Here is a 50,262-nt window from a genome sequence, read left to right as displayed (position 1 = left end):
CGGCGAGCGAACCGTCAATGGGCTGTGGGACCTGATCGGCAAGCTCGTCGATATCTTCCAGCCTGCCGAATGTGCCAATTACTTCAAATCTTGCGGATATGAGCCGGAATGAATGGAAACCGCTCTAGGTCGCCCATCAGCTTCACCCGGGCGTTCAAGCGCGTATTCAGCGTGCCGCCTTCTGAGTTCGACCTCGCCGCATGGTGGCACAAGCGCAATGATCGCGGCGACGCGTTCAAGGTTTCCTCATACTTTCTGCGGCCTGCTCCACCCCTCGATCCAGAGTTTAAGGTTGATGTGGTGGAACGGCCGGCGGTGCGGCTAGCCGTATCACGAGCTTGGGGCGGATACCTTCATCCCGAGCGCTTGGTTGGGGCTTACAATCGGCTACGCAATTGGGCAGACAAGGCGGGCATAGAAGCCCACGGGGGCAAAATCTCGGGCGCATCGCGCGACGATCCTGACCTCACGCCGTTGTCCAGGTGCCGCTACGATTTCCTGATCGAGTTGCCAGATGGGCTCGTGCCGCCGACCCATTTCTCTATCGCCGAACGCAAGGCGGGCCTTTGGGCCATTGCACCCGTCGCGGGCGGGCTGGATGTCGTTGATCGCGCATGGTCAATGCTGTTCAAAAGCTGGTTGCCAGCCTCTGGTCTCGACCTGAGGGACGAGCCGGCCGAGGAAGTCTATCTCAAATTGCCAGAGGACATCGGCTGGACGGAATTCGACCTGCTTTGCTGCGTCCCCGTCGCGCATCCACAAAACTGAAAGGACCGCCATGCGCTTCAATCCAATCACAACCTATGCCGGCATGTTTGCCGGCATTGGTGCAGCGCTCTGGACGATGTTCGAATATGCGATGGGCTGGCATAACGAACATCTCGAAACAGGGGCCATGACGGGTTTTGTCGCCATCATGTTCCCGACCGCCGCGATCCTTTGGGCATTGCGCGCGACCAAGCGTTCGAACGGCGACCGCTTGACCCTGAAGCAGGCACTGATGTGCGGCGTTGCGGTTTCCGCAATTAGTGCTGCGATCGGCGTCATATTCTTCTATGTCTATTACACTTCGATCAATCCTGCGTTTCTCGACGCGATGCGAGCCAGAGGGCAGGAAGTCGATATGACAACTCAGCTGACGGCGGTGGTCATGGGATCCTTCATGTTCGGAATCCTCCTATCCGCCGTTGCGGGCTTGTTTATGAGAACGCGCGGAGAGGCGGCAAAATGAGTGATGAATTCCAAGCGATCTTTGCGCAGTTGCGTATCCTCATGATTGAAGCCGCCCCAGGAATGGTGGTTACGGACGACACGCCTACCAACTTTACACTCAAGACCCCCTGGATCGAGGCGCGGACCAAGGAGCCTGCCTGGTTTGGCTGGATCGCGATCAAAAAGTCGTATGTCGCCTATCACGTAATGCCGCTCTACACACTATCCGACCTTAACGGCGCCGTTCCAACCAGCTTGGAAAAACGGCGGCAAGGCAAGACCTGCTTCAACTTCAAAAAGGCCGACCCGATGCTGTTCGACGACCTTCGTCGACTCACGGAAGCTGCCGCAAGCATGGAGCCGCAACTTAGGGCCGCTATCGGTGAATAGCATTGTGCCGCGCCGTTCGGGTCTCCTGCTATTGAAGGGCTTTCCATGAAATTTCATGTGGTAATTCTTGCGGCTTTGCTCGTCTCGACTCCATCGTACGCTACAGTCCGCGTAGAAGCGCCACCGGCTATCTGGGGCTTTGAGCCTGTCATTCGGGTCACCGGGCTTGCGCCCCGCGAGAATGTTCGCGTTCACATGTTTCGTGGGTTTGTCCGCTGGGACACAGACGATCCGACCAAACGGTCAGGGTGGAGGCCTGTGCCGATAACATTGCATGCCTGGGCGGATGTCCGCGCTGACCGGCGCGGCACCATCGATCTCGCACGAGCATCATCGAGTGCCGGTACCTATCGAGGGCGCGACGCCTACGGACTTTGGTGGTCCGGGCGCAAGCCAGGCGATGCCTTGTTAGCGGGAGTAACGGTAAACGGCTTTGACCCAAATTCGATCAGCGATAGCCAATCACGTATTTTCGTAACGCGGAACGGCGACTCCCTCGCGTCGGCGAGCGCGGTAGGCCGGGCGCCCGAGGGATTGCGAACAGTGCTGGTTGCCGATGGTGCGATCAATGGAGCTTTTGCGGCGCCGGCTGATGGTCGTCGCCACCCAGCCGTCATCCTTCTGCACGGAAGTGAAGGCGGTGACCGCGATGCAGCGCAGGCAATCGCTCAACGCTTCGCAGGCCAAGGCTTTGCCGCTTTTGCGCTCAATTATTTCGCTTGGGATTTAAAAGGCCTGTCGGGAATCCCAAACTCCCACGTTAACCAGCCGATAGAATTGTTGGATCAGGTTCGCGCTTGGCTAGCTCGACAGCCGGAGGCGGATACCCAGCGGATTGGAGTCTATGGACATTCCAAAGGAGCCGAATACGCGGCTGTTGCAGCCACCTATTTGCCTTGGATCGACGCCGTAGCTGCCTGTGTTCCCAGCGACTCCGTTTGGGAAGGATATGGCATTGGAGACCCACGCAATCGGCCAAACGCAAATCAGGTGATGCCGGCTCAGCTGTCGTCGTGGAGTTGGCAGGGCCGCCCACTGCCATATATCGCACTGCCTGCGAGTGACGATCGATCGCGCTATTTCAATAACACCGCTTATTATGAAGCGCGTCGCGATGCGGATCCAGCAGCTGCAGCTGCAGCACGCATTCCAGTTGAGCGTGCGAATGCTCGGTTTCTGTGGATCGGGGGCGGTCGCGACGAAACCTGGGCGTCTGGAGCGATGGCGCAGCGGAACGATCGTCAACTCAGACAGGCGGGCAAAGCGCGGAACTCGGAATTGCTCGTCTATCCGCGAGCGAGCCACGCAATTTGTGGCGATGGTACCTACCCGACGCATCTCTGGAACGACCAATCGACTGATCCGCGAAGGCCGGACCTCGACGAAGACGGCCGTGCGACAGCAGACGCATGGCGTAGGATTGTGCGATTTTTCCGTCGCACACTTTGATGGTTTGCGGCGTCAGCAAGTAATGTTTCGTCCGGCGGCCCGGAAGGTGCGAAGTGCGTCGTTGGCTGTTTGCGTGGTTCCATCACCAACTCTTCCACCCAAATGGCGTCCGAAAAATTCCTCAGTCGCGCGCGTTATGGCGAGCGACGTTTCCTCATTGGCAAAGCTATGCCCTTCATTGTTCGCCAGCAGATAATCGACATCGACGCCGCGCGAACGAAGCGAGCAAACGATCCGGTCCGACTGGTCCTGACGAACACGCGGGTCATTGGCTCCCTGAAAGATTAGCAGGGGTGCCCGCATGTTGCCGACATGCGTCAGAGGTGAGCGCGCGCGCATCCGTTCCACATCGTCAGGTTGGTCGGGTCGACCGACGAAGCGATACCAGGATCTGGGCAAAAATGGCTGCCAACTGGGCGGAAAAGCCTGCACCAAGGTCGCGAGATCAGCAGGACCTGCATAAGCAACGGCGCATCGGTAGTTAAATCCGCCCGCGCGCGAAATTCCGGTCAGCGCGGCAAACCCCCCATAAGAACCGCCCATAATGCACACTCGGTCGGCGTCTGCCCAGCCTTGCCGAACGGCATAGCGCACAGCATCGTCGACATCGTCGGACATCCTGCCGCCAAACTCTCCTATACCGCCTTCGAACAGCTGCTTGCCGAGGCCAGTCGAGCCACGGAAATTCACTTGGATGACGGTATAGCCGCGATTGGCGTAAAACTGGGTTTCGCGCTCAAAGCTGCCAGCATCGCGGGTCCACGGTCCGCCATGAACCGCGACGATCGCTGGACCTGCGACCCTCTGGCCAAGCGGACGGGTGACATAGCCAAGGAGTTGCATGCCGTCGCGTGCGCGTATCCGGAACGGCTCAGACGGCGCAAAACGATAGCTCGCAAGCTCGGGACGGGTCTCTGCAAAGACTGAGGCAACGCCGCTTCGAACAATCAGAAAGCGGCCGGGGCGATTGCTTGCATCGCTATAGAATATGGTCGTGGCACCATCTGCGGATTGCGACTCGAAACTGAGGCTGCCCGCGCCAACGAGCGGGCGGACGGCCCGAACGTCGCGTCCGAAACTACGACGTAGCGGATCGAGTTCACCTGCGAGGCGAGTGCAGACAACGGCCAGCGGGCCGTTCTGATCCTGCAGAACACCGTCGACATCGTATCGACCACAGCTTCCGTTTCGCAGCGGGCGCTGGCTTCCGTCGGCGAGCGAAATCAGCATCGCCCGTTCGAAATTGGACTGACGATTGGACTTTACGATAATCGACCGCCAGTCGGCATGCATCGCCAGCGCTTTGAAGCGTTCATTCGCAGGTGCGGTGTACAGGCGGCGCAAGCTGCTTGTTCCGTCAGCCCGGCCCCAAAGCTCAAGCGACCCGTCGGCCACAATCCGACCGGCGGCACGGATGCGGCCCTGCGCGTCAGCAAAAAACTCGGTGTATTGCGCATCGTTCCTGAAGACTTCAGTGACCTGTCCGTCCGTGAGATCAACCGAGAATACATCTGAAAACTGTGGATCGCGGCGATTGATGGCGACCAGGATCGGCCCTGCATATCCTCTCGGCGTCGACACCAATTCTACGACAACGCCCGCAAACGGGGTCACATCGGCAGCCTCACCCGGGTTGGCGCGATCCAATCGAAACAGATGATACCCTTCATCTCCACCGCTGTCTTGAAGGAAGAACAGCCAACGTCCATCGGCCGACCACCGGACATTGTCGATGGACCTTGCCGGGTTGCGGTAGAGGAGCCGGCGAGTGCCACCAAGCTCGCCTTCGTAGATTGACGACCGACCGTCGTTCATTTCAATCGTCGCAACCCTCGCACCATCGGGAGATACCGCGACCGCCGAGATGGACGGCCCCCTGGCAAGAGTATCGAAAGGGATGAGTGGCTCAGCCGGTAACGACGTGGCGGCAAGAACCAAGCTCAGGATCATATTATTTGCTTTCCAGCCATAAAACCATAGCATGTCATAGACCAAGCGAGAGCATCCAGTCTTGAACAAATCGGCAATCAACCCACGAAATGAACGAAGGTTACCGCAGCACTCGCTTCGTCCCTGGGTGATCAACTCTATTGGTCGAAGCTCGCAAAATGAACCGGCCACGTACCGCATTTTTCCAAACATGAACTGCGAGATATTTTTCAATTTCGGCGATCATGAAGTGAATACATCAGTCGGAAGCGATATCCGCCCGCTCCGAAGAGCTACCGTTTTTGGTCCAAAGACTGCCTGCTACCAACACCGGGTTGGCGCGGTAACGGACTGGTTTTTAGTTCAGCTAACTCCTTTGGGTGCGCGCACCTTGCTGGACTGTCCGGTCGCTGCTCTGGTGAATTCTGACGCAGACCTCGGCGCCGTGCTCGCTGACAGCGATGGCCTCGTCGATGCTATCGAGGAAGCTGGCGACTTTCACAGCCGCCTGGTGATTTTTGAGCAATGGGCCAAAACCAGATTAGCCCGATCTCCGTCACGAGTCAGGGTTTCAGCCCTGTCCGCGTTGCACGGCACCATGCGCGCCTTGCCTTTTGGCGAGATTGGGCAGTTTGCTGAAAGAATCGATGTGGGTCAGCGGCAATTTCGTACGATCATGCGTGACGAGATCGGCCTGGCACCCAAAGAGCTGTTGAACCTGCTGAGGATCGAGCAAGGCTGGATTTCGCTCTACGGCACAGGATCAATTAGCGAAGCGAGCAACCTGTTTGCCGATCATGCGCATTTCAGTCGCGAGTTCCGGCGGTTCACGGGCATTTCGCCTCGTGAATACAAGCGTTTGAAGCTCTCGGGCGACTTGATCGTCAACGGCTTTGATGAAGCCGTTGCGGCGCAACTCTTGCTTAGTGCCTAAGCAGGACGAGGAACGATCGCATTGCCCCGCTCAGTCTCAATAACGCGCTTAGCAGCTTCGAGTCTCTTTACGACATCATCGCTTGTTGTCTGCCAGTTGACTACACTGATGCGCATCACCCTCAACCCGGTCCAGCGCGAGCCGCTGAAGAACGCTGTCCCCTCGCGATTGAGGGCGTCTATGATCTTGTCATTCCATCCATCTTGCTCGTTTACATTGGCGCAGGGGTCGGGATGAATGAATCGCACAAGCGCCTGATTCAGTGTGGGCGCTGCTACGAGCTCGACACCAGGGATTGAAGCAAATCCGTTAGCCAGCTCTTCGGCGAAGCGGCAGCAGCGCTCGACAAGGTCGGCAATCCCATCTCGCCCTAGTTCACGGATCGCTGCATAAATTGCGAAACCTCGCGCCCTCCGGGTCCAATCGGGCGTCCAATCGATCTGGTCGCGAACCCCGCCTAGTGACGAAAGATAGGCCGCGCTCACGCTCATCGCTGCGCGATGGGCCGAGCTGTCCCGGATAATGGCGATTCCGTTGTCCTTCGGCGTGTTCAACCATTTGTGAGCGTCCGTCGCCCATGAGTCGGCGAGTTCGACACCTGCGAGCCTAGGTGCATGCTTGCTCGCCCGCGCCCATAGACCGAATGCACCATCGATATGAACCCAGGCCCCATGGGCCTTTGCGATTGGTATAAGTTCGTCGAACGGGTCGATCGCTCCGACATTGAGGTCTGCCGCGTCAAGCACCACAAGGGTAGGCTCGCCTTTAACCAAACTCGCCTCGAGAGTATCGGGCCTGACCCGCGCATCTGCGCCCGTCGCGAGTGCAACGATGCTATTCTTTCCCAGACCTAAAAAGCGAACAGCGCGCTCGATCGAACCGTGACAATGCTCGCTCGCGATCACACGGATCGATGGAGCGCCTTGCAGTCCGTCTGCCTCGACATCCCACCCAACATCACGCAAAATCGAATGGCGCGCTGCTGCAAGGCAAGTCACATGGGCCATCTGGCAGCCTGTAGTGAACGCGAAGGACGCGTTCATTGGGAGGCCTAGAAGTTGTTTGACCCAACTTCCGGCAACTTCCTCAACAACTGCTGCGGCAGGCCCGCAAGCATAAAGGGCCGCGTTATTGTCCCACGTCGAGGTGAGCCAATCAGCTGCCAGAGCTGACGGCAACGCTCCTCCGATCACCCATGCAAAGAAGCGTCCACCAGCCGAACCTAGATGGCCACCGCGCGTTTGCTCGACGAGATCGTCAATGACGCGGGCTGGATCGGTGCCGGTCTCTGGCAAGGCGAGCGCCAAGCGTTGGCGCAGATCATCAGCAGTGGTTGTCGCTCCGACTGGGTGAGTTGATAGGCCATCGAGATAAGATGCCGCATGTTCTGCGGCGCGAAAGAGGGTAGATTTGGGCTTCATGCACCTCAGCTAGCAAAGCGTTGAACAATTCACGTCCCGAAACTTGCGCTTAAAGCAAGCGCCCTGAAGAATATCGATTAGCGCGGCACGAAGCCCATGATTGCGAGCATGTTGCCGTCGGCATCCTCAAATTGTTGAAGCCTGAGCGATCCGGATCCTGTCGTCTGCACCGTTTCGACTGCACCAACCAGGGTCGCACGCGTGCCTTGCAGGCGGACAAGGGCGGCCGCAAAATCTTCAACATGAAAGTAAAGAATGCCACCAGGCCGTTCCGGGCGCTTCCGCGCCTCATCTCTTGCGATCATCAGCCGCGTTCCGCCGACATCGAAGAACAGCATATTGTTCGCTTCGAACATCAGGCGCAGCCCCAGACGGTCGCGGTAGAATGTTCGTGCGGCATCTATGTCGGTAACCGTCAGCGCAACCTGCTCGAAGCGGGCTTCACTCAGCACTGGCGCGGCTGAGCTCTGGGCTGTCGCTGTCGTCGGGAGCACTGCAAGAAACAGGGGAATGGCAAGCAGGCCTTTCATACACTTTCTCCATCTTTCTTGGAAATGACGCTCATCAAGCCCAAATGACCTCCGTCCGGGTCATTCAAAAATGCCATCCACTCTTCTGTCCCGTCATCATGGACGTGGATGCGGTGCGGCGCGCTCTTTATGGTCACGCCCTTGGCGCGCAGCTTCTCAACCTCAGCCTCGATATCCCCGACACGAAAATACAGAATTGAGTTGTTCGCCGGGTCGCCAACCGAAAGATAAAGTCTCACTCCACCGCAATCGAAAAACGCCGCGCTTTCGAAGCGCATTACCTCCGACAGCCCGACCACGTCGCGTAGCCAATCCGCCATCGCTGGCAGATTGTGGGTCGTGCGTGACACTTGTCCCAAAGACCAATCAGCCGATCCATCTGGAAGCTTTGCTGTGGCAAGAGCGCTGTCGGCGCGGACACCGGACCATTGCTGCAGCTCTTGACGCGAACTCAGGCCGAGCTTGCCCAATGCGCTGCTGACATGAAACTTGACGGCATCAAGCGTGAGTTCACACCGGGCGGCGATGGCCGGATTGGTCAGCCCATGCCGGACACCTTCGACGACCCTCCATTCGGCTGGAGTGAGAATGTCTGGATGCGGAGGGCGACCACGTTTCGTCATTCGAATTTATTAGCGGAAGCAATTGCGAATTACTCTACCCGATGGGTGAAGCGAGAGCGCCACCCAAGAGAGCGGCGATGCGATCATTCCAAAGATCGAGGGCTTGGCGCTTCTCGACCTTCCAATCATGCCGCTGATAAATGCCAGCGACGCCGGCGCGCGAGCCGCCCACGTGGTTCAGCACGGCCTCGGTGACTTCGAAGCGGACTCCAAGGCGCTGAAAACCTGTTGCGAGCGTCCTGCGAAGATCATGCAGTCTGCGTCTATCACCAGTCCGGCGTCGATCTGCTGGCCGACGTGATCGACAACAAGAACATCCTGTTCGGTAGCGAGATGGGTGGTGCGGTGAGCGGGATCGTTCCTCCCACCGGGTTCTATTTCGACGATACCAAACGCTACATCGACACGCTCGATATCGGCGAGGTCGAACGACACGTCATCCTGGAAGGCAATGCCCGCCGGGTGTTTCCCCCGACTCGATGCCCAGCTACGCATGAAAAGCCGATAGTGGAATTCACGCGACCGTGTAGCCACGATCCAACTGAGCGAACTGGCTTACGGTCGCAAACGTTCAACGCACGCAGCAAACGCTTGGCCGTGCTTACAGCGTGCTGACACATCAACATGCTACTGCACATGTAAGCAGGCCAACGCCGCGCAACGCGGATCTACACGATTGATATCTTTAAAGAAAACTGGAGCGGGCGAAGGGATTCGAACCCTCGACCCCAACCTTGGCAAGGTTGTGCTCTACCCCTGAGCTACGCCCGCTCGTGCGTTTCGGACCGGAGGAAAAATCCCCTTCCGGCCGGGGTGAGGCGCGCCGTTAGCATCGACTCGGGAGGGCCGCAACACCAAAAATGCACTTTCTCGCCGCGCGCCCGCCGATGGCCTGTGGAAAGGGGACAAACCCCTTGCCGAACGGCGCCGCATTCCCACATGGTGGTCGGACGTATCGCATTGTTCGCGCGCATCGGAGATCGACATTGGCAAGCCTTGGCCTGAACCTGGAAGAACAGAAGGCGGTGGACCGGTTCCGCAAGGACGTGGTCGAACCGTCGATGAACAAGCTGGTCATCCTCGATTTCTGGGCGGAATGGTGCGGCCCGTGCAAGCAGCTGACGCCGGTGCTGGAAAAGGTCGCCGCCGAATACGCGGACAAGGGCGTGGTGCTCGCCAAGGTCAACGTGGACGAGGAACAGTTCATCGCCGCGCAGTTCCAGGTGCGCTCGATCCCCACCGTCTATGCGATGTTCCAGGGCCAGCCCGTGGCCGACCTGACCGGCGCGCGCACCGAATCGCAGCTCAAGCAGTACCTCGACCAGATTCTCGCCAAGGTGCCGGTGCAGGCCGGTGACGAGCCGGCGCAGGACATCACCCCGCTGCTCGACATGGGCGAAGAGGTGCTGGCCGGCGGTGACGGCGATCGCGCGGCGGACATCTTCGCCCAGATCATCGAGATCGCGCCCGACAGCGCGCCCGCGCACGCGGGGCTGATCCGCGCGCTGCTGCTGGCCGGCCGCAAGGAGGAAGCCGCCGAGGTGCTGGCCGCGCTCGATCCCGGGCTGGCGGACGATCCGGCGCTGGCGCAGGCCCGCTCGGCGCTGGCGCTGGCGGAGGACGCGCCCGAGGCCGGCGAACTGGCCGGGCTGCGCGCCGCGGCGGAGGCCGATCCGGCGGACATGGCCGCGCAGCTCGCCTATGCCAACGCGCTCTATGCCGGTGGCGATCGCGATAGCGCCGCGGCCACGCTGCTGCGCATGATCGCCGCCGATCGTGAGTGGAACGAAGGCGCGGCGCGTGCCCGCCTGCTCCAGATCTTCGAGGCGATCGGGCTGGAAGACCCGTGGGTCGCGGCGACGCGGCGCAAGCTTTCGACCGTGCTGTTCGGCTGACCATGGGCGGAACGATCGACACCACGCGGCTTTCGATCTTCCCGCTCCCCGGCGCGACGCTGTTTCCGGGGCTGCAGCTGCCGTTGCACATCTTCGAGCCGCGCTATCGCGCGCTGGTCTCCGATGCGCTGGCGCGCGACCGGCGCATCGCGATGATCCAGCCGCAGGCCCCGGCCGAAGGCGCGCCGCTGTTCTCGGTGGGCTGCGTCGGCAAGATCGGCGAGGTCGAGGCGCTGGAGGACGGCCGCTACAACATCGTGCTGCAGGGCCTTTCCCGCTTCCGCGTGTTGCGCGAACTGGATGTGACCACGCCGTTCCGGCAGGTCGAGGCCGAACTGATCGAGGACGATCCCGATGCGGTGCTGAGCGCGGTGGAGCGCGCCTCGTTCGAACGCGAGGCCCGCATCTTCGCCGATGCGCAGGGCTATGCGGTGGACTGGGAATCGGTGACGCGGCTGGACGACATGGCGCTGATCAACGGCGTGTCGCAGATCGTGCCGTTCGATATCGCTGCCAAGCAGGCGCTGCTGGAAGCGCCCGATCTCGCCACGCGCTGCGAACTGCTGGTGCAGTTGCTGCAATTCTTTGGCCGGCGCGACAGCGACGACAACCAGGTGACGCTGCAGTAAAGGCTCTCAGAACTGCGCCTTGATCCCGTCGATCACGTATTGCGCGGCCAGCGCCGCGAGCAGCACGCCCAGCAGCCGCGTGACCACCGCTTCGGCCTGCTGGCCCACCAACCGCATCAGCGGGCCGGCGGCCAGCAGCGCGGCGAGGATCAGCACCATCACGCAGGCCAGCGCGCCCAGCACGACCATGGTCTGTTCGTTGCCTTGCGCGCGGCTGGTCAGCAGCATGACCGTGGCGATCGAGCCCGGCCCGGCGATCATCGGCATGGCCATGGGGAAGACGGAGACGTCGTCCACCTCGGTATGGCGGACCTTTTCCGCGCGCTGTTCGCGCCGTTCGGTGCGCTTTTCGAACACCATGTCGAGCGCGATCACGAACAGCATGATGCCGCCGGCGATGCGGAAGCTGGCCAGCTCGATGTGCAGGCCCGACAGCAGCTTTTCCCCGAACAGCGCGAAGACCAGCAGGATGCCGGTGGCGATCAGCGTGGCCCGGATCGCCATGTTGCGCGCCTGTGCGGGGCTGGCCCCGGCGGTAAGCCCGGCATAGATCGGCGCGCAGCCGGGCGGATCGATCACCACGAACAGCGTGACGAAGGCGGAGACGAACAGTTCCCACATCGCGCGCTTATCCTTGTCCCGGAGCGGTGGCGGGTGTCGTGGTGGGTGTCGTGGCAGGGGCCGCGGGAGCGGCTGCGGTTTCGTGCAGCACCTGGGCCATGTTGCCGTCCTTCCACATCCACACCGTGAATTCGCGCGCGCCATCGGGCAGCACGGTGCTGCGCCAGGCCAGCGTGCCATCGTCGGACTGGCCGTCCTTGCTGTCCGATCCGGCGGGCGCGGCCAGCGCTGGCAGCGGCCCGGCGAGCGGGCGCTGGGCGGGCAGGTCCTTCGTCGCGGGCCGGTCGGCCGCACCAGGTGGCAGTGGCCCCCCTGGCGCCACGAAATGCGTCCGGCGCGCGGGGCAATCGGCGACCTTGCCCTCGATCCAGTCGGGCGCGGCGAGCGGCCGGGCCAGCGACTCGCCCTGATCGAGCACCCACTTCAACGCGCCCTTCTTCTTCTGCCGCTGCCAGACCGTGCTGAACCAGCCGGCGTCCGTGCCGCCGGTCCAGCCGCCATAGGTCACGCCGAAGCTGCCGTCGCAACTGGCGTAGGCGCGGTGCGTTTCCCACTGCACCGCCTGCGCCGGGTCCTTGCGACCCTTGAGCCAGTCCTTCGCCACCACGCGCCGGGGCGTGAACATTTCCGCATCGTCGGCGGCGGTATCGCGAAACGCGGTCCACTGGCCCTTTTCGCGCGCCAGCCGGGCAAAGGCGATTTCGGCGGCGATCAGCGCGCTGGGGTTCCCCGCCGGCGTCAGCCCGCCGCCCGGCATGCCACCGCGCCCCGGGCGCTGGGCAAGCGCCGGCGTGGACAGCAGCGAGAACGACAGGGCAAGGGCCAGGGCGGCACGAACGGGACGCGACATGCCCTTGAACCTAAAGCAAAGCCGCGCCCGGTCAAACCCGTGGTGGAGAAATCAGATCGCGCCGTCCGCCAGCGGAATGCCGGCGTTGCGATAGGCGGCGACCAGCGCGTTGCGCAGCAGCACCGCGATCGTCATCGGGCCGACGCCGCCCGGAACCGGGGTGATGGCGCCGGCCACGGCGGCCGCGCCGGCATAGTCCACGTCGCCCACCAGCCGGGTCTTGCCCTCGGCCCCGGCCACGCGGTTGATGCCCACGTCGATCACGGTCGCGCCGGGCTTGATCCATTCGCCCTTGACCATTTCCGGGCGGCCGACGGCGGCGACGACAATGTCCGCCCGCTTCACCACGTCCGGCAGGTTGTGCGTGCGGCTGTGCGCGACGGTGACGGTGCAGCTTTCGGCGATCAGCAGTTGCGCCATCGGCTTGCCGACGATGTTCGAACGGCCGATGACCACGGCGTCCAGCCCGGAAAGATCGCCGAGCCGGTCCTTGAGCAGCATCAGGCAGCCCAGCGGGGTGCAGGGCACGAAGCCCGGCTGCCCCACCGCGAGGCGCCCGGCGTTGGTGACGTGGAAGCCGTCCACGTCCTTGTCCGGGTTGATCGTGGCGATCACCTTCTGCTCGTCGATATGGCCGGGCAGGGGAAGCTGGACGAGAATGCCGTCGACGGCGGGATCGGCGTTGAGCCGTTCCACCACCGCCAGCAAGTCCGCCTCGGCGGTATCGGCGGGCAGTTTGTGCTCGAAGCTCGCCATGCCGGCCTCGAGCGTCGATTTGCCCTTGGAGCGGACATAGACCTGGCTCGCCGGGTCTTCGCCCACCAGCACCACGGCAAGGCCCGCCTTGCGGCCGGCCTTCGCCTCGAACGCGGCGGCCAGCTTGCCCACTTCGCCGCGCAGGTTCGCGGCAAAGGCCTTTCCGTCGATCACGGCAGCAGTCATCTCTGCAATTCCTTCAAGCCATTCCGTCTGGTGGCGGGAGGTCAATATCCCGATGCGGCAAGGCCGCTCAGAAGGATCATCAGCAGGTTGAGGCCGATGATCAGCGCCATCGGCGACAGGTCGATCGATCCGGTTTCGGGCATGATCCGGCGGATGGGGTTGAGCAGCGGATCGAGAATAGCGTTCAGCGCCCGCCAGATCGCGGCAACGCCATTGTTGTGCATGTTGACGACGTTGAACGAAATCAGCAGGCCCAGCACGAACTGTACGATCACCACCACGGTGATGATCTGCACGAGGTAGCTGATCATGGCGACGAGCGTGTACAGGAACATGGGCGCTTTCTTCTTCCGACGGTCGATACGGCTGTTAGCCGAGAGACGGGCGGAAAGGCAACCGGAGCCTGTGGCGGATCCCTACGGAGTCAGCGTGGTGCTCTCGATATGCCAGCGCAGTTGCTCCTCGGTCGCGCCCGGCACGTCGTTCACGCGGCGCAGCACGACATCGCCTTTCAGCACTCGCGTGCCGTCGGTCACGGTGACAGGGGCGGTGTAGTAGAGAGAGCCTGCCGCGCCTTCGCTTTCGCCCTGGCCCACGGCCACGCGCGGATCCAGCAGGCTGCTCCACTTCGCGGCGAAGGCGCGTTCGTCCAAGCCGCTGCGGGCACCCTTGTCGCCCCAATAGGCGCGGACGGTCACCCAGTCGCGCATTTCCACGGCCTTGCCCCAGGCCGTCAGCACCTCGGCGGGATCACGCGAGGCCGATGGCACGCCACGTTCGGTGATCTCGGCGGTGGGTGTCGGCGAGGGGGCCGGCACCGCTTCCGATGCCAGCTCGGCGATGGCATCGCTGTCCGTGTCGCTCAGTTCGGGCGCGGGCGGCGTGCCACCACAGGCGGCCAGCAGCAGGGCGAGCGAGGGGACTATGCGAGAGCGCACCATGGAAAAGGGACGCACGACCGCCGGTTCCGTTCCCGGCTTTCGCCCGGTCACGCCCGGATCAGCGTGCCGGCGCCGCGCGAGGTGAAGATTTCCAGCAGCATCGCGTGCGGCACGCGCCCGTCGAGCACGACCACCGCCTCGCACCCGGCCTCGACCGCGTGGACGCAGGTTTCCAGCTTGGGGATCATGCCGCCGCTGATCGTGCCGTCCTGCGCCAGTTCCGCGATGTCGGCGGGCGTCAGGTCGGTCAGCAGGTTCTTCTGCTTGTCCAGCACGCCGGGCACGTCGGTCAGCAGGAACAGGCGCGATGCGCCCAGCGCCGCGGCGATGCAGCCGGCCATGGTGTCGGCGTTGATGTTGTAGGTCGCGCCGTCCTCGCCCACGCCGATCGGCGCGATCACCGGGATCATGCCGGCCGCGCAGATGGTGTCGATCACCGTGGTGTCGATCCGGTCCGGCTCGCCCACGAAGCCCAGGTCGACCACCAGCGGCTCACCGTCGTCCTCGATCGCCTTGGGCGCCTTGGACTGGACCTTGCGGGCCACGACCATGCCGCCATCCTTGCCCGAAATGCCGATGGCCTTGCCGCCCGCGCGGGCGATCCAGCCGACCAGTTCCTTGTTGATCGCGCCGGCCAGGACCATTTCGGCCACTTCGGCGGTCTGCTTGTCGGTGACGCGCAGGCCGTTGACGAACTGCGATTCGATGCCCAGCGCCTTCAGCATCCGGCCGATCTGCGGCCCGCCTCCGTGGACCACCACGGGATTGATGCCCACCGCCTTCAGCAGCACGATGTCCTCGGCGAAATCGTGGGCCAGTTCGGGATCGCCCATGGCGTGCCCGCCGTACTTCACCACGAAGGTCTTGCCGGCATAGCGCTGGAGATAGGGCAGCGCCTCGGTCAGCGTTTCCGCCTTGGCGAGCATCGCAGCGCGATAGGAATCGGAGATTTCGTGGTTCGTGGCCATAATGGCCGCGCCCTTACGCCCCTTGGCGCGAAATTAAAGCGTTTTCGTGCGCGCGGGTCAGCGTGGCGCGTCCAGCCAGCGCCCCAGCCGCACGAACAGCCAGATGCCCGGCGGCACCATGATCGTCGACAGCACCAGCTTGGAGATGATCTGCCCTTCCATGATCGCGCCGATCGGCAGGTCCTGCCCGTAGAACGAGATCGTGATGAACAGCACCGTATCGACGATCTGCGACAGCATGCTGGCGATCCACGCGCGCAGCATCAGCAGCCGCCCCTGACCGCCGGCAATGCGCGAGAACAGATAGACGTTGAGCGTCTGCGAGGTGCCGTAGGAAATCAGCCCGGCGAACTGCATCCGCGCGCCTTGCCCCAGCAGGCGGGCGAAGGCCTCCTGATCCGACCAGAACGGCGCGGGCGGCACCACATGGATGACCAGCGAAAGCAGCACCATCGACACGATCAACGGCACGAAACCGAAGCGCACCAGCCGGTTCGCCATGTCCTGCCCGAACAGCTCGGCCACGGCGCTGGCCAGGATCACCAGCAGCAGGAACGCGAAGATCCCGGATTCGACCGCCAGATCGCCCAGCAGCGGCCAGTGGCCCAGCGAGGCGAGCTTGGTGCCCAGCACGCCCGCCAGCACGGCCAGCCCGCCATAGAGCAGCGCGAACGCGAACAGGGAGCGGGGGATCGAAGAGGGGATCGGGGGATGTGGCGCCGGTGCGGCCCGGTGCGGGGCGGTTTCTTGCATGGACGGGCGATAGCGGGATTTTGACCGGCCGCCAAATCCCGTTTAGGAGCGGGAGAAACCAGTTCGTCTTTCCCTCCTTCATCGTCCGGAGCCGATAGCCCCCGATGCGCGTTGTCTTGAGCCTCGTCGGGATGGGGATCATCCTGCTGGTCGCCTTCCTGCTTTCCACCAACCGCCGCGCGATCCGCCCGCGCGTGGTGGGCGCAGCCTTCGCCCTGCAGGCCGGTTTCGCCGCGCTGGTGCTCTACCTGCCGTGGGGCAACGCCGCGCTGCAGGCCGCCGCGCACGGCGTGGAGCGCCTGCTCGGCTTCGCCAAGGCGGGCGTGACGTTCCTGTTCGGCCCGCTCGCCAAGCCCGAGATCGGCGGCACCAGCTTCGCCATTTCGGCGCTGCCGGTGATCATCTTCTTCGCCGCGCTGATCTCGATCCTCTACTACCTTGGCGTGATGCAGCTGGTGATCCGCTGGATCGGTGGCGGGCTGGAAAAGATCACGGGCATCAGCAAGGTCGAATCGCTCTGCGCCGCGTCCAACATCTTCGTCGGGCAAAGCGAGGCGCCGCTGGTGATCCGCCCCTATCTCGCCGCGCTCAATCCGTCGCAACTGTTCTGCGTGATGACCGTGGGCATGGCCGGCGTGGCGGGCACGATCCTGGCCGCCTATGCCAGCATGGGTATCCGCATCGACTATCTGGTCGCCGCCGCCTTCATGTCGGCGCCCGGCGGCATCCTCATGGCCAAGACGATGATGCCCGACGAGCCGCCGACGCCGGCTGACGTCGCGGCCGATCCGCTGCCCAACCCGCACGATCCGCCCACGCTGGTGCCGCCCGCCGGCATGGCCGCGGCCGCGCTGAACCGCGATGACGTGACCAGCCAGCCCGGCGTCGCCGCCAGCGGCGAACCGGTGGCGGAAGAACACGAGGAACGCCCCGCCAACCTCATCATGGCGGCCAGCCAGGGCGCGCAGACCGGGGTCAAGCTGGCCGTGGCGGTGGGCGCGATGGTGCTGGCCTTCGTTGCGCTGGTGGCGCTCGCCAACGGCATCCTCGGCTGGCTGGGCGGGCTGGCTGGCTATCCCGACCTCTCGTTCCAGCAGATCCTCGGCACGATCTTCGCGCCGATGTTCTACCTGCTTGGCTCTCCCACCTGGGCGGAAGCGATGCAGGCGGGCGGCCTGTTCGGCACCAAGATCGTGCTCAACGAATTCGTCGCCTTCATCGAACTGGGGCAGGACACCGGCTTGTCCAAGGTCAGCGTCGCGCTGGTCACGTTCGCGCTGTGCGGCTTCGCCAATTTCAGCTCGATCGCGATCCAGATGGCGGTGACCGGCGGCCTTGCCCCCAACCAGCGCCCGATGATCGCCAAACTCGGCATCCGCGCGCTGCTGGCCGGCGCGCTGAGCAACCTGATGAGCGCAGCGCTGGCGGGATTGTTCCTGTCGTTGTGAGGTTTCGCGCGGGGGCCTGGGATGCCCCCGGTGGCTTGAGATGAGGCCCGAGATGCCAGCGTGCGCTGGCATGACGCTTTCGATCTCATTCGCGTCGTCCCGGCGAAGGCCGGGACCTCGGGCGGCTACAGAAGCACCGCGAAGAGATCGTCCCACGCCGGGTTGGCTGTCTCGATCAGGTCGATCTTCCAGTCCCGCTTCCACGCCTTGAGCGCCTTTTCGCGCCGGATCGCTTCCTCGATCGTTGCGTGTTCCTCGGCCAGCACGAGGCGCTGGAGGTTGTAGCGGCGGCAGAAGGATGACCCGCGCCCCTCGCGATGCTGGACGACACGGGCCGCCAGATCGGCGGTGACGCCGATGTAGAGCACCCCGCGCGGCTTGTTCGTCATGATGTAGGTCCAGCCGCCCTTGCGCATGAGGGGAGGGTACACATGGTGGCCCGAGATGCCAGCGTGCGCTGGCATGACGTTTCTATTTTTATCCTCGTCGTCCCAGCGAAAGCTGGGACCTCGGGCGGCTACCCGCCCTGCAGTTCGTGCAGCAGGTCCACCGCCTTGGCCAACTCCCCATCAAGGTAGCCGAGCAGCTTGTGCCAGTCGTGTGCGCCGGCCAGTTCGCCGGGGCCGTCGCTGACGCCGCGCAGGCCGATCAGCGGCACGCCGAAGGTGCGCGCGGCGCGGGCGACGGCGTAGGTTTCCATGTCGACCATGTCGGCCGAGACGCGGTCCCAGTGGTCGCCGCTGACCACGTCGCCCCCGCTAGACAGCGTGGCGACAGGCAGGTCCAGCGGGGTTTCCAATGGAAGCTCTTTCGGCTCGTCGAGATAGGGCACCACGCCGGGCTCGATGCCGAGCGGCGAGGCATCCATGTCGCGCCACGAGACGCTGGCGATCTGGTGGACCGAGCCCAGCGCGCAGCGGCGCGATCCGGCCGAGCCGAGGCAAACGATCAGGTCCGGCAACTGCCCCGCCGCTTCCAGCCGGGCCAGCGCCACGCCGGTGTGCAGCGCGGCCTCGACCGGGCCGATGCCGGTGATCAGCGGCGTGAACCGGGCGCGCAAGTGCGGGCCGTATTCCGGTTCCGCCGCCATCACGAACAGCACGCGCCGGGAGCCGACCGTGGTAAGCTCAACCATTCGCCTGTGCCTTCAGTTCGTAGAGCAGGTCCAGCGCCTCGCGCGGGGACAGCGCGTCGATGTCCAGCCCGTTGAGCCGGGCGCGCAAGGCATCGACCTTTTCCTCCACCGCCTCGATCGCGGCGGCGAACAGCGGCAGGTCGCCCAGCCCGGCGGCGAGGCCCCCGGTGGAGGCGCGGCCTTTCTCCAGCTTGTCGAGCACCGCCTTGGCGCGCTTGACCACCGGCGCGGGCACGCCGGCCAGCCGGGCGACGGCGAGGCCATAGCTCTTGTCTGCCGGCCCTTCGGCCAGTTCGTGCAGCAGCACCAAGTCGCCTTTCCATTCGCGCGCGCGGACATGGTGGAGCGACAGTGCATCGCAGCTTTCGGCCAGCCGCGCGAGTTCGTGGTAATGAGTGGCGAACAGGCAGCGGCAGCGGTTCACTTCATGCACCGCCTCCACCACCGCCCAGGCGAGTGCCAGGCCGTCGTAGGTGGAAGTGCCACGCCCCACTTCGTCGAGGATGACGAAGCTGCGCTCGCTGGCCTGCGCGAGAATGGCGGCGGTCTCGACCATCTCGACCATGAAGGTCGATCGCCCGCGCGCAAGGTTGTCCGACGCGCCGACGCGGCTGAACAGCCGGTCGACCATGCCGATCGTCGCGGCCTCGGCGGGCACGAACCCGCCCGCCTGCGCCAGCAGCACGATCAGCGCGTTCTGGCGCAGGAAGGTGGACTTGCCGCCCATGTTGGGGCCGCCGACCAGCCACAGCCGGTCCTCGGGCGCGAGCCGGCAGTCGTTGGCGACGAAGCGTTCGCCCCTGGCCGCGAGCGCCGCCTCCACCACCGGATGCCGCCCGCCGGCGATGTCCAGCACCGGCTCCGCCACGACATGCGGCAGCGTCCAGCCGCCTTCGGCCGCGCGTTCGGCCTGCCCGCACGCGACGTCGATCCGGGCCAGCGCGGCGGCGGTGGCGGCGATACCTTTGCGCGCGCGGAAGGCGGCGGCGACCAGCTCCTCGAAATGCGCTTCCTCGGCCACCAGCGCGTGCCCGCCCGCCTCGGCGATGCGGCTTGCCTCCTCGTGCAGTGCCAGTGCGTTGAAACGCACCGCGCCGGCCATCGTCTGGCGGTGGGTGAAGCCGCTGTCGGGCAGCATCAGCTTGTCGGCGTGGCGCGCGGGGACTTCGATGAAATAGCCGAGCACGCCGTTGTGGCGGATCTTCAGCGCGGAAACGCCGGTCTCGTCGCGGTATTTTGCTTCCAGGGCGGCGATGGCGCGGCGCGAATTGCCTGCGGCCCGGCGCAGTTCGTCGAGCGCGGCGTCATAGCCTTCGGCGATGAACCCGCCCTGCGCGCGTTCGGTCGGCGGCGCGGGCACCAGCGCGCGGACATAGAGATCGATCAGCGCGCCGTGCCCGCCCAGCGCCGGCAGCAGCGCCTCGGCCAGCGCCGGCCTCTGCGCGCGCGCGCCCAGCACCTCGCGCAGCCGCCAGGCTTCGGACAGGCCATCGCGCAGCTGCCCCAGATCGCGCGGGCTGCCCCGCCCGGCGACGACGCGGCCCAGCGCGCGGCCGATATCGGGCGCGGCCTTCAGGATCGCGCGCAAGTCCCCGCGCAGCAGCGGATCGTCGTGCAGCCAGCTTACCAGTTCCAGCCGCGCGCGGATTGCCGGCGCGGCGGTCAGCGGCGCGGACAGGTCCTCGGCCAGCAGGCGCGCGCCCGCGCCGGTCACGCAGCGGTCGATCGCCTCGAACAGGCTGCCCTTGCGCGTGCCGCCGGTGGAAACGAGGATTTCCAGGCTGGCGCGCGTCGCCTCGTCCATCGCCATGTGCCCGCCCGCCGTGCGCGCCACGGGGGGCAGCAGCAGCGGCAGGCGGCCGCGCCCGACGTGGTCGAGGTAATCGACCAGCCCGTTTGCCGCCGCCAGCATCGGCCGGGTGAACGCACCGAAGCCCTCGAGCGTGGACACGCCGTGCAGATCCTTGAGCCGTGCCTCGCCGGCGTTGCTGTCAAAGCCGCGCCCCGGCCGCCGCACCGCGTCGAACGGGGCATCGGCCCAGTCCTCGCTGGCGACGATCTCGCTCGCGCCCAGCCGGGCCAGCGCCGCGCCCATCGCTGCCGGCTCGCATTCCTCCAGCTCCATGCGGCCGGTGGAAATGTCGCAGGCGGCAATGCCGATCAGCCCGCGCACCTCGCACACCGCCGCCAGCACGTTGGCGCGGCGCGGTTCCAGCAGCGCTTCCTCGGTCAGCGTGCCAGCGGTGACGAAGCGGACGATATCGCGCGCGACCAGCGCCTTCGATCCGCCGCGCTTCTTCGCTTCCTCGGGCGTTTCCACCTGCTCGGCGATGGCGACGCGGCAACCCGCCTTGATCAGCCGGGCCAGGTACGATTCGGCCGAATGCACGGGCACCCCGCACATCGGGATCGGCGCGCCGCCGTGCTCGCCCCGGCTGGTCAGCGCGATGTCCAGCACTTGCGCGGCGATTTTCGCGTCGTCGAAAAAAAGCTCGAAGAAATCGCCCATCCGGTAGAACAGCAGGCAGTCTCCCGCCTGCTGTTTAAGCGCTAGATATTGCGCCATCATCGGAGTTGGGGCATTTGGCGTCACGGCGCGAGTGGCTAGACGAAGCGCGGGGTTTTCACAAACCATCGAAGCCGGATATCGACAGGGGCTCATGCAAAGCCAGCAAAGAGGCCGTCCCAAGGCCTGGTCGTTCGATTGGCATGCCGCGGCGCTCCCGTGGCTCTCCGCGCCGGGCATCGTGCTCACGGTCCTGTTGGTGTGCCTGCCGTTCGCGCTGGTGGAAGTGCCGCCGCTGATCGACGTGCCGGGCCACATGGGCGCAGCCGCGATCGAGGCCGCCGGCCCCGGCAATCCGCTGGAACGCTACTTCACCTGGAAATGGGTGTTCACGCTGAATATCGGCGGCGGTGTGCTGATGAAGTTGCTGGGCGCGCAGTTCGGCATTCTGGCCGCCGGGTGGTGGAGCACGGTGCTGGCGACCGGCCTGTTCGCCGGCGGCGGCCTTGCCACGGCGCGCGTGCTCAATCCGCGCGGTGGTCATGCCACCGCCTGGGCGCTGATGTTCGTGTTCAGCTTTCCGCTGCTGACAGGTTTCCTCAACTACATCCTTGCCACCGGTCTTTCGCTGTCGGCTTTCGCCGCCTCGGTCTGGCTCGAAAACCAGCCGAAGAAGCGCGCCGCGATGCTGATCGTGGCGCAGCCGGTCGCCATGCTGTGCCATGCCATCGGCGGCGTGCTGCTGGCGCTGCTGGTCGGCGGCGCGGCGCTGGGGCGCGAGATCGACCGGCTCCCCGCCGGAAGCTGGCGGCCTTCGCGCTGGCGCCCGCTGGCGCGCGAGCTGGACTGGAAGGCGATCGCCAAGCGCCTGTTCGTCACCTGCTGGCCGCTGCTGACCACGGTGCTGGTGGTGGTACTGTGGAAGACGTTCTCGCCCGAACCGGTCGCCAGCATGAACCGCTGGCGCTGGGACCAGAAGGCGTGGTCGTTCGTGCTGACGCTGCGCGACCAGTCGCTGGTGCTCGACGCGGCGACGACGATCGCCTGCTTCGGGCTGATCCTGTGCGGCTGGTTGGCCGGCGCGCGGTGGAGCTGGCGGCAGGGCTTGCCCGGCCTCCTGGTGCTGCTGCTGTTCGTGGCCATTCCCAGCGATATCAACGGCAGCGCCTTCGTGGATATCCGCCTGCTGCCGGTGGCGGCGATGCTGCTGCTGGCGTTGCAGGACTGGAGCCGGGCGAAGCCTTCCTATGCCCGCGCCGTGGCCTATATCGGCATGGCGCTGCTGGGCGTGCGCCTGGTGGTCACCGGCGCCAGCTTCGCGGACTACGCGCAGGACTACAAGCGCCAGCTTGCCGCGCTGCATCACGTGCAGCCCGGCAGCCGCGTGCTGGCTTTCGTCGAACATACCTGCATCGAGGAAAGCTGGCGCAGCACGCGGCGCGATCACCTGGCTAGTCTTGCCAGCCTCTACCGGCAGGCGTGGGTCAACGACAACTGGGCGGTGCCGGGGCTGCACATGGTGGTGCCCCGCTTCCGTCCCGGCCGCAACTTCACCGCCGATCCGTCCGAATTCGTGTGGTCGCCCAATTGCCAGAGCGGCCGCCTGCGCAGCGTGGATTCCGCGCTCAAGTACGCGCCGATCGAGCGGGTGGACTATGTCTGGCTGATCGATACCGGCCTGCCGCGCCGCCCCGATCCGCGCCTCCAGCTGGTATGGCAGGATGGGCGCAGTCTGCTTTTTGCCGTCAGACCCTTGGGTTTTCCGAACTGGAAGCCTAGGGACTTCTGACACCGCCCGGCCGGCCCTGTCCGGTCCACCCAGCGTGGGAGCATTTGCATGTCAGAGGAAAGCAACGTCCGTTTCACCGAACGCGAGGCGTTGTTCTACCACAACACGATCAGGCCCGGCAAAATCGAGATCATCGCCAGCAAGCCCATGGCGACGCAGCGCGATCTGAGCCTTGCCTATTCGCCTGGCGTGGCCGTTCCCGTGCGCGCCATCGCGGACGATCCCGCGACGGCCTATGACTATACCGCCAAGGGCAATCTCGTTGCGGTGATCTCCAACGGCACCGCCATCCTGGGCCTCGGCAATCTGGGCGCGCTCGCCTCGAAGCCGGTGATGGAAGGCAAGGCGGTGCTGTTCAAGCGCTTCGCCGACGTCGATTCGATCGACATCGAAGTCGCCACCGAAGACCCGGAAGCCTTCATCAACGCGGTGGCGCTGCTCGAACCCAGCTTCGGCGGCATCAACCTCGAAGACATCAAGGCGCCCGAATGCTTCATCATCGAACAGGCGCTGCGCGAACGCCTGAAGATTCCGGTGATGCACGATGACCAGCACGGCACCGCGATCATCACCGCCGCCGGCCTCGTCAATGCCTGCCACCTGACCGGGCGCGATCTCAAGGACGTGAAAGTCGTGGTCAACGGCGCGGGCGCGGCGGCGATCGCCTGCACCGCGCTGATCAAGGCGATGGGCGTGCGCCACGACAACGTCATCATGTGCGACCGTTCGGGCACGATCTGGCGCGGCCGGTCCGATGGCATGGACCAGTGGAAAAGCGCGCACGCCGTCGATACCCCGGCGCGCACGCTGGAAGAGGCGCTGGTGGGCGCGGACATCTTCCTGGGCCTGTCCGCCGCCGGCGCGCTCAAGCCGGAATACGTCAAGGCCATGGCCCCGCAGCCGATCATTTTCGCGATGGCCAACCCCGATCCGGAAATCACTCCGCCCGAAGCCAAGGCGGCCCGGCCGGACTGCATCATCGCCACGGGCCGTTCGGACTATCCGAACCAGGTCAACAACGTGCTGGGCTTCCCCTTCATCTTCCGCGGCGCGCTGGACGTTCGGGCGACCGCGATCAACGAGGAGATGAAGATCGCCGCCGCGGAAGCGATCGCGGAGCTGGCCCGCCGGCCGGTGCCGGAGGAAGTCGCCGCCGCCTATGGCGGGCAGTCGATGCAGTTCGGGCATGACTACATCATCCCCGCGCCGTTCGATCCGCGCCTGATGGAAGTGGTCTCCTCCGCGGTGGCGAAGGCGGCGATGGATTCGGGCGTGGCGATGAAGCCGATCGAGGACTTCGACGTCTATCGCCACGATCTGAAGGCACGGCTCAACCCGACGACCTCGGTACTGACCAACGTTTACGCGCAGGTGAAGCGCAACCCAAAGCGGGTGGTCTTCGCCGAGGCGGAGAACGAGGTGGTGCTGCGCGCCGCCGTGCAGTTCCGCGATTTCGGGTATGGCGAACCGGTGCTGGTGGGCCGCGACCAGGTGGTGCGCGAAAAGCTCGTCGAACTCGGCATCGGCAATCCGGACAGCTACGAGATCCACAATTCGGCGATCAGCCCGCACGTGCCGGCGATGGTGGAGATGCTCTACGAACGGCTGCAGCGGCGGGGCTTCCTGGAGCGCGACGTGCGCCGCATGGTCAACCAGGACCGCAACGTCTTCGCCTCGGCGCTGGTCAAGCTTGGCCATGCCGATGCGCTGATCACCGGCATGACGCGCACCTTCTCGCAGACCCTGAAGGAAGTGCGGCAGGTGCTCGATCCCGCGCCGGGCAAGGTGCCCTTCGGCATTCACCTGATGGTGGCCAAGAACTACACCGTGTTCCTGGCCGATACGACCGTCAACGAGCGGCCGAGCGCGGAAGACCTGGCCCATATCGCCGTCGAAACGGCGGACGTCGCCCGCCGCATGGGCCACGAACCGCGCGTGGCGTTCCTGTCGTTCTCCACGTTCGGCAACCCGATGGGGCGCTGGGTGGAGCCGATCCGTGGCGCGGTTTCGATCCTGGACGAGGCGAACCCCGGCTTCGAATACGAAGGCGAAGTGGCGCCCGACGCCGCGCTCAACCCCAAGGTCATGGCGAACTACCCGTTCAGCCGCCTGTCGGGGCCGGCCAACGTGCTCATCATGCCGGGGCTGCAATCGGCCAACATCTCGGCCAAGCTGCTGCGCGAACTGGCGGGTAACGCGGTGATCGGGCCGATGCTGCTGGGCATGGAAAAGCCGGTGCAGATCGCGCCGATGACCGCGATCGCGCCAGACATCCTCACGCTGGCCGTGCTCGCGGCGGCGGGCGTGGCGCAATAGCGCCGGGGCGGGATCAGGACGAAGCGGGGACGGCCTCGGCAACGAGGCCGTCCACCAGCACCCGCAGGCCGCGCTCGAAACTTTCCTCCAGATCGAACATTCCGGTCAGGAACGCGTGCATCGCGGCGTTTTCGCGATAGATCGACCAGCCCAGCGACAGCGACAGGACGGCGGCTTGCGCTTCCAGCGCCTGTTCGCGGCTGAACCCGCGCTGCACCAGCGGCGCGGCCATGCCCGCGGCCGTTTCGTCGCTGGCCTGCGCGAGCGGTCGCGCCGAAGCCAGCAACCGGGCGGCATCGCGATGGCGCGCCAGGCTGCGGCATAGCCCCTGGCCCAGTGCCAGCAGCCATGCGCGCGCGTCGAGGCCGTCGTGCAGGCCGGCGCGCGCTTCGGCGTAGAGCGCTTCGGCCATCAGCCCGCCCAGCGCGGCCTTGTCGCGCACGTGCCAGTACAGCGCCGGTGCCTGCACCGACAGTCGCGCCGCCAGCGCCCGCATCGTCACGCCATCCAGCCCCGCTTCGTCGAGCAGGGCAAAGGCGGCGGCAACGATGCCGGAGCGATCGAGTGCAATGTCGCGGTGACGGGCCATCGTTCCCGTTTGACAATTTAACGATGTTAAGTAAACTCGGGCCATCGGTTTTTGGGAGAGAAGCCCGATGATTCATGTGCGCAACGCCTGGCACGTGGCCTGCTGGTCGATGGACCTGGAAGCGGGCAGGCCCTTCGCGATCACCATGGCCAACGATCCCGTGGTGATCTTCCGCGCCGAGAGCGGGCGCATCGTGGCGCTGGAGGATCGCTGCGTTCACCGGCTGGCGCCGCTGTCGCTGGGCCGGTGCGAGGGCGAGGCGCTGCGCTGCCTGTACCACGGCCTGAGGTTCGAGGCGGATGGCCGGTGCAGCGAGATCCCCGGGCAGGATACGATCCCCGCCACGGCGCGCGTGCGCAGCTATCCCGCGGTCGACCGGCACAGCTGGATCTGGGTCTGGCTGGGCGATCCCGCGCGGGCCGACCCGGCGCTGATCCCGCCGGCTGTCGGGTTCGACGATCCGGACTACATTCTCGGCCGGGGCCAGCTCGACTATGATGCGCAGGCCCGGCTGATCCACGACAACCTGTGCGATTTCACGCATCTGGCCTTCGTTCACGCCAACAGCTTCGGCGCGGACGAGGAATGGGCGCGCACCCGGCCCAGGGTCACCCAGCTTCCGCGCGGGGTGCGGTTCGAACGCTGGGTGCGCGGGCAGAACCGCAGCACGATCAACGGTGGCCTGGAGCCGGTCGATCTGTGGAGTTGCTACGAATACCACGTGCCGGGCATCCTGCTGATGCCCAGCGCCAGCTATCCCGCCGGAACCGCCGACCGGCTGCGCGATGCGCCGCCGCCGCCCGATGTGCCAAGGACCGGGGTCACCTTCACCAGCCAGGCCGTGACCGCGCTGACCGACCGCACCAGCCGCTATTTCTTCAGCTGGGGACCGCACCGCGATCATGGTGATGAAGCGCTGCGCGACCGGCTGATGGGGGTGGCGGCCATGGCTTTCGCCGAGGACAAGACCATGATCGAGGCGCAGCAGAAAGTGATCGACCGTGATCCCGCCCGCCCGGTCCTGCCGGTGACGTTCGACAAGGGCGTGGTGCTGTACAACCGCCTGGTCGAACGGCTGGCGCGCGACGAACGCGAGGCCGTTTCCGCCGCCGCCTAGGCTCCGGACCCAGGCTCGTTAAAGGCTCCCGGCCCTAGATCAGGCCGGCGAGCGGGCTGGAGGGATCGGCGTACTTCCTCGTGCCCATCCGCCCCGCGCGATAGGCTTCGCGGCCGGCCTCGGTGGCCAGCTTCATCGCCCGCGCCATGCGCACCGGGTCCTTCGCTTCGGCGATCGCGGTGTTCATCAGCACGCCGTCGCAACCCAGTTCCATCGCCACCGCCGCGTCCGATGCGGTGCCCACGCCGGCATCGACCAGCACCGGCACGCTGGCGCCTTCCACGATCAGGCGGATCATCACCCGGTTCTGGATGCCAAGGCCCGAACCGATCGGCGCGCCCAGCGGCATCACCGCCACCGCGCCGGCGCTTTCCAGCTGCTTCGCCGCGATTGGATCGTCCGAACAGTAGACCATCGGCAGGAAGCCTTCGTTGGCCAGGATTTCCGTGGCGCGCAGCGTTTCGCGCATGTCGGGGTAGAGCGTCTTCGCTTCGCCCAGCACTTCCAGCTTCACCAGATCCCAGCCGCCCGCCTCGCGCGCCAGGCGCAGCGTGCGGATCGCGTCCTCGGCGGTGAAGCAGCCGGCGGTATTGGGCAGGTAGGTGATTTTCTTCGGATCGATGAAGTCCGTCAGCATCGGCGCCTTGGGATCGGAAATGTTCACGCGGCGGACGGCGACGGTGACGATCTCCGCGCCCGAGGCGGCGACCGCAGCGGCGTTCTGCGCGAAGTCCTTGTACTTGCCGGTGCCCACGATCAGGCGCGAGCGGAAGGTGCGGCCTGCCACGGTCCAGCTGTCATCGTCGTTCACGGCCTGCGTTCCTTCCTCTTGCCCGCCGCCCACGAAGTGGACGATTTCCAGCACGTCGCCATCCGCCAGCGCGACATCGGCCAGGGTCGAACGCGGCGCGATCTCGCCGTTGCGCTCGACCGCGACCTTGGCCGGATCGAGCCCGATTGCGCGCACCAGATCGGCGATCGAACCCGGAGCGGCGCGGCGCGGTTCACCATTGACGGTGATAGAAAGCGAAGCGGGGGAAGGGCTGGCATCCATGCCCGCCGCTTTAGCGTGCGGGGCGCGGCGCGCAAGCGTGCGCTCAGGGGCGGGAACAGCAGTAGCCGCTCAGCAGCCGCGCCGCATGTTGATGAGGTGCGCCGTCGCCACCAGCACCACGCCGCCGATGGTCAGCACCGCTTCCTGCGTGCCGTGCCCGGTCACGACCGCCGCCGCCATCAGCGCCAGGCCGGTTCCGCCCACGGCCAGCGGCAGGACATGGCCGTGCCGCAGCGCGCCAAGGCCGATCGTGGTGGCGCCGACCGTCAGCGCCAGCACCAGCCCGATGCGGTGGATCGCCGGGTCGAGCAGCACGCCGCCGCCCACGCCCAGCAGGCCAACCAGGAACACGCCAGCCAGGCAATGCAGCAGGCACAGCCCCGAAAGGAGCACGCCGAACCGGTCGAGCCGGGAACGCAGGGCCTGCAGCGCGTGATTCATGACAGCGCATATATGTTACATTGTATCATTGCACAAGAGGGCATCACGTTTCCGGTGCGGGATTCCCGCTTGCGCTGGAGCGATGTCGGTGGGACAGGCTGAGGCCCATGGAATCCGCGATCCCCTCTCCGTTCGCTGCCCCGCGCGAAGTACGCGCCGCGCCGCTGGCCATTGCCCGCTGGCTGTTGATCGTGGCGGCGATGGTGGCGATGATCGTGGTGGTCGGCGGCATCACCCGGCTGACCGAATCGGGGGTCTCGATCACCGAGTGGAAGCCGGTAACCGGCGCCCTGCCGCCGTTGACCGATGCGCAGTGGCAGGCCGAGTTCGACGCCTATCGCCAGACGCCGCAATATCTGCTTGTCAACGGCCCGGCGGGCATGACGCTGGCGGACTACAAGTTCATCTTCTTCTGGGAATGGGTCCACCGCCTGCTGGCACGCACGATCGGCATGGTCTTCGCGCTGCCGCTGGCGTGGTTCTGGGTGAAGGGGCGCATTCCGGCAGGCTACAAGCCGCGCCTGCTGGCGCTGCTGGCGCTGGGCGGGCTGCAGGGGGCGGTCGGCTGGTGGATGGTGAAGTCCGGCATCGTCCACGACGTCAAGGTCAGCCACTTCCGCCTGGCCGCGCACCTGCTGGTCGCGCTGGTGACGCTGGCCGGCCTGGTGTGGACCGCGCTGGACCTGCGCGCGCTGGCGCGGGGCCGGGCGCGCTCGCGGCTGACCGGCTTTTCAGGGCTGGCGCTGGCGATGCTGGTGCTGCAGCTGTTCTACGGCGCGCTGCTCGCGGGCCTGCGCGCGGGCACGGCAGCAGGCGGCGGCTGGTTCAACTGGGGCGCCTGGCCGCTGATGCAGGGCAGTTTCTTTCCCGCTGGCATCGACTGGTCGCATGGCGGGGCGCATGCCTTCCTGTCCGATCCGTTCCTCGTCCATTTCGTCCACCGCTGGTGGGCCTGGGCGGTGGTGGCGGTGCTGGTGGTGATGGGGCGCAAGCTGCGCAAGGCACAGGCGCGGCCCGCCGCGATCGCCATCCACAGCGCTTTCGGCACGCAGATCCTGCTCGGCATCGCCACGGTGATGAGCGGTGTGGCGATCTGGATCGCGGTGGCGCACCAGCTGGTCGGCGCACTGCTGGTAGCCGCGACGACGTGGGGCGCGCACGCGCTCGGCCAGAAGCGCTGATTCGCGATGGCGGACGGCGCGGCGCTGATCTGGTGCCCGTTCGCCAGCCGCGCCGACGCGGAAGCGGCCGCCGGCGCGCTGCTCGATGCCGGGCTGATCGCCTGCGCCAACATTCTGCCGGGCATGATCTCGCTTTATACCTGGCAGGGCGAGCGCGGCGCTGGCGAGGAAGTGGCGATGCTGGGCAAGACGACCGCCGCAGCGCTTGAAGCTGCCGTGGCGAAACTGGCAGAAATCCATCCTTACGATTGCCCCGCGATCGTCGGTTGGCGCGCCGATGCGGCGGCACCGGCCACGCTCGCCTGGCTGGTTGCGGAGACCGGTAAAAACGCTCAAAACACCGCGCAAGAGCAGGGTTGAAGCGGGAAGGTATTATTTTACCTCCTCGAAAACCCGCACGAATGCTTGACTCGGCAGGGCGCTTGCAACAAAGGCGCGCTTCCTCACTGCGATGCGGGCCTTTTGTCTGCGTGCGGTGCACAGATTAGGGAACCGTTCCAGCCATGAAGGCTCTCAGCAAGGTCACCCGGTCGATTAAGCCGGCCGAGGTTGAAAAGAAGTGGCATCTGATCGATGCCGATGGGTTGGTGCTTGGCCGTCTCGCCGTCATCATCGCCAACATCCTGCGCGGCAAGCACAAGCCGAGCTTCACCCCGCACGTCGATTGCGGCGATCACGTCGTCGTCATCAACGCGGACAAGGTGCGCCTCACGGGCAACAAGCTCAAGGCGAAGACCTATTACAAGCACACCGGCTATGCCGGCGGCATCAAGGCGGTCACCGCCGACAAGGTGCTGGGCGGCCGCTTCCCCGAGCGCGTGCTCGAAAAGGCGGTTGAACGCATGATCCCGCGCGGCCCGCTCGGCCGTGACCAGATGCGCGCGCTCCACCTCTATGCCGGTACCGAGCATCCGCACGGCGGCAACCAGCCCGAAGCGTTCGATGTCGCTTCGCTCAACCGCAAGAACAAGGTGGGCGCATAATGTCGGATACCCCCAACTCCACCGATTCCGTTTCGAGCCTGGCGGATCTCAAGAACCTGACCGCTGCCGCTCCGGCCGCAGAGGCTCCGGCCGCTTCGGATGATGCCGCTCCGGTCGTTCCCGCCGCTCCGCCCGCGCCGCTGCGCGATCGCGAAGTGGACGCCTATGGCCGTTCCTACGCCACCGGCCGCCGCAAGGACGCCGTGGCCCGCGTGTGGCTGAAGCCCGGTTCGGGCAAGATCGTGGTCAACGGCCGCGATCAGGAAGTCTACTTCGCCCGCCCGACGCTGCGCCTCGTCATCAACCAGCCCTTCCAGGTCGCTGGTCGCGAAGGCCAGTACGATATCATCGCCACGGTCAAGGGCGGCGGTCTCTCGGGTCAGGCCGGTGCGGTGAAGCACGGCATCGCCCAGGCGCTGTCGAAGTTCGAGCCGGCGCTGCGTGGCGCCGTCAAGGCCGCCGGCTTCCTCACCCGCGACAGCCGCGTGGTCGAGCGCAAGAAGTACGGCCGGGCCAAGGCTCGCCGCAGCTTCCAGTTCTCGAAGCGCTAAGTCTTTCGGCCTTACGGTCGATTTCGAAAAAGGGGCTGGCGCTTGCCGGCCCCTTTTTTGTTGTCCTGTCTCAAGCGGAGTAACCCATGGCCTTCCTTCCCGCCGCGGGCGGCAGACTGGGCTGGGCGCGTGGCGCCATCGGTGCGCTGATCGGGATCGCCGTGGCGGGTGTGCTGACGCGCCTTGTCGAACAGTCCGTCGCGCAGGCGGGCGTGTTCGGGCCAAGCCTGTTCGGGCCAAGCCTGTTCGGGACGGAGGTGGCCGGCCTGCCCTGGCTGGTCGCGCCGCTGGGGGCCGCCGCCGTGCTGGTCTTCGCGGTGCCGGCCAGCCCGCTGGCGCAGCCCTGGCCGGTAATCGGAGGCAACATGATCTCCGCCGCCGTGGGTCTCGCGGCCGGCCACTGGATCGCCGAGCCATGGCTCGCCGCAAGCCTTGGCGTGGGCTGCGCGATCGCGCTGATGGCGCTGGCGCGCTGCCTGCACCCGCCGGGCGGGGCCTGCGCGCTGCTGTGCGCGCTGGGCGCGGGCGCGAACGGCTGGGGCTGGTCTTTCCTGCTGATGCCCTTGGCGCCGAACGTGCTGGCACTGGCCGCTTCCGGGTGGCTCTACAACAAGCTGACCGGCCACCCCTGGCCGCATCATTCCGCGCCCGCGCGCGCCCTGCCACGGGATACCTGGGCCGGCACGTACGACATCGCCGATCTCGATGCGGTGCTAGCGGAGTGGGACGAAGTGCTCGACATCGACCGCGAGGACCTCGATGCCCTGTTCCGCGCGCTGGAGCGGCGCGTACAGGCGCGCTGGGAAAGCGCGCGCCGCTAGGCGGGGCAGGCCTGCAACAGCGCGACGGCGCGCACGGTGGCGTCGAACAGGCGTTCGTGCCGGTCGCTTCGCACGAAGCCGGCGATCGTCGCGTCGAAACGCGCGCGGTCACCGAGGCCGGTGGAGCGCACCAATTCGGCCAGCGTCGCCTCGTCGGGCGACATGGCAAGGCAGCACGGCCGGTTGACCATGAAGGCCTCCGGCCAGGTCGCCACGATCGCGCGAACCAGATCGTGCACGCCCACGGCGGCCTCGACGCTGCGGTAGCGCTGGGCAAGGTCCGGCACCGGATCGCGCGCGGCCCGTTCGAACAAGGCGCAAAGCCGCATCGCCATCACCACGTGCAGGCCGATCAGCGACAGGGCGCGGATGTCCTGCGGGCGGGCCAGCGCGCGTACCGTTTCAGCGAAGCGTTGGGGCAACGCGCCCGGCGCTCCGGCGCCGGTACCGTGGGTCTGGGCAGGCATCGAAATTCCCTTCTTGCGATCAATTCGCAACAAAGGGTATGCGCACTCACCGCATCAGTCAATGCGAATCGTTCGCAATAAGCGTCAGGCCGTGCGAAAGCCGTGCGAGATCGGGTAGCGCCGGTCGCGTCCGAAGTTGCGCATTCCCAGCTTCACGCCGGGGGGCGCCTGCCGCCGCTTGTATTCGGCCACGTGCAGCAGCCGCTCGATCCGCACCACCACATCGCGGTCGAAACCTTCGGCAACCAGCTGCTCCACGCTTTGTTCGTGCTCCACCAGCCCGAACAGGATTGCATCGAGCACGTCGTAGGGCGGCAGCGAATCCGAATCCTTCTGGTCGGGCCGCAGTTCGGCGCTGGGCGGCTTGATGATCACCCGATCGGGCATGACCGCGCCCTCCGGCCCCAGCCCGATCTTGGGCTTGCGCGTGTTGCGCCAGCGCGAAACCGCGAAGACCGTGGTCTTGTAGGCATCCTTGAGCGGATTGTAGCCGCCGTTCATGTCGCCGTAGATCGTGGCGTAGCCCACGCTCATCTCGCTCTTGTTGCCAGTCGTCACCAGCATCGGTCCGAACTTGTTCGACAGCGCCATCAGCGTGACGCCGCGAATGCGCGACTGGATGTTTTCCTCGGTCAGATCGGGCTGGCGGCCGGCGAAGGCGGGGGCCAGCATCTCGGCAAAGCCCGCCACCGCCGGTTCGATCGGGATCGTGTCGATCCGGCATCCCAGCAACCGGGCGCATTCGGCCGCGTCCTCAAGGCTTTCGGCGCTGGTGTAGCGGCTGGGCAGCATCACGCACCACACCCGGTCCGCGCCCAGCGCGTCGACCGCGATCGCCGCGCACAACGCCGAATCGATCCCGCCGGACAGCCCCAGCACCACACCGGGGAAGCGGTTCTTCTCCACGTAGTCGCGCAGCGCCATCACCATCGCGCAATAGATGTCCTCGGGGTGTTCGGTCGGTTCGTTGACCTCGGCCGGCTCGCACCGCCAGCGATAGCCGGCGCCCACCGGCACGCGGTTCCAGCGGGTATGGACGATCGCCTCTTCCCAGTCGGGCAGCTGCGCCCACAGCGCGCCTTCGGGGCCGACCACGAAGCTCGCCCCGTCGAACACGATCTCGTCCTGCCCGCCCACGCGGTTCAGGTAGGCCAGCGGAATGCCGGTATCGATCGCGCGGCGCTTGGCCACGCCATCGATCCGCAACACATCCTTGTCGATCTCGTAGGGGCTGCCGTTGACGCAGATGAAGATGTCCGCGCCCAGTTCGGCCAGATGGCGGCAGACGTCGGGGTGCCAGATGTCTTCGCAGATCGGCAGGCCCAGCATCGCGCCCTTGAACAGCACCGGCTCGGGCAACGGGCCCGGCAGGAAATAGCGCTTCTCGTCAAATGTGCCGTAGTTCGGCAGTTCGTACTTGAAGCGCGTGGCGACGACCTTGCCTCCATCCAGCAGCGCCACCCCGTTGTGCAGCGCACCGTCGCGCACGAAGACAGAGCCGACCAGCATGGCGGGGCCGCTGTCCGCCGTGGCTTCGGCCAGCCGGGTGAGCTCGAGCGCGGCGCGCTCGATCAGCGCCGGCTTCTGGATCAGATCCTCGGGCGGATAGCCGACAAGCTGCATTTCCGGGAACACGATCAGATCGCAGGCGCCGTCCGTCTCCGCGATGGCGCGGCGGCGCGCGGCCAGCATCGTGTCGGCATTGCCGGCAAGATCGCCAACGGTCTGGTTCAACTGGGCAAGGGTGATCGTGAGAGTATCGGCCATGCCCCGTTCCTAGGCGGCAACGCCCTGCGCGGGCAAGTCACCATGCGTCCGTATGCGTTCGTTCGAGGGCAAAGCCCGGAATGACGTGCGGGTGGCGGCCCGACAGGGGCCGAGGGTGGGGACGAATGTGTCTCTGCCGTTGCAAAGCTGTCATCTTGGGCTAAGGGCGCGGGAAAGACCATCAGTCCGTCTGGTTCATTCTGTCAGTCCACGCTTTCTGGCTCATTGGGGAACGACGCATGAAGATCATGTCCGGCAACGGCAACCTGCCTTTGGCGCGCGCCATCGCGGCTTATCTCGAACTGCCGTTGACCGACGCCTCGGTGCGCCGTTTCGCCGACGAGGAAGTCTTCGTCGAAATCCACGAGAATGTGCGGGGCGAGGACGTGTTCATCGTCCAGTCGACCAGCTACCCCGCCAACGACAACCTGATGGAACTGCTGATCTGCATCGACGCGCTGCGCCGCGCCTCGGCCCGCCGGATCACCGCTGTCGTCCCCTATTTCGGCTATGCCCGCCAGGACCGCAAGCCGGGGCCGCGCACGCCGATCTCGGCCAAGCTGGTCGCCAACCTGATTACCGAGGCGGGCGCGGACCGCGTGCTGTCGGTCGATCTCCACGCCGGTCAGATCCAGGGTTTCTTCGATATCCCGACCGACAACCTCTATGCCGCCCCCGTCATGGCGGCGGACATCCAGACGCGCTACGGCGGGCAGCCGCTGATGGTCGTTTCGCCCGACGTGGGCGGCGTGGTGCGCGCCCGCGCGCTGGCCAAGCGGCTGGACAACGCACCGCTGGCCATCGTCGACAAGCGGCGCGACCGCCCCGGCCAGTCCGAGGTGATGAACATCATCGGCGACGTGAAGGGGCGGATGTGCATCCTGATCGACGACATCATCGATTCGGGCGGCACGCTGTGCAACGCCGCGCAGGCGTTGATGGACGCGGGCGCCGTCGGCGTTTCGGCCTACATCACCCACGGCGTGCTGTCGGGTGGCGCGGTCGCGCGCGTGGCGGGGTCCGCGCTCAAGGAACTGGTCATCACCGACACCATCCTGCCGACCGATGCAACGAAGGAATGCAACCGCATCCGCGTGCTGACCATCGCGCCGCTGATCGGCGAGGCGGTGCGCCGCATTGCCGATGAAAGCTCGGTCTCCAGCCTGTTCGACTGATCTGGTCCCGCGCCGTCCGCCGGCGTGGCGCCGCGCGGTTTACTGCCAGGGGCGGATTTGCCCGGGCTGAATGCGTTCGATCATTTCCAGCCGCCGCGATTGGCGCGTTTCCAGCGCCAGGGTCATCAGCGGTTGCGGCCGCGCCACGAACTGGCGCGGCGACATGCCGAACAGGTCGGTGAACTCGCGGATCAGGTGGCTCTGGTCGTAGTACCGCAGCGACAGCGCTTCGGCTTCGTCGTGGTCGGCCACGCCGCGAAGGTGGCTTGCCATGTCGAGCGCGCGGGCGCGACGCAGCACCTGTTTGGGCGGCATTCCGAAATCCCGGCGCACACACCGTTCCAGCCGGCGCTGCTCCACGCCCATTTCCCGCGCAAAGCGCGTGACGGTGATCGAAGGATCGACGAAAGCCTCGGCCTCGAAGCGCGCGGTCAGCAATTCGGGAATTTCGCCACCGCGCCCCGCGATGATCTGGCGCATTTCGTCTTCCATCGCGCGACACCAGTCCTCCGGCGTCCCGTCGGGATCGAACAGGTCCAGCCAGCGCCTGCTGGAAAGGCCCATGTCGTCCAGCGGGCAGATGCGGTCGAGATGGTCGCGCGCGCCCGGACCGCGCAGCGCATGGCAGGCGCCCGGACGCAGGGTAAGGCCTACGCTGGTGAAGCTGCCGCGCACCGAAACCGGCATACGGCGGGTGTGCGGGCCGAAGAACAGCGCATCGCCTTCGGAATGCAGGCGCCCGTCGGCGGTATCGGCGGTCCATTGACCACGCAACTGGATGCGAATGAACGGGGTATCGTTGAACAGGCCGCAATCGAGGAGATAATCGTCCGGCATCTCCACGACGGTCACATAGAGACGCCCGATCCACGGCGCGAGATCCGCCGCGGGCGCGCGGTTGTATGACAATGGCTGGCCGTCGCGCGACACCCCCGCCGCGGACGCGATCGACCGATCGATCGCCGGCCTCGAATTGCGTGACATTGTTGCTCCCCGAATGACGAACAGCTCGCCGTCCGCCACCTACTCCCCCGCCATAGCCGCGTCTGTGGCACCGGTCACGCCCATGGTAAAAGTTTGCTTGCGCCGTCAATAGCTTCCCGGTCGACATGGGTGATCCAGCGCACTGCCTGCCGGTGCGTTTGCGCACAGGGGCACGTCCTTTCGATGACGTTCGCCGCGTTGTCCTTGACCGGCGCGCCGGCGCCGGGCCAAAGCAGAGCCCATGAAACTGGACGACGATATCGCCCTCGCCCTGCGCCTTGCCGATGCCGCCGGCGCAGCCATCCGCCCCTATTTCCGCTCTGTCGAAGCCGAACGCAAGGGGGATGCCACCCCGGTGACGCTGGCGGACCGCGCGGCGGAAGAAGCGATGCGCCGCATCCTGACCGCCGAAGTGCCGCGCGATACCGTGATCGGCGAGGAGTTCGGCGCGACCACCGGCTCTTCCGGCCGGAGCTGGGTGCTCGACCCGATCGATGGAACCACCGGCTTTCTCGCCGGCCGCGCGCTGTTCGGCACGCTGATCGCGCTGGTGGTGGAAGGCTTTCCGGTGCTGGGCGTGATCGACCAGCCGATTTCCGGCGAACGCTGGGTGGGCGCGACCGGCCGTCCGACCACGCTGAACGGCAAACCGGTGCGCACCCGCGCCTGCCGCAGCTTGGCCGATGCCACGCTGGCCACCACCGGCCCGCACTATTTCGACGATCATGATGGCGCGCATTTCATGGGCCTGGCCGCCAAGACCGACCACAAGCGCATGGTCATGGGCGGCGATTGCTACAACTACGCCATGCTCGCGACCGGGCACATCGATGTCGTCTGCGAGGCCAACCTCAAACTGCACGACTGGGCTGCGCTGGTGCCCGTGGTCGAAGGCGCGGGTGGCACCATGGCGGACTGGAACGGCAACCCGCTCCACGCCGGGTCGGACGGCCATGTCATCGCGCTGGGCGATCCGGCGCGGCTCGACGACGTGGTCGAGGCGCTGGCCTGCGGGCACTGAGCGCGGCGGCCATGAACCAGCGACCTTGAACCGGTGGCATTGAACGGGCGGGCGCGGTGAAGAAGCGGTTCTTCTTCTACGGAACGCTGACCCATGCCCACGACAATCCGGTGACGCGCGCCGTGCTGCCGCTGCTCGGCCCGGCGTGGCGGGGCTGGGTACGCGGCCGGCTGCACGCGGTGCGCCACGGCGAAGGCTGGTATCCGGTGCTGACGCCCGTGAGCGCCGGCAGCGTATCCGGCCGCGTGTTCGGCTATGTCTATGACAGCGGGCCGCGCTTCACCCGCGCCACGTTGCGGCTGCTGGATGCCTACGAGAATTGCGATCCGCGCCAGCCCGCGCGGTCCGAATATCGCCGGCGCACGGTGACCGTTCATGTGCCGGGCCAGGGCACCGTCCGCGCCGATGCCTATCTGTTCAACCGGCCGCTGCACCCGGGCCTTTGCCCCATACCGGACGGGGATTTCGCCGCCTTCATCGCCGCCCGTGGCCTGTCCGCGCTGGGGTCGGGCCGCGCGGGCGCGCGGCGCCGCTGACGGTGGGTCTTTTCACCGTCACAGTCCTGTCGCATGGGCGGGGCGGGGATTCGCCGGCGGATAGCCACGGAAAAGGCGGTGCGGGATGCGCTTTCAGGAAACCTTTCATCTGACGCCCTACCTCGATTCGCTGGTGAGCTACGCGGCGGCCCTGCTGTTCGGCGCGCTGATCGGGGCGGAACGGCAGTATCGCCAGCGCACGGCGGGCCTCAGGACCAACGCGCTGGTGGCGCTGGGCGCGGCGGCGTTCGTCGATCTGGGCCAGCGCCTGGCCGGCGATGCCGAAGCGGTGCGCGTGATCTCCTATGTCGTTTCGGGCGTCGGCTTCCTGGGCGCCGGGGTGATCATGAAGGAGGGCAAAAACGTGCGCGGCCTGAACACGGCCGCCACGCTCTGGTGCTCGGCCGCCGTGGGCACCTGTGCGGGCACCGATATGCTGGCCGAAGCCGCGACGCTGACCGTGTTCGTGGTGGCCGGCAACACGCTGCTGCGTTTTGTCGTGAACGCGATCAACCGCATCCCGCTGGCCGCCGCATCGCTGGAAGCGACATACTGGGTGACGGTCACCACGGACGCGGCCAGCGCCGACAGGCTGCGCGACCTGCTGGTCGATCACCTTGAACTGATGCGCTATCCGGTCGCCGATACGGAACTGGTCGAACGCGCCGAGGACACGGTCGAAGTCCGTGCCCGCCTGGTCAGCACGGCGGCCGCCGAGAAGGATCTCGATGCGATCGCCGCGCATCTGGAACGGACGCACGCAGTGGCCCACGCCACCTGGGAAGTGCAGACGCACGACTGAGCGCGCGCGTCCGCGTTACTTCGCGAACGGGTTCTTCGGGCTGCGCAGCGTCAGGCGGATCGGCACGGCATCGAACCCCAGCTCGCGCCGGATTCCGTTGATCAGATAGCGCCGGTAGCTTTCGGGCAGCATGTCCAGCCGGGTGCCGAACAGCACGAAGCCGGGCGGGCGCGTCTTGGCCTGCGTGATGTAGCGCAGCTTGATCCGCTTGCCCCCGGGGGCCGGCGGCGGATTGGCGGATAGCGCATCGTCGAACCAGCGGTTGAGCGCGGCGGTCGGCACGCGGCGGCTCCAGGAATCGCGGATGTCGAAGGCCACGGACAGCAAGGTGTCCAGCCCCTTGCCCGTGCGTGCCGATACGGCCACCAGCGGCACGCCGCGCACTTGCGCCAGCCCTTCGTCCAGCGCGGCGCGCACGCCGTTGAAAAGGCCGCTGGCGTCCTCGGCCACGTCCCACTTGTTGATCGCGATGACGAGCGCGCGGCCTTCCTCCAGCACCATCGAGGCGATCTTGAGGTCCTGATGCTCCAGCCCGCGCGTGGCATCGAGCAGCAGGACGACGACTTCGGCGAAATCGATCGCGCGCCGCGCGTCGGCGACCGACAGCTTTTCCAGCTTTTCGACGACCTGCGATTTCTTGCGCATGCCGGCCGTGTCGATCAGGCGGATCGGGCGCGCCTTGCCGCTCATGGGATCGTTCCAGTCCCAATCGATCGCGATCGAATCGCGGGTGATGCCCGCTTCCGGCCCGGTGAGCAGGCGATCCTCGCCCAGCAGGCGGTTGATCAGCGTGGACTTGCCCGCGTTGGGCCGCCCGACCACGGCCAGTTTCAGGATCGATTCGGGATCGTATTCGGGTTCTTCACCGTCTTCCTCGCCGTCGTCGGCATCGGCTTCGGGTTCGCCGATCAGCGGGTAGAGCGCTTCGAACAGATCGCCCATGCCCTCGCCATGTTCGGCCGAAACGCCCACGGGATCGCCGAAGCCCAGTGAATAGGCTTCCAGCAGCCCCGCTTCGCCAGCGCGCCCTTCGGCCTTGTTGGCCAGGAGAATCACCGGCAGCGTATGTTCGCGCAGATAGCGGCCGATCTCTTCGTCGAGCGGGGTGATGCCGGCGCGCGCGTCCACCACGAACAGCGCCACATCGGCGCCGGTCAGCGAAGCCTCGGTCTGCTGGCGCATCCGGCCGGGCAGGCTGGAAGGATCTTCGTCTTCCCAGCCGGCGGTATCGACGATGGTGAATTCGAGGCCGAGCAGCGTCGCTTCGCCGAAGCGGCGATCGCGCGTGACGCCTGGCTGATCGTCCACCAGCGCCAGCTTTTTCCCCACAAGCCTGTTGAAAAGCGTGGACTTGCCGACGTTGGGGCGGCCGATGATGATAACTTGCGGATGCATCGCCCACCGTTGGCCCGCGCGCGCGGCGATGGCAAGGACGGTTTGGCGCGAACCGCCCGCAAACCGGCCTTTCCGAACCTCCGTAATCGCCGTTCATCGCCTTAAACGCATGTTAACTACATCGGTGAGGGTGATTCTTACCTTACCGGCAGAAAATTGCCGGCATGAAGGGATTGACCGGCAAAATCGCGGCACTGGCCGTATCGGGGGCCGTATGGGGCTCAGCGAACGTGGCGCAAGCCGCGCCCGCGGCGTTGCAGGCAGCGGGCGCGGCCGCGATGACGCGCCAGCAGGATGCGGATGGTGATTCGGACGCGCTGCCCTATCTCCAGTGCGTGCCCTATGCGCGGCAGGTTTCCGGCATCGGCATCTATGGCGATGCGCTGACCTGGTGGGATCAGGCGGCGGGGCGCTATGCCCGTGGCCGCCAGCCGCGCGTGGGCGCGGTGATGAGCTTCCGCCCCTATGGCGGCATGGAACTGGGCCATGTCGCGGCAGTCAGCCGGATTATCGATTCGCGCACGGTACTGCTGCGCCATGCCAACTGGTCGCCGATCAACGGCCGGCGCGGGCAGATCGAGAAAGACGTGCGCGCGGTCGACGTTTCGCCCGAGAACGACTGGAGCGAGGTGCGCGTTTGGTATGCGCCGATCGCCGATCTGGGGACCACGCGCTGGCCGGTTAACGGCTTCATCTATAACGAAAAGCCGCGCAAGAACGAGCGGCTGACCGTGCTCGCCTCCGCCGGTGCCGCCGCGCCGGCGCGGGTGCCGCTGATGGCGCGCGCCGAACCTGCACGCGGCGCCCCCGGCCGCAGCGCCCCCGGCCGCAGCGAAGGCGGCATCGGCGCGGACTTCCTCAAGGGGATCGTGTCCGAATCGCGCGCCGCGCAGACTCCGGCGTCGCGGCGCCCGGCCCGGCAGAACCTTGCCACCAGCGCTCCGCGAACGGCTCCGGCCCGGACGACGTCCACGCGCCTGGCGGGAAGCGACAGCGACCCGATTGGCCGGATCATCGCCGCGCGAATGCGCTGATCCGCGCGGCGCTTCCGGTCCAGGTTGCCGGAATCAGAGCGTGCGGATGATCGCCGAGAAATCGAGCCCGCCGTTGCCGGCGGCGGCGAAGGCTTCGTAGAGTTCTTCCGCCCGCGTGCCCATCGGCACCTGCGATCCCGCATCGCGCGCCGCGGCAACCGCCAGCTTGAGGTCCTTGAGCATCAGCGCGGTGGCGAAACCGCCCTGGTAGTCGTTGTCCGCCGGGCTCTGCGGCCCCACGCCGGGCAGCGGGCAATAGCTGGTCATCGACCACGACTGGCCCGAAGCCTTCGATGAGATATCGTAGAACACCTGCGGATCGAGGCCGAGCTTCTGCGCCATGGCAAAGGCTTCGCAGGTGGCGATCATCGTCGCGCCCAGGATCATGTTGTTGCAGATCTTGGCAGCCTGTCCGGCGCCGCTGCCGCCGGCATGGATCACCGCCTTGCCCATCGCCGCCAGGATCGGCTCCGCCCGCGCGAAAGCCGCGTTATCGCCGCCCACCATGAACGTCAGCGTGCCTCCGTTCGCGGCGGCGATCCCGCCCGAGACGGGGGCGTCGACCATGGCATAGCCGGCGGTCGAGGCCGCTGCCGCGACCTTGCGCGCGGTGGCGACGTCGATCGTCGAGCAATCGAGCAGCAGCGCTGTTTGCGGGGCCTGTCCGATCACGTCGGCGCCATAGACGCTGTCCACGATCGCGCCGTTGGTAAGCATCGAGACCACAGCCTCCGCGCCCTGCACCGCCTCGCGCACCGAGGTATAGGTCGCGCAGCCGTTATCGCTGGCCCGCGCCAGCGCATCGGGGGAAAGGTCGAAGGCATGAACCTCGTGCCCGGCCTTGACCAGATTCGCGGCCATGCCGCCGCCCATGTTGCCGAGACCGATGAACGCGATTTTCATGCTTCTCCCCTCCCGCTGGCAATTCAGGACTTACCGCCCCGTCCAGACGCCGGGGCGCTTTTCGATGAACGCGGCCATGCCTTCGGCCTTGTCCTCGGTGGCGGTCAGGATCTGGAACAGGCGGCGTTCGTAGAGCAGGCCCTGATCGAGCGTGGTCTCGAACGCGGCGTTGACCATTTCCTTGTTGGCGATGGCGGCGACCGGCGGCATCGCGGCGATCGTCTCGGCCGTCTTCAGCGCATCGGCCAGCAGGTCCGCCAGCGGCACGATCCGCGCGACGAGGCCGGAACGTTCGGCTTCTTCGGCGCCCATCATCCGCCCGGTCAGGCACATTTCCATGGCCTTGGCCTTGCCCACCGCGCGCGTCAGCCGCTGCGATCCGCCCATGCCCGGCGCCACGCCCAGCTTGATTTCGGGCTGGCCGAACTTCGCCGTGTCGGCCGCGATGATGAAGTCCGCCATCATCGCCAGTTCGCAGCCGCCGCCCAGCGCGAAGCCGTTCACTGCCGCGATCCACGGCTTGCGCGTGGTCTTGACGAGGTGGCTGGTCCAGCGCGCGAAGAAATCCTGGTTGTAGAAATCGACCGCCGGCTTTTCCGCCATTTCCTTGATGTCGGCGCCGGCCGCGAAGGCTTTCTCGCCCGATCCGGTCAGCACCGCGCAACGCTGCGCGGGATCGGCTTCGAACGCCGCGAACGCGCCGATCAGGTCTTCCAGCACCTGCGAATTCAGCGCGTTCAGCGCCTGCGGGCGGTTGAGCGTGATGAGCGTGACGGCGCCCTTCTGTTCGACCAGGATCGTTTCGTATTCGGCCATCTCAGCAGTCTCCAGATGTGTCGCCCGGGCGGGCAGCCACCCGCTCTCGCGGGAAGCGGCGCTCAAGGCAATGGCGTCCATTCCTCGTCCGCCGGCAGCGGGGCGAAGATCGCCTCGATCAGGTCGTCGGTCACGCCTTCGGGCGTGGCCGGATTCCAGCGCGGCGCGTGGTCCTTGTCGACGATCACCGCGCGTACGCCCTCGGCGAAATCGGGGCGGACCAGCACGCGGCTGGCCACGCGGTATTCCATCGCCATGTTGTCCGCGAAATCGGTGAGCGAAAGGCTGTCGTGCAATTGCCGCAGCGCCACCTTGCAGGTCTGCGGGCTCTTGTGGCCCAGCGTTTCCAGCGTCGCGCGCGCCCAGTCGCCGTCCTCGGCCGCCAGCGCGGCCAGGATGTCCTCGTACCGGTCCGACGCGAACGTCCGCGCGATCGTTTCGGCCACGGCGGCAATCTTCGGCTCGGGCGGCACGGCGGCCAGCGCGTGGAGCGTCGCAGCGACAGCGGAAGGATCGGCGGCGATGCGCGCCTTGGCCGCCGCCGTGGCGGCGGACGGCAGATAGTGCGTGGCAAGGTCGGCCCAAAGGCATTCCGCGCCGTCCAGCCGCGCCCCGGTCAGCGCCAGATACTGGCCCAGCCGGCCGTGCAGGCGCGAAAGATACCAGCCGCCGCCCACGTCTGGAAACAGGCCGATGCCGGTTTCGGGCATGGCGAGCCTGGTCGCCTCGGTCGCCACGCGGTATTGCGAAGGCCCGGCAAGGCCCACGCCGCCGCCCATGGTGATCCCGTCCATGAAGGTCACCACCGGCTTGGGATAAGTGAAGATCAGGTGGTTGAGCCGGTATTCGTCGAAGAAGAACTGGCGGCCCGATGCGCCACCATCGTTCAGCGCGGAATTGCGCAGGAAGGCGATGTCGCCGCCGGCGCAGAACCCGCGCGACAGTTTGGGATCACCATCGGGCGCAACCGCGTGGTCCAGGATCACCACCTGTACCGCCGGATCGTCGCGCCAGGCCAGCAGCGCCGCGGTCATGGCGTGGACCATCGGCAGCGTCAGCGCGTGAATTGCCTTGGGGCGGTTGAGCGAGAGGAAGCCGGCGGCGCCTTCGGTGCGGATCAGAACGTCATCGGTCACTTCAGCAGGTCCCTTCCCACGATCAGGCGCATCACTTCGTTTGTCCCCTCCAGGATGCGATGCACGCGAAGGTCGCGCCAGAAGCGTTCGATCGGGTAATCGCGCAGATAGCCATAGCCGCCGAACAGCTGGAGCGCGCGGTCGACCACCGAGGACCCGTTGTCGGTCGCCAGCTTCTTGGCCATCGCCGAAAAGCGCGTGCGGTCGGGCGCGCCGGCGGTCACCTTGGCGGCGGCGAGGTAGAGGAGGGCGCGCGCCGCTTCCAGATCGGTCGCCATGTCGGCCAGCGTGAACTGGGTGTTCTGGAACTCGGCGATCGCCTTGCCGAACTGCGCGCGGTCCTTGACGTAGCCGACCGCCTCGTCGAGGCAGCGCTGCGCGCCGCCCAGCGAACAGGCGCCGATGTTCAGCCGCCCGCCGTCCAGCCCCGCCATGGCGATGGCGAAGCCCTGTCCTTCCGCGCCGACGCGGTTGGCGACCGGCACTTTCACGTTGTCGAGGATGACCTGTGCGGTGGGTGAGGCGTTCCAGCCCAGTTTCTTCTCGGGCGCGCCAAAGCTGACGCCCGGCATGTCCTTCTCGATCACCAGGCAGGTGATGCCCTTCGGCCCATCGTCGCCGGTGCGCACCATGGTGACGTAGAGATCGTTCACCCCGCCGCCCGAGATGAACTGCTTGGTGCCGGTAACGACGTAGTGATCGCCTTCGAGGCGGGCGGTGGTCTTGAGCGCCGCCGCGTCCGAACCGGAACCTGGTTCGGTCAGGCAATAGCTGGCCATCAGGTCCATGGTGACGAGGCCCGGCAGCGTGCGCGCCTTGATCGCGTCGCCACCGAACTTGTCGATCATCCACGCCGCCATGTTGTGGATCGAGATGAACGCGCTGGTCGCCGGGCAGCCATAGGCCATGGCTTCCATGATCAGCGCCGCTTCCAGCCGCCCGAGGCCGATGCCGCCCGCTTCCTCGCTGACATAGATCGCGCCGAAGCCGAGTTCGGCGGCGGCCTTGATCGTTTCGCGTGGAAACAGGTGTTCCTCGTCCCACTGCGCGGCGAAGGGCGTGATCGCGTCGGCGGTGAACCGCCGCGCCATCTCCTGAATCGCGCGCTGGTCCTCGGTAAGCTGGAACTGGTCGGTCATCTGGCGCCTTACCCCATCGTCGGAATGACGAAGGCGTTGCCCCCGTCCGGCGAACCGTCGGGCCAGCGCTGGGTCACGGTCTTGACCTTGGTCCAGAACTTCACGCCTTCCATGCCGTGCTGGTTGGTATCGCCGAATGCCGAACGCTTCCAGCCGCCAAAGGTGTGATAGGCCACCGGCACCGGGATCGGCACGTTGATGCCGACCATGCCGACATTGACCCGCGCCGCGAATTCGCGCGCGGCATGGCCGTTGCGGGTGAACAGGGCGACGCCGTTGCCGTACTGGTGCTTCGAGGGCAGCGCGAGCGCTTCCTCGAAGTCCTTCGCGCGCACGATCTGCAGCACCGGGCCGAAGATCTCGTTGTGGTAGCTGTCCATCTCCGCCGTGACGTGGTCGATCAGCGTCGGGCCGACGAAGAAGCCGTTCTCGTGGCCCTGCAGCGTGAAGCCGCGCCCGTCGACGACCAGTTCGCCGCCTTCCTCCACGCACTTCGCGATCCAGCCCTCGATCTTTTCCTTGTGCGCCTGCGTCACCACCGGGCCGTAGTGCGCGTCGGGATCGGTCGAGACGCCGACCTTGAGCGCCTCGATCGCCGGGATCAGCTTGGCCTTCAGGCGCTCGGCGGTGTCTTCGCCCACCGGCACGACCACCGGCAGGGCCATGCAGCGTTCGCCCGCCGAACCGAAAGCGGCGCCGGCCAGATCGTTCACCACCTGGTCGAGATCGGCGTCGGGCATGACGATGCCGTGGTTCTTGGCCCCGCCCATCGCCTGCACGCGCTTTCCGGCGGCCACGCCCCGGTTATAGACGTAATGCGCGATGTCGGACGAGCCGACGAAGCTGACCGCGCCGATCGCGGGGTGATCGAGGATCGCGTCGACCATTTCCTTGTCGCCCTGCACCACCTGGCAGATGCCTTCGGGCAGCCCGGCTTCGAGGAACAGTTCGGCCAGGCGCACCGGCACCGACGGATCGCGTTCCGAAGGCTTGATGATGAAGGCATTGCCGCAGGCGATGGCCACGGCCGACATCCACAGCGGGATCATCGCCGGGAAGTTGAACGGGGTGATGCCCGCACCGATGCCGATCGGCTGGCGCATCGAATAGACATCGATGCCCGGCCCGGCGCCTTGCGTGTATTCGCCCTTCAGCACGTGCGGGATGCCGCAGGCGAATTCCACCACTTCCAGGCCGCGCTGGATGTCGCCCTTCGAATCCGCGATGACCTTGCCGTGCTCGGACGAGAGCAGGCGGGCCAGTTCGTCCATGTTCGCCTCGACCAGTTCCTTGAAGCGGAACATCACGCGGGCGCGGCGTTGCGGGTTGGTGGCGGCCCAGGCGGGCTGCGCGGCCTGCGCGGCGGCGACGGCGCGATCGAGCACCGCCTGGTCGCCCAGCGCGACCTGCGCCTGCACGCCGCCGCTGTTGGGATCGAAGACGTCGCTCTTGCGAGCGGGGGCGCCGCCGGGACCACCGACGATGAAATGATCGATCAGGCGCATTGCGCGAATCCTCTTCCTGACGGGATCGAAGTGACCTCGGCGCTGTCCTGCACTCCGGATCAGTTGCAGGCAACTAGCGATTATGCGAGTGCTACCTGCAATCATGCAGCCATCCGACTGGAACGACTATCAGGCCTTCCTCGCCATCGCCCGCGCCGGGCAGCTGGCGCGCGCGGCATCGGCCATGGGGGTGGACGCCACCACCATGGGCCGTCGCCTGCGCCGGCTGGAAGCGCGCGTCGGCGCCACGCTGTTCGAACAGACGCGCGAAGGGCAGGTGCTGACCGAGGCGGGCGAGGCGATGCTCGTCGATGTCGAGGCGATGGAGCAGGCCGCCAGCCGCATCGCCGAAAGCGCGGCGGTATCGGGCGGGCTTTCGGGCCTGCTGCGGGTCAGCCTGTCCGAAGGCTTCGGCACCTGGTTCGTGGCGCCACGCGTCCACGGCTTCACCGAAGCGCACCCGCGCCTGATGGTGGACCTCGTCGCTTCCACCGGCTTCCTCAGCCCGTCCAAGCGCGAGGCGGACCTTGCCGTCACGCTCTCGCGGCCGCGCGCCGGGCCGGTGATCGCGGGCAAGCTCTCGGACTATGCGCTGCGGCTCTATGGCTCGTCCGCCTACCTTGCGGCGCACGGCGCGCCCGAACGCCCCGCGGACCTGACCGCCCGGCACCGGCTGGTCGGCTACGTGCCTGATCTGCTGTTCGCGCCGGAACTGCGCTATCTGGCGGAGATCGAGCCAGACCTGTCCGCCGCGCTGCGCAGTTCGTCGATCATCACGCAATACCGCATGATCGCTGCCGGGGCCGGCATCGGGGTTCTGCCCTGCTTCATCGGCGATGGCGATCCCGCGCTGGTGCCGATCCTGCCCGAACGGCGCATCACCCGCTCGTTCTGGGTCGTGACGCACAAGGACACGCACAACCTGGCCCGCGTGCGCGCGTTCAAGGACTGGCTGACCGGAGTCGTGGCGGCGGAGCGGGGCCGGCTCCTGCCGGGGTAGAGGATGATCGGGTTCGCGCAAGCGAACCCGGAAAATCAGGCTTTCGCGACCGGCGCGTCCTCGCCCAGATCCTCGTACCAGGCTTCGACCGGGCCGCTGAGCTTGAGCGTCAGCGGATTGCCCTTGCGGTCCATGGTCTTGCCCGCCTGCACGCGCACCCAGCCTTCGGAAATGCAGTATTCCTCGACATTGGTGCGCACCGTGCCCTTGAAGCGGATGCCCACGCCGCGCCGCAGCTTGTCGGCATCGAAATGCGCGCTGCGCGGGTTGATAGCCAGCCGGTCCGGCGGCACGTCCGCGCCAGTGGTCGGGGTGCCGGTTGCGGTTTCGGGCGTCTGGTCGGAAGCGTGGTCGTTCATGGGAAAACGCCTCTATCCCGCTTTCCCCGCTTGTCAATTGACGCGCGGATGTCTAAGGGCGCGCTTCCGCAACGGAAGTGGGCGCGTAGCTCAGCGGTAGAGCACACCCTTCACACGGGTGGGGTCACAGGTTCAATCCCTGTCGCGCCCACCACTTCCCCGGTCCTCACGACATTTCGGCTTTGACGGGCATCAATGCCCGCGCTTCTCCCTGCGTCCAGAACGGCGCCGCAACTGGAGGAGAGGTTTCATGCTGAACTTCAACGTGGGCGGCATCGATCGCGTGCTGCGGGTCGTGCTGGGGCTGGTGCTGATCGCGATGGTCTTCGTTGGGCCGAAAACGGGCTGGGGCTGGATCGGTCTTGTGCCGCTGCTGACCGGGCTGTTCCGTGTTTGCCCGCTCTATTCGCTGATCGGCGTGAACACCTGCCCCCGGCGATAGGCGTCCGCGTTTCCGTGATAGGCCCGTTTCTCCGACCGGCCTTTTCCCGATCGGCCTGTTCCCGATCGGGTTGCAAGGGCCGCGCCGAGACGGCATAGCCCCGGACCATGCACGATATCCGCCTGATCCGCGAAAACCCCGCCGCTTTTGACGCCGCCCTTGCCCGCCGGGGCGTGGAGCCGGTGGCGCAGTCCATCCTCGCGCTCGACAGCGCGCGGCGCGATGTGGCCACGCGGATGCAGGAATCGCAGGCCCGCCGCAACGAGGCGTCGAAGGCGATCGGCGCGGCCATGGGCAAGGGCGACAAGGACACGGCCGAGGCGCTGAAGGCCGAAGTTGCCGCGCTCAAGACCGAACTGCCCGCGCTGGAGGACGAGGAGCGCCGGCTGACCGCGCAGCTCGCCGATGCGCTGGCGGCATGGCCCAACCGCCCGGCCGACGACGTGCCGCCGGGCGAGGACGAGGCGCAGAACGTCGAGGTAAGCCGCTGGGGCACGCCGCGCACGTTCGATTTTCCCCCGCGCGAACATGCTGATCTCGGCCCAGCGCTGGGCCTCGATTTCGAAACCGGCGCGCTGATTTCGGGTGCGCGCTTCACGTTCCTGAAGGGCGGGATGGCGCGGCTGCACCGCGCGCTGGCGCAGTTCATGCTGGACCGGCAGACCGGCGAGAACGGCTATCTCGAATGCATCCCGCCGCTGCTGGTGAAGGACGAGGCGGTGTTCGGCACCGGCCAGTTGCCCAAATTCGCCGAAGACCTGTTCCGCACCACCGACGGCCGCTGGCTCATCCCCACCGCCGAGGTCAGCCTGACCAACGCGGTGCGCGAGCAGATCCTGGCCGAGGCCGCGTTGCCGATCCGCATGACCGCGCTGACCCCGTGCTTCCGTTCGGAGGCCGGCGCGGCCGGGCGCGATACGCGCGGGTTCATCCGCCAGCACCAGTTCGAGAAAGTGGAGCTGGTCTCGATCACCCGGCCCGAGGATTCGGAGGCCGAGCACGAGCGCATGACCGCCTGCGCCGAGGGTGTGCTGCAGGCGCTGGAACTGCCCTATCGCAAGGTGCTGCTGTGCACCGGCGACATGGGCTTCACCGCGCGCAAGACCTATGACCTCGAAGTCTGGCTGCCGGGGCAGGGCGCCTATCGCGAGATTTCCTCGTGTTCCAACTGCGGCGATTTCCAGGCGCGGCGGATGAACGCGCGCTATCGCCCGGAAGGGCAGAAGGGCACCGAGTTCGTCCACACGCTCAACGGGTCGGGCCTCGCGGTCGGGCGCACGCTGGTGGCGGTGCTGGAGAACGGGCAGCAGGCCGATGGATCGGTGGACCTGCCCGCCGCGCTGCACCCCTACCTTGGCGGGCTGACGCGGCTGGTGCCGCAGGGCTGATGCGCGCGCGGCGAACGGCCGCCGGATTCGCGGCGCTGCTGCTGGCGGCGGCGGCCGCGCCATCGTTCGCCCAGAACGCCGCCGGCTCCGGGGCTGGCGCGCCGATCATCGCCTGGACCTACGAAGTCCAGCCGGGCGATACCTTCCGCGCCATCGCGCAGCGCATGGGCGTGACCATGGAAGCGCTGGGGCGGGCCAACGGCATTCCTTCGCCCTATATCATCCGCGTGGGGCAGGTGCTGAAACGGCCCGATCCGGTGCCGGTGCCGTCGCGCCCGGCCCCCGTGCCGACGCCGGCTCCGCAGACGTCGACGCCACCCAAGGCGACGCCCCGGCCCGCGCCAGCGCCGCGCCCGGCGCCGCCCTTGCGCCCCA

53 protein-coding genes, 2 tRNA genes and 3 pseudogenes are annotated in these 50,262 nt (G+C 66.4%); 30 read left to right on the top strand and 28 right to left on the bottom strand.

The genetic code is table 11. The features are described from left to right. The 6 genes and pseudogenes from EH199_RS17400 to EH199_RS24735 all read left to right on the top strand — a co-directional run. Positions 1 to 112: pseudogene (locus tag EH199_RS17400) on the top strand (IS630 family transposase); the annotation flags it as partial. After that, a complete protein-coding gene (locus tag EH199_RS17395; protein WP_124810483.1) occupies positions 109 to 768 on the top strand; it encodes a GyrI-like domain-containing protein in 660 nt (219 codons plus the stop codon). The pseudogene EH199_RS17400 and the gene EH199_RS17395, both read left to right, overlap by 4 nt. Before the next feature lie 10 nt (positions 769 to 778). Beyond that, positions 779 to 1,231 carry a DUF4199 domain-containing protein gene (locus tag EH199_RS17390; protein ID WP_124810482.1) on the top strand — a complete coding sequence of 151 codons (453 nt, stop codon included), beginning with the start codon at positions 779 to 781 and terminating at the stop codon, positions 1,229 to 1,231. Continuing rightward, on the top strand, positions 1,228 to 1,602 hold the full coding sequence (locus tag EH199_RS17385; RefSeq protein ID WP_124810481.1) for a hypothetical protein: 375 nt from the start codon (positions 1,228 to 1,230) through the stop codon (positions 1,600 to 1,602). Before EH199_RS17390 ends, EH199_RS17385 begins: the two co-directional genes overlap by 4 nt. A gap of 45 nt (positions 1,603 to 1,647) precedes the next feature. Then, a pseudogene (locus EH199_RS25095) lies at positions 1,648 to 1,977 on the top strand (acyl-CoA thioesterase/BAAT N-terminal domain-containing protein); the annotation flags it as partial. Positions 1,978 to 2,145: 168 nt separating this feature from the next. Beyond that, entirely contained in the window at positions 2,146 to 3,051 is a 906-nt protein-coding gene (locus EH199_RS24735) for an acyl-CoA thioester hydrolase/BAAT C-terminal domain-containing protein (RefSeq protein WP_223806740.1), read from the top strand. Between the two features lie 12 nt (positions 3,052 to 3,063). Here EH199_RS24735 and EH199_RS17375 read toward each other — a convergent pair whose 3' ends face one another. Beyond that, on the bottom strand, positions 3,064 to 5,046 hold the full coding sequence (locus EH199_RS17375) for a S9 family peptidase (RefSeq protein WP_190287322.1): 1,983 nt from the start codon (positions 5,044 to 5,046) through the stop codon (positions 3,064 to 3,066). Positions 5,047 to 5,062: 16 nt separating this feature from the next. On the opposite strand from EH199_RS17375, the gene EH199_RS17370 reads away from it, so the two are divergent. Further along, on the top strand, positions 5,063 to 5,914 hold the full coding sequence (locus EH199_RS17370) for an AraC family transcriptional regulator (protein WP_190287321.1): 852 nt from the start codon (positions 5,063 to 5,065) through the stop codon (positions 5,912 to 5,914). On the opposite strand, the gene EH199_RS17365 is transcribed toward EH199_RS17370, so the two are convergent. The 3 genes from EH199_RS17365 to EH199_RS17355 all read right to left on the bottom strand — a co-directional run bounded on the left by EH199_RS17365 (position 5,911) and on the right by EH199_RS17355 (position 8,488). After that, positions 5,911 to 7,335 (bottom strand): pyridoxal-dependent decarboxylase, encoded by a 1,425-nt coding sequence (locus EH199_RS17365; protein ID WP_124810477.1) that lies wholly within the window; start codon positions 7,333 to 7,335, stop codon positions 5,911 to 5,913. The genes EH199_RS17370 and EH199_RS17365 overlap by 4 nt on opposite strands. Positions 7,336 to 7,412: 77 nt before the next feature. Then, positions 7,413 to 7,865 carry a VOC family protein gene (locus tag EH199_RS17360; protein WP_124810476.1) on the bottom strand — a complete coding sequence of 151 codons (453 nt, stop codon included), beginning with the start codon at positions 7,863 to 7,865 and terminating at the stop codon, positions 7,413 to 7,415. Then, positions 7,862 to 8,488 carry a LuxR C-terminal-related transcriptional regulator gene (locus EH199_RS17355; protein WP_124810475.1) on the bottom strand — a complete coding sequence of 209 codons (627 nt, stop codon included), beginning with the start codon at positions 8,486 to 8,488 and terminating at the stop codon, positions 7,862 to 7,864. The genes EH199_RS17360 and EH199_RS17355 overlap by 4 nt, the downstream gene beginning before the upstream one ends. Before the next feature lie 103 nt (positions 8,489 to 8,591). Here EH199_RS17355 and EH199_RS25090 point away from each other — a divergent pair, with 103 nt between their 5' ends. Both EH199_RS25090 and EH199_RS17345 read left to right on the top strand, forming a co-directional pair. Further along, positions 8,592 to 8,789, top strand: coding sequence for a hypothetical protein (locus EH199_RS25090; protein ID WP_190287324.1), 198 nt, complete (start codon positions 8,592 to 8,594; stop codon positions 8,787 to 8,789). Beyond that, positions 8,747 to 8,996 (top strand): annotated as a pseudogene (locus EH199_RS17345) (amidohydrolase family protein); the annotation flags it as partial. The gene EH199_RS25090 and the pseudogene EH199_RS17345, both read left to right, overlap by 43 nt. A gap of 188 nt (positions 8,997 to 9,184) precedes the next feature. Here EH199_RS17345 and EH199_RS17340 read toward each other — a convergent pair. Then, positions 9,185 to 9,259: transfer RNA gene (locus tag EH199_RS17340), tRNA-Gly, on the bottom strand. Between the two features lie 215 nt (positions 9,260 to 9,474). On the opposite strand from EH199_RS17340, the gene trxA reads away from it, so the two are divergent. Next, on the top strand, positions 9,475 to 10,383 hold the full coding sequence (gene trxA / locus EH199_RS17335) for a thioredoxin (RefSeq protein WP_124810474.1): 909 nt from the start codon (positions 9,475 to 9,477) through the stop codon (positions 10,381 to 10,383). Between the two features lie 2 nt (positions 10,384 to 10,385). Next, the gene (locus EH199_RS17330; protein ID WP_124810489.1) at positions 10,386 to 11,012 is read left to right on the top strand and encodes an LON peptidase substrate-binding domain-containing protein; all 627 of its coding nucleotides are present in this window, start codon (positions 10,386 to 10,388) and stop codon (positions 11,010 to 11,012) included. Positions 11,013 to 11,018: 6 nt separating this feature from the next. Here EH199_RS17330 and EH199_RS17325 read toward each other — a convergent pair whose 3' ends face one another. From EH199_RS17325 to EH199_RS17295, 7 genes are all read right to left on the bottom strand, one after another. Further along, positions 11,019 to 11,633, bottom strand: a complete 615-nt coding sequence (locus tag EH199_RS17325) for a MarC family protein (RefSeq protein WP_124810473.1) — start codon at positions 11,631 to 11,633, stop codon at positions 11,019 to 11,021. A gap of 7 nt (positions 11,634 to 11,640) precedes the next feature. Then, positions 11,641 to 12,483, bottom strand: coding sequence for a hypothetical protein (locus tag EH199_RS17320; protein WP_190287320.1), 843 nt, complete (start codon positions 12,481 to 12,483; stop codon positions 11,641 to 11,643). Between the two features lie 51 nt (positions 12,484 to 12,534). After that, on the bottom strand, positions 12,535 to 13,425 hold the full coding sequence (gene folD, locus EH199_RS17315; RefSeq protein WP_124810472.1) for a bifunctional methylenetetrahydrofolate dehydrogenase/methenyltetrahydrofolate cyclohydrolase FolD: 891 nt from the start codon (positions 13,423 to 13,425) through the stop codon (positions 12,535 to 12,537). 41 nt (positions 13,426 to 13,466) lie between these two features. Next, positions 13,467 to 13,760, bottom strand: coding sequence for a YggT family protein (locus tag EH199_RS17310; protein ID WP_124810471.1), 294 nt, complete (start codon positions 13,758 to 13,760; stop codon positions 13,467 to 13,469). 81 nt (positions 13,761 to 13,841) lie between these two features. After that, entirely contained in the window at positions 13,842 to 14,381 is a 540-nt protein-coding gene (locus EH199_RS17305; RefSeq protein WP_124810470.1) for a hypothetical protein, read from the bottom strand. A gap of 32 nt (positions 14,382 to 14,413) precedes the next feature. Further along, complete coding sequence (gene argB, locus EH199_RS17300) at positions 14,414 to 15,334, bottom strand: acetylglutamate kinase (protein ID WP_124810469.1); 921 nt, start codon at positions 15,332 to 15,334, stop codon at positions 14,414 to 14,416. A gap of 57 nt (positions 15,335 to 15,391) precedes the next feature. Continuing rightward, entirely contained in the window at positions 15,392 to 16,087 is a 696-nt protein-coding gene (locus EH199_RS17295) for a queuosine precursor transporter (RefSeq protein WP_124810468.1), read from the bottom strand. A 104-nt stretch (positions 16,088 to 16,191) separates the two neighbouring features. Between EH199_RS17295 and EH199_RS17290 the strand changes: the two genes are divergently transcribed. Continuing rightward, the gene (locus EH199_RS17290) at positions 16,192 to 17,535 is read left to right on the top strand and encodes a NupC/NupG family nucleoside CNT transporter (protein ID WP_124810467.1); all 1,344 of its coding nucleotides are present in this window, start codon (positions 16,192 to 16,194) and stop codon (positions 17,533 to 17,535) included. Between the two features lie 125 nt (positions 17,536 to 17,660). Here EH199_RS17290 and EH199_RS17285 read toward each other — a convergent pair whose 3' ends face one another. The 3 genes from EH199_RS17285 to mutS all read right to left on the bottom strand — a co-directional run bounded on the left by EH199_RS17285 (position 17,661) and on the right by mutS (position 21,239). Beyond that, a complete protein-coding gene (locus EH199_RS17285) occupies positions 17,661 to 17,951 on the bottom strand; it encodes a GIY-YIG nuclease family protein (protein WP_124810488.1) in 291 nt (96 codons plus the stop codon). A 101-nt stretch (positions 17,952 to 18,052) separates the two neighbouring features. Next, positions 18,053 to 18,670 (bottom strand): 5'-methylthioadenosine/S-adenosylhomocysteine nucleosidase, encoded by a 618-nt coding sequence (locus EH199_RS17280; protein ID WP_124810466.1) that lies wholly within the window; start codon positions 18,668 to 18,670, stop codon positions 18,053 to 18,055. Further along, positions 18,663 to 21,239: a DNA mismatch repair protein MutS gene (mutS, locus tag EH199_RS17275; RefSeq protein ID WP_124810465.1), complete on the bottom strand. Its 2,577-nt coding sequence runs from the start codon at positions 21,237 to 21,239 to the stop codon at positions 18,663 to 18,665. The genes EH199_RS17280 and mutS overlap by 8 nt, the downstream gene beginning before the upstream one ends. A 91-nt stretch (positions 21,240 to 21,330) precedes the next feature. On the opposite strand from mutS, the gene EH199_RS17270 reads away from it, so the two are divergent. After that, positions 21,331 to 22,965, top strand: coding sequence for a hypothetical protein (locus EH199_RS17270; protein ID WP_124810464.1), 1,635 nt, complete (start codon positions 21,331 to 21,333; stop codon positions 22,963 to 22,965). 48 nt (positions 22,966 to 23,013) lie between these two features. Next, a complete protein-coding gene (locus EH199_RS17265; RefSeq protein ID WP_124810463.1) occupies positions 23,014 to 25,281 on the top strand; it encodes an NADP-dependent malic enzyme in 2,268 nt (755 codons plus the stop codon). Positions 25,282 to 25,294: 13 nt separating this feature from the next. Here the strand turns inward: EH199_RS17265 and EH199_RS17260 are convergent, their stop codons facing one another. Next, positions 25,295 to 25,870, bottom strand: coding sequence for a TetR family transcriptional regulator (locus tag EH199_RS17260; RefSeq protein WP_190287319.1), 576 nt, complete (start codon positions 25,868 to 25,870; stop codon positions 25,295 to 25,297). A 67-nt stretch (positions 25,871 to 25,937) separates the two neighbouring features. Here EH199_RS17260 and EH199_RS17255 point away from each other — a divergent pair, with 67 nt between their 5' ends. Continuing rightward, a complete protein-coding gene (locus EH199_RS17255; protein WP_124810461.1) occupies positions 25,938 to 26,987 on the top strand; it encodes an aromatic ring-hydroxylating dioxygenase subunit alpha in 1,050 nt (349 codons plus the stop codon). Between the two features lie 34 nt (positions 26,988 to 27,021). Here EH199_RS17255 and thiS read toward each other — a convergent pair whose 3' ends face one another. Next, a complete protein-coding gene (gene thiS, locus EH199_RS17250; RefSeq protein WP_124810460.1) occupies positions 27,022 to 28,041 on the bottom strand; it encodes a sulfur carrier protein ThiS in 1,020 nt (339 codons plus the stop codon). Positions 28,042 to 28,110: 69 nt separating this feature from the next. Next, a complete protein-coding gene (locus EH199_RS17245) occupies positions 28,111 to 28,482 on the bottom strand; it encodes a MerC domain-containing protein (RefSeq protein ID WP_124810459.1) in 372 nt (123 codons plus the stop codon). 107 nt (positions 28,483 to 28,589) lie between these two features. On the opposite strand from EH199_RS17245, the gene EH199_RS17240 reads away from it, so the two are divergent. The 5 genes from EH199_RS17240 (at position 28,590) to EH199_RS17220 (ending at position 32,018) form a co-directional block, all read left to right on the top strand. Then, a complete protein-coding gene (locus tag EH199_RS17240) occupies positions 28,590 to 29,663 on the top strand; it encodes a COX15/CtaA family protein (protein WP_124810458.1) in 1,074 nt (357 codons plus the stop codon). A gap of 6 nt (positions 29,664 to 29,669) precedes the next feature. Further along, positions 29,670 to 30,023 (top strand): divalent cation tolerance protein CutA, encoded by a 354-nt coding sequence (cutA, locus tag EH199_RS17235; protein ID WP_124810457.1) that lies wholly within the window; start codon positions 29,670 to 29,672, stop codon positions 30,021 to 30,023. 143 nt (positions 30,024 to 30,166) lie between these two features. Continuing rightward, a complete protein-coding gene (gene rplM, locus EH199_RS17230) occupies positions 30,167 to 30,646 on the top strand; it encodes a 50S ribosomal protein L13 (protein ID WP_124810456.1) in 480 nt (159 codons plus the stop codon). After that, a complete protein-coding gene (rpsI, locus tag EH199_RS17225; protein ID WP_124810455.1) occupies positions 30,646 to 31,197 on the top strand; it encodes a 30S ribosomal protein S9 in 552 nt (183 codons plus the stop codon). The genes rplM and rpsI overlap by 1 nt, the downstream gene beginning before the upstream one ends. Before the next feature lie 86 nt (positions 31,198 to 31,283). Continuing rightward, positions 31,284 to 32,018, top strand: coding sequence for an HPP family protein (locus tag EH199_RS17220; protein WP_124810454.1), 735 nt, complete (start codon positions 31,284 to 31,286; stop codon positions 32,016 to 32,018). Here the strand turns inward: EH199_RS17220 and EH199_RS17215 are convergent. Both EH199_RS17215 and EH199_RS17210 read right to left on the bottom strand, forming a co-directional pair. Further along, positions 32,015 to 32,485 carry a hypothetical protein gene (locus tag EH199_RS17215; RefSeq protein ID WP_124810453.1) on the bottom strand — a complete coding sequence of 157 codons (471 nt, stop codon included), beginning with the start codon at positions 32,483 to 32,485 and terminating at the stop codon, positions 32,015 to 32,017. The genes EH199_RS17220 and EH199_RS17215 overlap by 4 nt on opposite strands. 84 nt (positions 32,486 to 32,569) lie before the next feature. Beyond that, positions 32,570 to 34,252, bottom strand: coding sequence for an NAD+ synthase (locus EH199_RS17210; RefSeq protein ID WP_124810452.1), 1,683 nt, complete (start codon positions 34,250 to 34,252; stop codon positions 32,570 to 32,572). Positions 34,253 to 34,491: 239 nt separating this feature from the next. Here EH199_RS17210 and EH199_RS17205 point away from each other — a divergent pair, with 239 nt between their 5' ends. Further along, positions 34,492 to 35,427: a ribose-phosphate pyrophosphokinase gene (locus tag EH199_RS17205; RefSeq protein ID WP_124810451.1), complete on the top strand. Its 936-nt coding sequence runs from the start codon at positions 34,492 to 34,494 to the stop codon at positions 35,425 to 35,427. A gap of 39 nt (positions 35,428 to 35,466) precedes the next feature. Here the strand turns inward: EH199_RS17205 and EH199_RS17200 are convergent, their stop codons facing one another. Next, positions 35,467 to 36,411, bottom strand: coding sequence for a helix-turn-helix domain-containing protein (locus EH199_RS17200; RefSeq protein WP_124810450.1), 945 nt, complete (start codon positions 36,409 to 36,411; stop codon positions 35,467 to 35,469). Between the two features lie 241 nt (positions 36,412 to 36,652). Here EH199_RS17200 and EH199_RS17195 point away from each other — a divergent pair, with 241 nt between their 5' ends. The 3 genes from EH199_RS17195 (at position 36,653) to EH199_RS17185 (ending at position 38,770) form a co-directional block, all read left to right on the top strand. Continuing rightward, positions 36,653 to 37,432, top strand: coding sequence for an inositol monophosphatase family protein (locus EH199_RS17195; protein ID WP_124810449.1), 780 nt, complete (start codon positions 36,653 to 36,655; stop codon positions 37,430 to 37,432). 56 nt (positions 37,433 to 37,488) lie between these two features. Next, entirely contained in the window at positions 37,489 to 37,968 is a 480-nt protein-coding gene (locus EH199_RS17190; RefSeq protein WP_190287318.1) for a gamma-glutamylcyclotransferase, read from the top strand. Positions 37,969 to 38,053: 85 nt separating this feature from the next. Next, positions 38,054 to 38,770, top strand: a complete 717-nt coding sequence (locus EH199_RS17185) for an MgtC/SapB family protein (RefSeq protein WP_124810447.1) — start codon at positions 38,054 to 38,056, stop codon at positions 38,768 to 38,770. A 15-nt stretch (positions 38,771 to 38,785) separates the two neighbouring features. Here the strand turns inward: EH199_RS17185 and der are convergent, their stop codons facing one another. Beyond that, positions 38,786 to 40,165 carry a ribosome biogenesis GTPase Der gene (der, locus tag EH199_RS17180; protein ID WP_124810446.1) on the bottom strand — a complete coding sequence of 460 codons (1,380 nt, stop codon included), beginning with the start codon at positions 40,163 to 40,165 and terminating at the stop codon, positions 38,786 to 38,788. A 164-nt stretch (positions 40,166 to 40,329) separates the two neighbouring features. Here der and EH199_RS17175 point away from each other — a divergent pair, with 164 nt between their 5' ends. After that, on the top strand, positions 40,330 to 41,199 hold the full coding sequence (locus tag EH199_RS17175) for a CHAP domain-containing protein (protein WP_370449696.1): 870 nt from the start codon (positions 40,330 to 40,332) through the stop codon (positions 41,197 to 41,199). A 33-nt stretch (positions 41,200 to 41,232) separates the two neighbouring features. Here the strand turns inward: EH199_RS17175 and mmsB are convergent, their stop codons facing one another. From mmsB to EH199_RS17150, 5 genes are all read right to left on the bottom strand, one after another. Further along, complete coding sequence (mmsB, locus tag EH199_RS17170; protein WP_124810445.1) at positions 41,233 to 42,102, bottom strand: 3-hydroxyisobutyrate dehydrogenase; 870 nt, start codon at positions 42,100 to 42,102, stop codon at positions 41,233 to 41,235. Between the two features lie 30 nt (positions 42,103 to 42,132). Further along, positions 42,133 to 42,918 carry an enoyl-CoA hydratase-related protein gene (locus EH199_RS17165; RefSeq protein WP_124810444.1) on the bottom strand — a complete coding sequence of 262 codons (786 nt, stop codon included), beginning with the start codon at positions 42,916 to 42,918 and terminating at the stop codon, positions 42,133 to 42,135. Between the two features lie 62 nt (positions 42,919 to 42,980). Continuing rightward, entirely contained in the window at positions 42,981 to 44,054 is a 1,074-nt protein-coding gene (locus EH199_RS17160) for an enoyl-CoA hydratase/isomerase family protein (protein WP_124810443.1), read from the bottom strand. Continuing rightward, positions 44,051 to 45,193 carry an acyl-CoA dehydrogenase family protein gene (locus tag EH199_RS17155; protein ID WP_124810442.1) on the bottom strand — a complete coding sequence of 381 codons (1,143 nt, stop codon included), beginning with the start codon at positions 45,191 to 45,193 and terminating at the stop codon, positions 44,051 to 44,053. The genes EH199_RS17160 and EH199_RS17155 overlap by 4 nt, the downstream gene beginning before the upstream one ends. Before the next feature lie 8 nt (positions 45,194 to 45,201). Continuing rightward, a complete protein-coding gene (locus tag EH199_RS17150; protein WP_124810441.1) occupies positions 45,202 to 46,698 on the bottom strand; it encodes a CoA-acylating methylmalonate-semialdehyde dehydrogenase in 1,497 nt (498 codons plus the stop codon). A 103-nt stretch (positions 46,699 to 46,801) separates the two neighbouring features. Between EH199_RS17150 and EH199_RS17145 the strand changes: the two genes are divergently transcribed. Beyond that, positions 46,802 to 47,698: a LysR family transcriptional regulator gene (locus tag EH199_RS17145; protein ID WP_124810486.1), complete on the top strand. Its 897-nt coding sequence runs from the start codon at positions 46,802 to 46,804 to the stop codon at positions 47,696 to 47,698. A 35-nt stretch (positions 47,699 to 47,733) separates the two neighbouring features. Here EH199_RS17145 and EH199_RS17140 read toward each other — a convergent pair whose 3' ends face one another. Then, positions 47,734 to 48,057: a DUF3297 family protein gene (locus EH199_RS17140; protein WP_190287317.1), complete on the bottom strand. Its 324-nt coding sequence runs from the start codon at positions 48,055 to 48,057 to the stop codon at positions 47,734 to 47,736. A gap of 79 nt (positions 48,058 to 48,136) precedes the next feature. Between EH199_RS17140 and EH199_RS17135 the strand changes: the two genes are divergently transcribed. The 4 genes from EH199_RS17135 to EH199_RS17120 form a co-directional block, all read left to right on the top strand. Continuing rightward, positions 48,137 to 48,211: transfer RNA gene (locus EH199_RS17135), tRNA-Val, on the top strand. A 96-nt stretch (positions 48,212 to 48,307) separates the two neighbouring features. Next, complete coding sequence (locus EH199_RS17130; RefSeq protein WP_190287316.1) at positions 48,308 to 48,499, top strand: DUF2892 domain-containing protein; 192 nt, start codon at positions 48,308 to 48,310, stop codon at positions 48,497 to 48,499. 107 nt (positions 48,500 to 48,606) lie between these two features. Then, the gene (gene serS, locus EH199_RS17125; protein WP_124810440.1) at positions 48,607 to 49,887 is read left to right on the top strand and encodes a serine--tRNA ligase; all 1,281 of its coding nucleotides are present in this window, start codon (positions 48,607 to 48,609) and stop codon (positions 49,885 to 49,887) included. Next, positions 49,887 to 50,262, top strand: a 376-nt coding sequence (locus EH199_RS17120; protein ID WP_148092160.1) for a LysM domain-containing protein, incomplete at its 3' end; no start/stop codon positions are given. The genes serS and EH199_RS17120, both read left to right, overlap by 1 nt.

Source organism: Novosphingobium sp. LASN5T (genome assembly GCF_003856955.1).
Classification (GTDB): Bacteria; Pseudomonadota; Alphaproteobacteria; order Sphingomonadales; family Sphingomonadaceae; genus Novosphingobium.
This window is presented reverse-complemented; position numbering and strand designations above follow the sequence as displayed.

Excerpts from the sequence above, each read along its gene's own strand:
- folD (WP_124810472.1), bottom strand. The coding sequence starts at position 13,425 with ATGACTGCTGCCGTGATCGACGGAAAGGCCTTTGCCGCGAACCTGCGC.
- EH199_RS17355 (WP_124810475.1), bottom strand. The coding sequence starts at position 8,488 with ATGACGAAACGTGGTCGCCCTCCGCATCCAGACATTCTCACTCCAGCC.
- EH199_RS17395 (WP_124810483.1), top strand. The coding sequence starts at position 109 with ATGAATGGAAACCGCTCTAGGTCGCCCATCAGCTTCACCCGGGCGTTC.
- EH199_RS17295 (WP_124810468.1), bottom strand. The coding sequence starts at position 16,087 with ATGCAAGAAACCGCCCCGCACCGGGCCGCACCGGCGCCACATCCCCCG.
- EH199_RS17205 (WP_124810451.1), top strand. The coding sequence starts at position 34,492 with ATGAAGATCATGTCCGGCAACGGCAACCTGCCTTTGGCGCGCGCCATC.
- EH199_RS17270 (WP_124810464.1), top strand. The coding sequence starts at position 21,331 with ATGCAAAGCCAGCAAAGAGGCCGTCCCAAGGCCTGGTCGTTCGATTGG.
- thiS (WP_124810460.1), bottom strand. The coding sequence starts at position 28,041 with ATGGATGCCAGCCCTTCCCCCGCTTCGCTTTCTATCACCGTCAATGGT.
- EH199_RS17140 (WP_190287317.1), bottom strand. The coding sequence starts at position 48,057 with ATGAACGACCACGCTTCCGACCAGACGCCCGAAACCGCAACCGGCACC.
- der (WP_124810446.1), bottom strand. The coding sequence starts at position 40,165 with ATGCATCCGCAAGTTATCATCATCGGCCGCCCCAACGTCGGCAAGTCC.
- EH199_RS17255 (WP_124810461.1), top strand. The coding sequence starts at position 25,938 with ATGATTCATGTGCGCAACGCCTGGCACGTGGCCTGCTGGTCGATGGAC.
- EH199_RS17320 (WP_190287320.1), bottom strand. The coding sequence starts at position 12,483 with ATGTCGCGTCCCGTTCGTGCCGCCCTGGCCCTTGCCCTGTCGTTCTCG.
- EH199_RS17285 (WP_124810488.1), bottom strand. The coding sequence starts at position 17,951 with ATGCGCAAGGGCGGCTGGACCTACATCATGACGAACAAGCCGCGCGGG.
- EH199_RS17330 (WP_124810489.1), top strand. The coding sequence starts at position 10,386 with ATGGGCGGAACGATCGACACCACGCGGCTTTCGATCTTCCCGCTCCCC.
- EH199_RS17240 (WP_124810458.1), top strand. The coding sequence starts at position 28,590 with ATGGAATCCGCGATCCCCTCTCCGTTCGCTGCCCCGCGCGAAGTACGC.
- rplM (WP_124810456.1), top strand. The coding sequence starts at position 30,167 with ATGAAGGCTCTCAGCAAGGTCACCCGGTCGATTAAGCCGGCCGAGGTT.
- EH199_RS17150 (WP_124810441.1), bottom strand. The coding sequence starts at position 46,698 with ATGCGCCTGATCGATCATTTCATCGTCGGTGGTCCCGGCGGCGCCCCC.
- EH199_RS17360 (WP_124810476.1), bottom strand. The coding sequence starts at position 7,865 with ATGAAAGGCCTGCTTGCCATTCCCCTGTTTCTTGCAGTGCTCCCGACG.
- rpsI (WP_124810455.1), top strand. The coding sequence starts at position 30,646 with ATGTCGGATACCCCCAACTCCACCGATTCCGTTTCGAGCCTGGCGGAT.
- EH199_RS17130 (WP_190287316.1), top strand. The coding sequence starts at position 48,308 with ATGCTGAACTTCAACGTGGGCGGCATCGATCGCGTGCTGCGGGTCGTG.
- EH199_RS17390 (WP_124810482.1), top strand. The coding sequence starts at position 779 with ATGCGCTTCAATCCAATCACAACCTATGCCGGCATGTTTGCCGGCATT.
- EH199_RS17310 (WP_124810471.1), bottom strand. The coding sequence starts at position 13,760 with ATGTTCCTGTACACGCTCGTCGCCATGATCAGCTACCTCGTGCAGATC.
- EH199_RS17145 (WP_124810486.1), top strand. The coding sequence starts at position 46,802 with ATGCAGCCATCCGACTGGAACGACTATCAGGCCTTCCTCGCCATCGCC.
- EH199_RS17175 (WP_370449696.1), top strand. The coding sequence starts at position 40,330 with ATGAAGGGATTGACCGGCAAAATCGCGGCACTGGCCGTATCGGGGGCC.
- EH199_RS17265 (WP_124810463.1), top strand. The coding sequence starts at position 23,014 with ATGTCAGAGGAAAGCAACGTCCGTTTCACCGAACGCGAGGCGTTGTTC.
- EH199_RS17220 (WP_124810454.1), top strand. The coding sequence starts at position 31,284 with ATGGCCTTCCTTCCCGCCGCGGGCGGCAGACTGGGCTGGGCGCGTGGC.
- mutS (WP_124810465.1), bottom strand. The coding sequence starts at position 21,239 with ATGATGGCGCAATATCTAGCGCTTAAACAGCAGGCGGGAGACTGCCTG.
- EH199_RS17290 (WP_124810467.1), top strand. The coding sequence starts at position 16,192 with ATGCGCGTTGTCTTGAGCCTCGTCGGGATGGGGATCATCCTGCTGGTC.
- EH199_RS17260 (WP_190287319.1), bottom strand. The coding sequence starts at position 25,870 with ATGGCCCGTCACCGCGACATTGCACTCGATCGCTCCGGCATCGTTGCC.
- EH199_RS17165 (WP_124810444.1), bottom strand. The coding sequence starts at position 42,918 with ATGGCCGAATACGAAACGATCCTGGTCGAACAGAAGGGCGCCGTCACG.
- EH199_RS17210 (WP_124810452.1), bottom strand. The coding sequence starts at position 34,252 with ATGGCCGATACTCTCACGATCACCCTTGCCCAGTTGAACCAGACCGTT.
- EH199_RS17365 (WP_124810477.1), bottom strand. The coding sequence starts at position 7,335 with ATGAAGCCCAAATCTACCCTCTTTCGCGCCGCAGAACATGCGGCATCT.
- EH199_RS17215 (WP_124810453.1), bottom strand. The coding sequence starts at position 32,485 with ATGCCTGCCCAGACCCACGGTACCGGCGCCGGAGCGCCGGGCGCGTTG.
- cutA (WP_124810457.1), top strand. The coding sequence starts at position 29,670 with ATGGCGGACGGCGCGGCGCTGATCTGGTGCCCGTTCGCCAGCCGCGCC.
- EH199_RS17385 (WP_124810481.1), top strand. The coding sequence starts at position 1,228 with ATGAGTGATGAATTCCAAGCGATCTTTGCGCAGTTGCGTATCCTCATG.
- serS (WP_124810440.1), top strand. The coding sequence starts at position 48,607 with ATGCACGATATCCGCCTGATCCGCGAAAACCCCGCCGCTTTTGACGCC.
- mmsB (WP_124810445.1), bottom strand. The coding sequence starts at position 42,102 with ATGAAAATCGCGTTCATCGGTCTCGGCAACATGGGCGGCGGCATGGCC.
- EH199_RS17325 (WP_124810473.1), bottom strand. The coding sequence starts at position 11,633 with ATGTGGGAACTGTTCGTCTCCGCCTTCGTCACGCTGTTCGTGGTGATC.
- EH199_RS17200 (WP_124810450.1), bottom strand. The coding sequence starts at position 36,411 with ATGTCACGCAATTCGAGGCCGGCGATCGATCGGTCGATCGCGTCCGCG.
- EH199_RS17185 (WP_124810447.1), top strand. The coding sequence starts at position 38,054 with ATGCGCTTTCAGGAAACCTTTCATCTGACGCCCTACCTCGATTCGCTG.
- EH199_RS17155 (WP_124810442.1), bottom strand. The coding sequence starts at position 45,193 with ATGACCGACCAGTTCCAGCTTACCGAGGACCAGCGCGCGATTCAGGAG.
- argB (WP_124810469.1), bottom strand. The coding sequence starts at position 15,334 with ATGGCCACGAACCACGAAATCTCCGATTCCTATCGCGCTGCGATGCTC.
- EH199_RS17195 (WP_124810449.1), top strand. The coding sequence starts at position 36,653 with ATGAAACTGGACGACGATATCGCCCTCGCCCTGCGCCTTGCCGATGCC.
- EH199_RS17245 (WP_124810459.1), bottom strand. The coding sequence starts at position 28,482 with ATGAATCACGCGCTGCAGGCCCTGCGTTCCCGGCTCGACCGGTTCGGC.
- EH199_RS17280 (WP_124810466.1), bottom strand. The coding sequence starts at position 18,670 with ATGGTTGAGCTTACCACGGTCGGCTCCCGGCGCGTGCTGTTCGTGATG.